Origin of the sequence: Bacillus timonensis, assembly GCF_000285535.1 — a bacterium.
GTDB classification, from domain to species: domain Bacteria; phylum Bacillota; class Bacilli; order Bacillales; family Bacillaceae_L; genus Ferdinandcohnia; species Ferdinandcohnia timonensis.
Window position 1 is genome coordinate 232,152 of sequence record NZ_HE610987.1, and the last position, 57,671, is coordinate 289,822.

The 57,671-nt window shown below is 36.9% G+C and carries 49 protein-coding genes and 1 riboswitch (1 of these 50 only partly in view); of the genes, 9 read left to right on the forward strand and 40 right to left on the reverse strand.

Annotation, left to right across the window (positions count from 1 at the left end):
• Window positions 1-97 precede the first annotated feature (97 nt).
• The 3 genes from BTHG_RS15510 to BTHG_RS15520 form a co-directional block, all read right to left on the reverse strand.
• Window positions 98-1,423, reverse strand: a complete 1,326-nt coding sequence (locus BTHG_RS15510) for a TrkH family potassium uptake protein (protein ID WP_010677651.1) — start codon at window positions 1,421-1,423, stop codon at window positions 98-100.
• A 33-nt stretch (window positions 1,424-1,456) separates the two neighbouring features.
• Window positions 1,457-2,110 carry a potassium channel family protein gene (locus BTHG_RS15515; RefSeq protein WP_010677652.1) on the reverse strand — a complete coding sequence of 218 codons (654 nt, stop codon included), beginning with the start codon at window positions 2,108-2,110 and terminating at the stop codon, window positions 1,457-1,459.
• Window positions 2,111-2,200: 90 nt separating this feature from the next.
• Window positions 2,201-2,348, reverse strand: a riboswitch (cyclic di-AMP (ydaO/yuaA leader).
• Between the two features lie 129 nt (window positions 2,349-2,477).
• The gene (locus tag BTHG_RS15520; protein ID WP_010677653.1) at window positions 2,478-2,678 is read right to left on the reverse strand and encodes a glycine zipper domain-containing protein; all 201 of its coding nucleotides are present in this window, start codon (window positions 2,676-2,678) and stop codon (window positions 2,478-2,480) included.
• A gap of 524 nt (window positions 2,679-3,202) precedes the next feature.
• Here BTHG_RS15520 and BTHG_RS15525 point away from each other — a divergent pair.
• Together BTHG_RS15525 and BTHG_RS25920 are read left to right on the forward strand one after the other, a co-directional pair.
• Window positions 3,203-5,143 (forward strand): endonuclease MutS2, encoded by a 1,941-nt coding sequence (locus BTHG_RS15525; protein WP_010677654.1) that lies wholly within the window; start codon window positions 3,203-3,205, stop codon window positions 5,141-5,143.
• Window positions 5,144-5,288: 145 nt separating this feature from the next.
• On the forward strand, window positions 5,289-6,056 hold the full coding sequence (locus BTHG_RS25920; protein ID WP_083849151.1) for an SGNH/GDSL hydrolase family protein: 768 nt from the start codon (window positions 5,289-5,291) through the stop codon (window positions 6,054-6,056).
• An 845-nt stretch (window positions 6,057-6,901) separates the two neighbouring features.
• On the opposite strand, the gene BTHG_RS15535 is transcribed toward BTHG_RS25920, so the two are convergent.
• The 7 genes from BTHG_RS15535 to BTHG_RS15565 form a co-directional block, all read right to left on the reverse strand.
• Window positions 6,902-9,136 (reverse strand): alpha-galactosidase, encoded by a 2,235-nt coding sequence (locus tag BTHG_RS15535; protein WP_010677656.1) that lies wholly within the window; start codon window positions 9,134-9,136, stop codon window positions 6,902-6,904.
• Window positions 9,137-9,219: 83 nt separating this feature from the next.
• Window positions 9,220-12,282 (reverse strand): glycoside hydrolase family 2 TIM barrel-domain containing protein, encoded by a 3,063-nt coding sequence (locus tag BTHG_RS15540; RefSeq protein WP_010677657.1) that lies wholly within the window; start codon window positions 12,280-12,282, stop codon window positions 9,220-9,222.
• 43 nt (window positions 12,283-12,325) lie between these two features.
• The gene (locus BTHG_RS15545) at window positions 12,326-13,150 is read right to left on the reverse strand and encodes a carbohydrate ABC transporter permease (RefSeq protein WP_010677658.1); all 825 of its coding nucleotides are present in this window, start codon (window positions 13,148-13,150) and stop codon (window positions 12,326-12,328) included.
• The gene (locus tag BTHG_RS15550) at window positions 13,143-14,045 is read right to left on the reverse strand and encodes a carbohydrate ABC transporter permease (RefSeq protein WP_026021843.1); all 903 of its coding nucleotides are present in this window, start codon (window positions 14,043-14,045) and stop codon (window positions 13,143-13,145) included. Before BTHG_RS15550 ends, BTHG_RS15545 begins: the two co-directional genes overlap by 8 nt.
• Window positions 14,046-14,197: 152 nt before the next feature.
• On the reverse strand, window positions 14,198-15,484 hold the full coding sequence (locus tag BTHG_RS15555) for an ABC transporter substrate-binding protein (RefSeq protein ID WP_010677660.1): 1,287 nt from the start codon (window positions 15,482-15,484) through the stop codon (window positions 14,198-14,200).
• 176 nt (window positions 15,485-15,660) lie between these two features.
• The gene (locus BTHG_RS15560; protein WP_010677661.1) at window positions 15,661-17,424 is read right to left on the reverse strand and encodes a cache domain-containing sensor histidine kinase; all 1,764 of its coding nucleotides are present in this window, start codon (window positions 17,422-17,424) and stop codon (window positions 15,661-15,663) included.
• Between the two features lie 14 nt (window positions 17,425-17,438).
• The gene (locus BTHG_RS15565; RefSeq protein ID WP_010677662.1) at window positions 17,439-18,986 is read right to left on the reverse strand and encodes a response regulator transcription factor; all 1,548 of its coding nucleotides are present in this window, start codon (window positions 18,984-18,986) and stop codon (window positions 17,439-17,441) included.
• Window positions 18,987-19,413: 427 nt separating this feature from the next.
• Here BTHG_RS15565 and BTHG_RS15570 point away from each other — a divergent pair, with 427 nt between their 5' ends.
• Entirely contained in the window at window positions 19,414-20,139 is a 726-nt protein-coding gene (locus tag BTHG_RS15570) for a CAP domain-containing protein (protein WP_010677663.1), read from the forward strand.
• 244 nt (window positions 20,140-20,383) lie between these two features.
• Here the strand turns inward: BTHG_RS15570 and BTHG_RS25140 are convergent, their stop codons facing one another.
• Window positions 20,384-21,877 carry a PAS domain-containing sensor histidine kinase gene (locus BTHG_RS25140; RefSeq protein WP_010677664.1) on the reverse strand — a complete coding sequence of 498 codons (1,494 nt, stop codon included), beginning with the start codon at window positions 21,875-21,877 and terminating at the stop codon, window positions 20,384-20,386.
• Window positions 21,878-22,213: 336 nt separating this feature from the next.
• Between BTHG_RS25140 and BTHG_RS15580 the strand changes: the two genes are divergently transcribed.
• Window positions 22,214-22,573, forward strand: coding sequence for a Lin0512 family protein (locus BTHG_RS15580; RefSeq protein ID WP_010677665.1), 360 nt, complete (start codon window positions 22,214-22,216; stop codon window positions 22,571-22,573).
• Window positions 22,574-22,689: 116 nt separating this feature from the next.
• Here the strand turns inward: BTHG_RS15580 and BTHG_RS15585 are convergent, their stop codons facing one another.
• Entirely contained in the window at window positions 22,690-23,082 is a 393-nt protein-coding gene (locus BTHG_RS15585) for a VOC family protein (protein WP_010677666.1), read from the reverse strand.
• A 239-nt stretch (window positions 23,083-23,321) separates the two neighbouring features.
• Here BTHG_RS15585 and BTHG_RS15590 point away from each other — a divergent pair, with 239 nt between their 5' ends.
• Window positions 23,322-23,762, forward strand: a complete 441-nt coding sequence (locus BTHG_RS15590) for a YaiI/YqxD family protein (protein WP_010677667.1) — start codon at window positions 23,322-23,324, stop codon at window positions 23,760-23,762.
• A 105-nt stretch (window positions 23,763-23,867) separates the two neighbouring features.
• Here the strand turns inward: BTHG_RS15590 and BTHG_RS15595 are convergent, their stop codons facing one another.
• On the reverse strand, window positions 23,868-24,929 hold the full coding sequence (locus BTHG_RS15595; protein WP_010677668.1) for an LLM class flavin-dependent oxidoreductase: 1,062 nt from the start codon (window positions 24,927-24,929) through the stop codon (window positions 23,868-23,870).
• 15 nt (window positions 24,930-24,944) lie between these two features.
• Window positions 24,945-25,796 (reverse strand): VOC family protein, encoded by an 852-nt coding sequence (locus BTHG_RS15600; protein ID WP_010677669.1) that lies wholly within the window; start codon window positions 25,794-25,796, stop codon window positions 24,945-24,947.
• Window positions 25,797-25,970: 174 nt separating this feature from the next.
• Here BTHG_RS15600 and BTHG_RS15605 point away from each other — a divergent pair, with 174 nt between their 5' ends.
• Window positions 25,971-26,285, forward strand: a complete 315-nt coding sequence (locus tag BTHG_RS15605; RefSeq protein WP_010677670.1) for a winged helix-turn-helix transcriptional regulator — start codon at window positions 25,971-25,973, stop codon at window positions 26,283-26,285.
• A 126-nt stretch (window positions 26,286-26,411) separates the two neighbouring features.
• On the opposite strand, the gene BTHG_RS15610 is transcribed toward BTHG_RS15605, so the two are convergent.
• The 17 genes from BTHG_RS15610 to BTHG_RS15705 form a co-directional block, all read right to left on the reverse strand.
• The gene (locus BTHG_RS15610) at window positions 26,412-28,535 is read right to left on the reverse strand and encodes a glycoside hydrolase family 3 protein (protein ID WP_010677671.1); all 2,124 of its coding nucleotides are present in this window, start codon (window positions 28,533-28,535) and stop codon (window positions 26,412-26,414) included.
• A gap of 166 nt (window positions 28,536-28,701) precedes the next feature.
• Window positions 28,702-29,121, reverse strand: a complete 420-nt coding sequence (locus BTHG_RS15615) for a helix-turn-helix domain-containing protein (protein ID WP_157256218.1) — start codon at window positions 29,119-29,121, stop codon at window positions 28,702-28,704.
• 101 nt (window positions 29,122-29,222) lie between these two features.
• On the reverse strand, window positions 29,223-29,924 hold the full coding sequence (locus tag BTHG_RS15620) for a hypothetical protein (RefSeq protein WP_026021845.1): 702 nt from the start codon (window positions 29,922-29,924) through the stop codon (window positions 29,223-29,225).
• A gap of 270 nt (window positions 29,925-30,194) precedes the next feature.
• Window positions 30,195-31,367 carry an amidohydrolase gene (locus BTHG_RS15625; protein WP_010677672.1) on the reverse strand — a complete coding sequence of 391 codons (1,173 nt, stop codon included), beginning with the start codon at window positions 31,365-31,367 and terminating at the stop codon, window positions 30,195-30,197.
• Between the two features lie 39 nt (window positions 31,368-31,406).
• Entirely contained in the window at window positions 31,407-32,603 is a 1,197-nt protein-coding gene (locus BTHG_RS15630) for a hypothetical protein (RefSeq protein ID WP_010677673.1), read from the reverse strand.
• 887 nt (window positions 32,604-33,490) lie between these two features.
• Entirely contained in the window at window positions 33,491-35,116 is a 1,626-nt protein-coding gene (locus BTHG_RS15645) for an amidohydrolase (protein WP_010677674.1), read from the reverse strand.
• Between the two features lie 108 nt (window positions 35,117-35,224).
• Window positions 35,225-36,691, reverse strand: a complete 1,467-nt coding sequence (locus BTHG_RS15650; protein ID WP_010677675.1) for a sodium:solute symporter family protein — start codon at window positions 36,689-36,691, stop codon at window positions 35,225-35,227.
• A 504-nt stretch (window positions 36,692-37,195) separates the two neighbouring features.
• Entirely contained in the window at window positions 37,196-38,686 is a 1,491-nt protein-coding gene (locus BTHG_RS15660) for an MFS transporter (RefSeq protein WP_010677676.1), read from the reverse strand.
• Window positions 38,687-38,880: 194 nt separating this feature from the next.
• Entirely contained in the window at window positions 38,881-39,513 is a 633-nt protein-coding gene (locus BTHG_RS15665) for an FMN-dependent NADH-azoreductase (protein ID WP_010677677.1), read from the reverse strand.
• A 76-nt stretch (window positions 39,514-39,589) separates the two neighbouring features.
• Window positions 39,590-39,841 carry a hypothetical protein gene (locus BTHG_RS15670; RefSeq protein ID WP_010677678.1) on the reverse strand — a complete coding sequence of 84 codons (252 nt, stop codon included), beginning with the start codon at window positions 39,839-39,841 and terminating at the stop codon, window positions 39,590-39,592.
• 386 nt (window positions 39,842-40,227) lie between these two features.
• Complete coding sequence (locus tag BTHG_RS15675) at window positions 40,228-42,459, reverse strand: FIMAH domain-containing protein (RefSeq protein ID WP_010677679.1); 2,232 nt, start codon at window positions 42,457-42,459, stop codon at window positions 40,228-40,230.
• Between the two features lie 244 nt (window positions 42,460-42,703).
• Entirely contained in the window at window positions 42,704-43,534 is an 831-nt protein-coding gene (locus tag BTHG_RS15680; protein ID WP_010677680.1) for a glycerophosphodiester phosphodiesterase, read from the reverse strand.
• Between the two features lie 284 nt (window positions 43,535-43,818).
• Window positions 43,819-46,254 carry a heavy metal translocating P-type ATPase gene (locus tag BTHG_RS15685; RefSeq protein WP_010677681.1) on the reverse strand — a complete coding sequence of 812 codons (2,436 nt, stop codon included), beginning with the start codon at window positions 46,252-46,254 and terminating at the stop codon, window positions 43,819-43,821.
• A gap of 73 nt (window positions 46,255-46,327) precedes the next feature.
• A complete protein-coding gene (gene copZ / locus BTHG_RS15690) occupies window positions 46,328-46,534 on the reverse strand; it encodes a copper chaperone CopZ (RefSeq protein WP_010677682.1) in 207 nt (68 codons plus the stop codon).
• A gap of 71 nt (window positions 46,535-46,605) precedes the next feature.
• The gene (locus BTHG_RS15695; RefSeq protein ID WP_010677683.1) at window positions 46,606-46,938 is read right to left on the reverse strand and encodes a metal-sensitive transcriptional regulator; all 333 of its coding nucleotides are present in this window, start codon (window positions 46,936-46,938) and stop codon (window positions 46,606-46,608) included.
• Between the two features lie 158 nt (window positions 46,939-47,096).
• Complete coding sequence (locus BTHG_RS15700) at window positions 47,097-47,708, reverse strand: YdhK family protein (RefSeq protein WP_010677684.1); 612 nt, start codon at window positions 47,706-47,708, stop codon at window positions 47,097-47,099.
• A 117-nt stretch (window positions 47,709-47,825) separates the two neighbouring features.
• A complete protein-coding gene (locus tag BTHG_RS15705; protein ID WP_010677685.1) occupies window positions 47,826-49,109 on the reverse strand; it encodes a VTT domain-containing protein in 1,284 nt (427 codons plus the stop codon).
• Between the two features lie 181 nt (window positions 49,110-49,290).
• Here BTHG_RS15705 and BTHG_RS15710 point away from each other — a divergent pair, with 181 nt between their 5' ends.
• Both BTHG_RS15710 and BTHG_RS15715 read left to right on the forward strand, forming a co-directional pair.
• A complete protein-coding gene (locus BTHG_RS15710) occupies window positions 49,291-49,971 on the forward strand; it encodes a response regulator transcription factor (protein WP_010677686.1) in 681 nt (226 codons plus the stop codon).
• Window positions 49,961-51,238, forward strand: coding sequence for a sensor histidine kinase (locus tag BTHG_RS15715; RefSeq protein WP_010677687.1), 1,278 nt, complete (start codon window positions 49,961-49,963; stop codon window positions 51,236-51,238). The genes BTHG_RS15710 and BTHG_RS15715 overlap by 11 nt, the downstream gene beginning before the upstream one ends.
• Window positions 51,239-51,251: 13 nt before the next feature.
• On the opposite strand, the gene BTHG_RS15720 is transcribed toward BTHG_RS15715, so the two are convergent.
• The 4 genes from BTHG_RS15720 to BTHG_RS15735 are packed head-to-tail and all read right to left on the reverse strand — an operon-like array spanning window position 51,252 to window position 53,602.
• Complete coding sequence (locus BTHG_RS15720; protein WP_010677688.1) at window positions 51,252-51,827, reverse strand: ferric reductase-like transmembrane domain-containing protein; 576 nt, start codon at window positions 51,825-51,827, stop codon at window positions 51,252-51,254.
• Window positions 51,817-52,752 carry an FAD:protein FMN transferase gene (locus BTHG_RS15725; protein WP_010677689.1) on the reverse strand — a complete coding sequence of 312 codons (936 nt, stop codon included), beginning with the start codon at window positions 52,750-52,752 and terminating at the stop codon, window positions 51,817-51,819. The genes BTHG_RS15720 and BTHG_RS15725 overlap by 11 nt, the downstream gene beginning before the upstream one ends.
• The gene (locus BTHG_RS15730) at window positions 52,727-52,975 is read right to left on the reverse strand and encodes a hypothetical protein (RefSeq protein ID WP_010677690.1); all 249 of its coding nucleotides are present in this window, start codon (window positions 52,973-52,975) and stop codon (window positions 52,727-52,729) included. The genes BTHG_RS15725 and BTHG_RS15730 overlap by 26 nt, the downstream gene beginning before the upstream one ends.
• Before the next feature lie 12 nt (window positions 52,976-52,987).
• Window positions 52,988-53,602: a copper amine oxidase N-terminal domain-containing protein gene (locus tag BTHG_RS15735; RefSeq protein ID WP_010677691.1), complete on the reverse strand. Its 615-nt coding sequence runs from the start codon at window positions 53,600-53,602 to the stop codon at window positions 52,988-52,990.
• Window positions 53,603-53,765: 163 nt separating this feature from the next.
• Here BTHG_RS15735 and BTHG_RS15740 point away from each other — a divergent pair, with 163 nt between their 5' ends.
• Window positions 53,766-54,305 carry a hypothetical protein gene (locus BTHG_RS15740; RefSeq protein WP_010677692.1) on the forward strand — a complete coding sequence of 180 codons (540 nt, stop codon included), beginning with the start codon at window positions 53,766-53,768 and terminating at the stop codon, window positions 54,303-54,305.
• Window positions 54,306-54,412: 107 nt separating this feature from the next.
• On the opposite strand, the gene BTHG_RS15745 is transcribed toward BTHG_RS15740, so the two are convergent.
• The 5 genes from BTHG_RS15745 to BTHG_RS15765 form a co-directional block, all read right to left on the reverse strand.
• Window positions 54,413-54,673: a metal-sensitive transcriptional regulator gene (locus BTHG_RS15745; RefSeq protein WP_010677693.1), complete on the reverse strand. Its 261-nt coding sequence runs from the start codon at window positions 54,671-54,673 to the stop codon at window positions 54,413-54,415.
• Window positions 54,674-54,874: 201 nt separating this feature from the next.
• Window positions 54,875-55,171, reverse strand: a complete 297-nt coding sequence (locus tag BTHG_RS15750) for a rhodanese-like domain-containing protein (RefSeq protein ID WP_010677694.1) — start codon at window positions 55,169-55,171, stop codon at window positions 54,875-54,877.
• Window positions 55,172-55,195: 24 nt separating this feature from the next.
• Window positions 55,196-55,555, reverse strand: coding sequence for a rhodanese-like domain-containing protein (locus tag BTHG_RS15755; protein ID WP_010677695.1), 360 nt, complete (start codon window positions 55,553-55,555; stop codon window positions 55,196-55,198).
• A 46-nt stretch (window positions 55,556-55,601) separates the two neighbouring features.
• Window positions 55,602-57,296: an FAD-dependent oxidoreductase gene (locus tag BTHG_RS15760; protein ID WP_010677696.1), complete on the reverse strand. Its 1,695-nt coding sequence runs from the start codon at window positions 57,294-57,296 to the stop codon at window positions 55,602-55,604.
• Window positions 57,297-57,474: 178 nt separating this feature from the next.
• Window positions 57,475-57,671: the 3' portion of a DsrE/DsrF/DrsH-like family protein gene (locus BTHG_RS15765; protein ID WP_010677697.1), read on the reverse strand. It continues 199 nt past the right edge of the window; the window shows 197 of its 396 coding nt (coding positions 200-396); the start codon falls outside the window, past its right edge; its stop codon occupies window positions 57,475-57,477.

Genomic DNA, 57,671 nt, shown 5'->3' on the forward strand with positions numbered 1-57,671 from the left:
TGTCCCAACGTCCCTTAACAGTCAATAGAAAAGAGGGATGTCTTCAAAAGCCATGTTTCCACGACTTTTCGGACATCCCCTCTTATGCAAAAGTTTATTAACCAGTTAAAATTTCCTCTTTTGGATATTTTATTTTATCCACTTTAGGTTTCGCTAAAGAAAAAGCAAGAGTAAGTGGACCAACTTTTCCAAAGAACATCATAAAAATGATAACTACTTTTCCTACAAAAGACAATGAATAAGTTAATCCCATCGACAATCCAACAGTACCAAAAGCAGATACTACTTCAAATAGGGAAACTACAAATGGTGCGTCCTCAGAAATACTTAATATAAACACAGCTACTATCACAAACAAAAGACTCATAGTCGAAATTGCTAAAGCTTTTAATACAATAGCTCCAGGTAATGTCCTGTTGTACAGGACGACATCTTGTTTTCCTTTTAGAAATGACAGAGTTCCATACAAGATAACGAGAAAAGTCGTTAATTTGATTCCACCACCTGTTGAAGCACTACCCGCTCCGATAAACATTAAAATGACCATTAAAAAGGAAGTAGATTCGTTTATACCTGCTATATCTAATGTGTTAAATCCTGCCGTTCTTGTAACCACCCCTTGAAAATAGGCTGACCACAATTTATCTGACAATGAAGGTAAACCTGCTAATGTTTTAGGGTTATGATACTCCAATACAAACACTAGAAATACTGCAACTAGGTTAATAATAAATGTACCAATTATCATCAGTTTGGAATGTAGACTTAGCTTTTTAAAGCTTTTATTATGCCAAACGTCCATCAATACAGTAAATCCAATGCCACCGGTTATAAATAGTATAGTAATCCCAATATTCACGATGGGATCCCCTACATATCCCATTAAATTATCTGACCATAAGGCGAAACCAGCATTATTAAATGCAGATATAGAGTGAAAAAAGCTAAAATATAACCCTTTCCCCCATCCATATTCAGGAACCCATTTAATGGCTAAAATTAGCAAGCCGATGAATTCAATGGATATTGAAAAGATGAACAGGTTTTTAACAAGTTTAATTACTCCACCAATTGAAGACTGGTTTAAGGATTGCTGAATAACGATTCGTTCTTTCAAACCAATCTTTTTACCGAGCATCATATAGATGAGAACCGCAAAAGACATGATTCCTAATCCACCAATTTGGATTAATGATACAATTACTATCTCCCCAAATGTAGTAAATACTATCGGTGTATCCACTACAACGAGTCCCGTTACAGTCATTGCAGAGGTTACGGTAAATAAAGCATCAATCCAACTAATTGAGGTTGTAGTTGCAATCGGCAGCTTTAACAATATTGTCCCAACAATGATAAAAAACAAAAAGATAAAGATTAGTAGTTGATAAGGCGATAGTTTTATTGGTTTTTTACATTTCATAGATTATCACACCAATTCTATAAATCATGTAATCTACAATCCTTTTTCTTCAAAACGTTGAATATCTAAATTACTTCCCATCACAACCAATGTATCACCTTGATAAAGGATATCATCGGGATGCGGAGAAATGTTAATCTCTTCTCCTCTTCTAATCGCCAATACTGTACAACCATATTTAGCACGAATGTCTAATTGGATGATTGATTTATAGCCTATTTTTTCAGTTGCTTTTACTTCGACAATACTGTAATCTTTGGACAACTCAATAAAATCAATAATATTTTCAGAATGAAGTTGGTGCGCCACCCTTATCCCCATATCTTGTTCCGGATGTATCACCCGGTCAGCTCCAATTTTTTCAAGAATCTTTTGGTGGTAGGCATTTTGTGCTTTTACCCAAACCTTAATCCCCATCTCCTTGAGTAATAAGGTACAGTGGATACTCGATTGCATATCCTCTCCGATAGCGACAATCGCAAGATCAAAGTTTCTTATCCCCAATGATTTCAGAGAATTTTCATCCGTTGCATTTGCAACGACTGCTGTTGTTGAATCATTTACCATACTGTTTACCCTGTCTTCGTTACTATCAATTGCTAATACTTCATTACCCAACATGGTTAATTCCCTACATATTGCACTTCCAAACCGACCTAATCCAATAACAACAAATGTCTTCTTCAACCAACTTCTCCTCTTTTCCTTCCATAACACCAACAAAAAAAGACCATCACAAATAGAATGGTCTTAGGTTAAACCTTTGACCTTTCTCTCGATATGGATGACTAACGCTTACGAGGTTAGCTGTCGGATTAGGAATTGAGAGTATCCCTTCTTACAAAAGTAAGATTCACCCCAAGGATAGATAACCTATCCAAAAAATGGTTTCCCCGTTCAAAAATTGATTCAGCGAATAAAAGGTGTTCGGATTATTTTTTTGAATTAATAATGAGAATTTACTCCTGTTTTATTTCATTGTCAATGAAAATTTTTAACCTAAAAAGACCCCCTTAAGGGAGTCTTTTTGCAACAAAATTAAGTATGGGTAGAACTACTGCTTTTTTTCTCGGTCCATCGTTTCATCGGCACCTTCGCCCACCTTATTGCCCAAGGCACCTCCGGCAACTGCTCCTGCAACTGTACCAAGTGGACCTAATACCGATCCAACTACTGCGCCAGCAGTGGCACCAGCACCTGTTCCTAGTGCCTCACCAGCATTGATATCATCGCGATTTCGTTTGTTGTCAGCCAATTATTCCACCTCCTCTTTAGGGAAATGCTTTTTTACCCTCACTTCCCTCAAAGGATAGTTTGCTCAAAGTCATTGCTTAATTATCACGTGTTTCTTTCCTCATTTCCCCAATTAGCACATTCACAGCAAATAACTTGAACTTGACAACTAAAACAAACATAGGATATAAAGGTAGTGTAGTAAAAAAATGCCTTATATAAAGGGGTATGAGTTTATGTTATCGGTGGTTCTTAACTAATCCATAATTGGATAGCTGGAAGAAGCAAAAACGTAGCAATTGCTATGTTTATTTCACTGTGGCTTCTTTTGGAAAGTTAAGAACACGCATCATAGCTATGAAAAATAGATCTGCTATGGCATGTTTGTCATGGTTTTTTTGTGCTCAAAAACCAACAAAACCATTTCATGCCAACGGTCTATCTTCTGCCGTCATGAGCGCTTAGTTCATGACGGCTTTTTTGTATTCGGCCCGTGAACAAGTCCTCATGAACTAAATTTCCACATATAAAAAGGAGGACTTACCATTGAATACTCAAACAATGGAAGCATTAGGATATTATCAAATTTTGAATGAGATTTCACAATTCGCAAAAACAAACAGAGGAAAAGAAACCCTTCTTTCTCTAAGGCCAACCCAAAACAAAAAGAAAATTGAACATTCGTTACATGAAATTACAGAAGCAATGAACATCCTTGCAATCAGTGGGAGTATCCCGATTCACTCTTTGGACCAAATCGGACAATACATCGACCAAGCCAAAAAAGGCATGGCTCTAAAAGTAGACCAATTTACTCGGATTGTCTCTTTCCTGGACCATTGTCAAAAACTCAAGCAATTTATGAAAGATAAGGAATATGCAGGTCCAACTGTAAGCCTGTATGCTGCATCAATTGGTGATGTATCAGAACTAGAAACAGAAATTAGCCGTTGTTTACGAAATGGCCATGTCGATGATTATGCATCAAGCGACCTTAACTATTTGCGACGACATCTCGCCACCGGGCAAGAAAAATTAAAGGAGAAAGCACAGTCGCTAGTAAGAAGTGGAAGAATTGCTCCTTACCTGCAAGATACAAACATTTCAGAACGATCTGGTCGTTATGTTCTTGCTGTAAAAAAAGAATATAGGAAGAAGATCCAAGGAACTGTTTTAGATACATCAGCTTCTGGCTCTACACTTTTTATAGAACCTGTTGAGCTTAGCACGCTCCAGGAGGAAATTGAACTCATTAAAATTGCGGAAGAAACTGAGGTAGAGCGGATTTTATATGAGCTAACCCAGCTGTTTCTTTCACATGAACAGGTTATTCAGATTGCTGTTGAGACCATGCACCATTATGATGTTCTTTTCGCCAAAGCGAACTACAGTCGAAAAATTCATGCTACTATCCCAACAATAAACGAAGAATTTCAGATTCATCTTAAGGAAGCGCGTCATCCGATGCTTGGAAACAATGCCATTCCGCTCACGATTCCTATTGGAGATAAAGAACGGGCACTTGTCATTACTGGCCCAAACACCGGCGGAAAAACAGTTACATTAAAAACGGTTGGACTTCTAACATTGATGGCGCAATCCGGTCTCCCTATTCCGGCAAAAAAAGGTAGTGAAATTGCTATCTTTCAACATATCTTTGTTGATATTGGGGATGGACAAAGTATCGAGCAGAACTTAAGTACGTTTAGCTCCCGAATGGTCAATATCATTGAAATTTTACAAATGACAAACGATTCATCACTCGTATTAATTGATGAACTAGGTTCTGGTACTGATCCTAGGGAAGGAATGGCCCTCGCCATAGTTATTTTGGAGCAACTTTATGAAAAAGGCGCCACTTTATTTGCGACTACCCATTATAGTGAAATGAAAAAGTTCGCTGATGAAACGGAAGGTTTTTTAAATGGCTCTATGGAGTTTGATATTCAAACATTACAACCGACATACAGATTATTACTCGGTAAAAGTGGTCAAAGTCAAGCGTTTGATATAGCAGCAAAACTAGGGATGCACCCTACTCTGCTCGAACGTGCTCATCAAAAAGCGTATCAAGAGGAAAAGGACTATCATCAAAACATTACACAGGAAACCTTACAATCACCTTCCTATCAAAAGCAAGTCATTGTAAATAAGTATGCACATAGTAACGTAGGAAAAAGTAAACAAGAACTACCTGCATCAAAGGTAACCATTTTCAACCAAGGAGACAACGTCCTTATCCTTGCAACCGGTGAAACTGGAATTGTTTATAAAGGACCCAACGATTATGGTGATTATATTGTACAATTAAAAGGAGAGAAAAGAACGTTCAACTATAAGAGAATAGAGTTGAAAATATCGGCTGCGGATCTCTACCCACCCGATTATGACTTTGACATTATATTTAAAAGTAAAGAATACCGAAAAATAAAAAAAGACATGAACCGCAAATTTGTGGATGGCAAATGGCTAGAAGATGACGAGTAAAAGTAGAAGTTTATTTTCCTCCACGAAAAGATTCGTTTACTGGTAGTGATGATGGGACGCGGTACCTGTCCCCGCGTCACTACTGTAGTAATTTCGCAGCATTCGTAAATAGTAATAGTATAGCCAACTAGAGAAGGAGACTTAAATGAGGATGTGGAAAAGTATTCGCCTATTTTATTTTGTACCCATATTCATCTGTGTGTTGATAGTTATTGTAGGTAATGGAAATGTTGAACTGTTTCCCTTTCAACAGACAAGTAAAGCAGCTGATTTGGAATCAAAAGAGACTTCAATCATTCAAAAACTTCATAGCCATCAACCTGTAACGATTGTTGCCTACGGTGATTCAATTACATGGGGATATGAACGTGATGCGACAAGTGGGAAAATAAAGCAAGTGAAAAATCCATATCCAAAAGTCCTTGAAAAAGAGCTCAGAAAAAAGTTCGGCTATCGTCAGATAAAGGTTATCAATAATGGTCATCCTGGGTGGACTTCAATTCAGGCCATAGAAAATGTTAAAAAAGAAGTTCTTAGATATAAGCCGGATTTAGTCATTTTGATGTTTGGCATAAATGATGCTAGAGGACATAACAAATATAGTCCAAACGCGCTCCCCGTCCCAGTTGACCATTACCGTGAAAATAATCATCAATTACTACAAATGATGAAGGAAAAAGGAATTGAAGTAGTCCTTATCTCGGCAACAACCGTTACAAGTAAAAAAAATAACGCAAATAAAACGCAGGTACACTATACAAATGCCATCCAATTCTTAGCCCAAGAAGAAAATGTCCATTATGTTAACGGCACAGAGATTCCGATTAAGGGGAATCTAAGTGACGGAATACATTTTAAAGCCGATCATTATAGACTTATTGCAGAAAAATTAATGGTGGATGTTTTTGATTGATATTGGTTTTTAGAAATTATAATAAGCGAAAACAAAGGACTTATCAAAGGAGACTGTAGTGTGATTTGACTGGTTTACTTATGAGGTGTAAAAAGGTAAAGCGGAGAACAAATCAAAGATCAAACTGTATAACTTCAGAGTATATTTCACTGTCAAAAGGCTAAGAGATTCAAATACCTCTATGTCTTTTCGGTGTTTTTCACGAAACCACACGCAAGCCTACAACTTCATTAGTTGCTAAAGCGGGTTGATAAATAAGCGGAGAAATTTCTACTATTTAGAAAAAAACACTAAAATTAACTTAAATAGACGGAGAGATTCCGACTATTGACTCCAAAGTAGGGTAAAAAGGCAATTTTTCTTTGGTTAATCGGAAAATCTCCGTTTATATCCCCCGACCCGAGCTCTATTTTGCAGTTTAACAGGAAAATGTTCAGTTATTTTGAATATCACTCGATAGTAATGCGTTGAGGGGACCTTCGCTGATGCTCATCAACGAGGTATATCTTCTCAACTTCACTAATCATAAAGGTGTCTATGTGCAGAATTTAGCCAATTGAAATTAAATCCAACAAATCTTCGTGATCCCAACATAATTCACGTATTAAATCGTAAAAAATCCTCACAGCCTCCAAAAATTCTTTCAAATCTTGTGATTTACGATGTGGATTAGGAAAAAGCCAGCTATTTAACCCCCTCCAAAATGTTGATAAACCAATAAAAAACGCACTTTGAATTAGATTGTGAATTCAAAGTGCGTTTTGCTATATGTTAAATATATGTTTGCACGTTTAAAGTAAACCCGTCAAGTGCAATTCCTACAGTCTTTTTGATCCATACAACAGCTACATATTCGCCCTGGCTTTCAAGTAGTAAACTGTTGATTGATAATCTCCTCCTCGTTGTGCCATGTGTTGATTTGAACCATTAAATTCAGTTGGTAGGGTAGCACCGTGATACATTAATTCATCGCCATAAAAAGCTCCCCCAATGTTTTCTAATTCATATAAGTTGTTTGGGTTTAACCCCTTTAGTTTAAGAACTTGTTGTTTCTTTGGATTTGGAGTTGCGAGTACTTTATACCAACCCACTAAGGCTTCTGACTTGTCCTTAGAAACAATCATCCACGCTGTTTCATTGTTTTCAAAGGGACTTAATAGGCGATAAAAATCCCCATCTCGTACAAGTTTTCGATGCCTTTTATAGAATTTAACCTGCTCTTTAATGATTTTTCTTTCATCGTCACTTAACTCAAGTGGATTCAGCTCGTATCCGAACGTCCCAAAATAGGCAGTATTGGCCCTTGTATCAATTGATGTAGAACGCCTTGTTTGATGGTTCGGTGCAGCAGAGACATGAGAACCCATACTATAGATTGGATACACAAGTGAAGTCCCGTACTGGATTTTTAATCGTTCAACTGGATCTGTGTCATCACTTGTCCATGCTTGTGGCGCGTAATAAAACATACCAGGGTCAAACCTGCCACCCCCACCGGCGCAGGATTCAATTAATACCTCAGGAAATTCATTTGTTAATCTTTCATATAAAGCGTACACACCAAGGATATAACGATGGAAGAATTCTCCTTGTTGTTCAAGTCCCAGTGCCGCCGAATAAGCATCAGTGATATTACGGTTCATATCCCATTTAATATAGCTTAGCCGTGTATTTCTAATGATGCCTGCCATTTTCTCATAAATGTACTCTATTACATCATTATTGGAGAAGTCCAATACAAGCTGATTACGGCCAAATGTTAGATGCTCTCCTTGTCTACCTACTACCCATTCAGGATGAGCATTAAATAGTTCACTACTCGGACTTATCATTTCAGGCTCAAACCATAATCCAAATTTCATCCCAATAGTATTCAACTTTTGTGCAAGTGAGGGTAAACCATTCGGTAATTTCACTTCGTTTTCAAACCAATCTCCAAGCGAAGAAGTATCATCGTTTCGTTTCCCAAACCAACCATCATCTAATACAAACAACTCTATACCAAGTTCCTTTGCACTTTCAGCAATATTAACTAGCATTTCTTCGTTAAAATCAAAATAAGTTGCTTCCCAATTGTTGATCAAAATTGGCCGATCATTTGTTTTCCATGGATCTCGGATTAACTGATTTCGGTATAAATCATGGAAGGTTTGACTCATTCCATTTAACCCCTCATGAGAATATACCATTACGACTTCGGGAGCTTGGAAACTTTCATCAGATGCTAACTTCCACTTAAACTGATGTGGGTGAATCCCCATCATTACTCTCATCATTTGATAATGATCGACCTCAACCTGAGCTAAAAAATTACTACTATAGATAAAATTAAACCCATATACTTCATTCATATGCTCTGTTGTATCGTTTCTTTTCAGCGCGATAAATGGATTATGATGATGCGAACTTGCTCCACGTATACTTGCAATAGAGTGAGTTCCTTCAACCAATTTACGTTCTTTTATATGTCTTTCTCTTGACCAAGTTCCAGATAAGTGCACCATTGAAAAATCGCTATCTGGAAAGTCGATAGAGGAGCTCATTATCTTTTTAATATACAGGTCATGTAAACCTGTATTTTTTAAAGCTACACTTCTTGTGATAACAGGAAAGTGATGAAAGATGGCATATGATAGAAATAATTCAGTATCTGTTGTTTCATCAAATAACCTAATCATTAAAGTTGTTGCCTCATTTTCATTCGCATAGGTAGCAGGTAAGCCTTCTAGTTTTGGTTTTCCTCGTAAAATTTTATAATCCTTGTATGTATATTGATTTCCCATTCTACCGTCACTTGTTTCAAGTTCGATCGCAGCATCACGGAAGTCACCTTTCCCATAAACAGGAAATTCTTGGCGAGTTGTTTCTAATGAAAAAGCAGGATCATCTTGGAAGTAGTGACAACTAGCTGGTGTAGGAACGTCATCCTTTTGAAGATGTGAGAAATCGTCACGATGGTTGATAGCCTTTCCAAAGTATAAATGGCCAAGGCTTCCATTCTTAAGCACATGAAATATATAACTAATCTTTCCGTTCGTTAAATGAAATTGATTAGATTGTTCGTTAACAAATATATGCATACATCTATCCCTCCAAAGCTTGCTCATCTTCAATAAATACAAGGAAAGAGCCTGAGGTTTTATTCAAGCTCTTTCCTATCACATTATTGTTTTATTGGTTGTATCATAAATTCAAATTCCATGTCTTCATTTGCCTTCAAAGTATGTTCTGGATAAACTGGTGCTCCCCAGCTGTCATCACCACCAACACCCATTTGTTTGCCCGCTACTGTTACAACAGTATAGTGCACATTCGGCAGTTCATAATGATGTGCCGCATTTTCTAATTCAAAGGCAGTATATGGTGAAAAATTACATTCTACTGGACGAGATGTAGAAGAAATTTTGATACCGTGCCCGTCACTATTTGAAAGAGTTACCCAGCGTACGCCAGTGCGATTTCCAGACTCTTGAGGTTTTACATATCCAGATAAATTGTCTGCCACCTTATTGGTAAATACTCCAAGTCTTGCCCCAGCTGTGCGATCTGAATAATTCTCGTCAGGTCCCATTGCGTACCACTCTAATTGGTCGTAATCCGCAGAAACTTTGAATGATACTGCAAAAATTGGCATTTGTGGAAGACCGTCAGCACCATGATAGATTGATTTAACGCGTACACTTCCATCCGCTAATACTGTAAAAGTATTCTTAACTTCGATTTCTGAGTGAATTGAAAACTTATAGATAAAAGTAACCTCAATTTTATCTTTGTATTCTTCTACATCTAATAAAACAGATTGACGTGCTAGGCTTGCTGCATACCAACACCCTGATGTATAACCTTGGGAAAACCCTCTATCATTATCGGTAGTCGCTCTCCAAAATAGTGGAAGTAGTGGAGCCTCAATCATCTCTCTGCCTCCATATTTCATTGAAATTAGACTTCCAGCCTTTCTACAAAACATGATTGTAAAATCGGTACCATGGACACCCACGTTTTGAGTACCGTATGCTACTCTTAGATTTCCACTAGGAATCTGAGAAACTTGTTTTTTCTCCTCAAACACATATTGGCCAAAGGCAATTTCATAACCAGCTTCCGCCCAAAGCTTCTCTTCTCTTACTTTCATTGATGCATGGATGACATATTCACCAGCTTCATTTAGTAACTCAGTCGGCCATTTATATTCAACACGACCTTGACTTTGCGGCAGGATAACCACTTGCTCCTGATTCCGATACAATTCTTTTCCTTCTAAGAATAGAATGTATTCCAAATCATAGTCAGATGTAGCCTCAAATAGACTTTCATTTTTAATGGTGACCCCATTCTTATCAACATTAAGTTTAATATTTTGATATAAAAATTTTACTTCCTGCATCTTTGGTGACAGCTCTCGATTGGAATAGACAATTCCATTCGTACAGAAACCATAATCTGTAGGACGATCTCCAAAATCTCCTCCGTATGCCAGGAACTCGTTACCATAACGATCTTTCTTTATAAGAGATTGATCAATATAATCCCAAATAAATCCACCTTGATACATCAGATATTTATTTTCAAGAGCCGTATATTTTTCCATCCCCCCGAGAGAATTCCCCATCGCATGCATATACTCACAGCTTATATAAGGCTTTTCCGGGTTATCATTCAAATATTTCTCAATGTCTGCTGGCTTTGCATACATACGACTTTCCATATCACTACTATCGTTATAATCACGATTATGGAATACACCTTCATAGTGCACAAGTCGGCTTGGATCAACAGACTTGAAATAACGGGTAACATTTTGGATTACCTCACCTGCATAAGACTCATTACCACAAGACCAAATTAATATGGATGGATGATTTTTATCTCTTTGAACCATTGAAACTGCTCGATCTAGGACAATATCATTCCATTCAGGTTTGTTTCCTGGTATATTCCATGAAGGTTCAACGGCCCCCATCTTTTGCCACGATCCATGTGTTTCCAAGTTCATTTCATCAATCACATAGATACCATATTCGTCACATAACTCGTACCAATAACTTTGATTTGGATAATGAGAAGTACGAACCGCATTTATGTTATGTTGTTTTAGTGTTTTAATATCCCACAGCATATCTTCTTTTGTAATTGCACGGCCTCTACGATGGTTGAATTCATGACGATTTACGCCTTTGAATACAATTCTTTCACCATTTAGGCGCATGATTTTATCAACAAGCTCGAACTTTCGGAATCCTACCTTTTGTGGAATTGCCTCAACGAGTGCCCCCGATGCGTTATAGATTTGGAGATAGAGTGTATATAGATATGGGTTTTCCGCACTCCATAGTTTTGGAGCATCCACTTCCATCGATACTGAATTATTTTCACCAGAAAGGTCTCTACTCTTTTTTGTAACTAGGTTTCCGTTATTATCACACAGCTCAGCTATTAATTTGGAACCAACAGGAATGTTTGGTAGAAGCTTTACATCTACTTTAAGCTCTCCATTCCTATAGGTTGAGTCAAGATCCGTATGAATGTGGATATCCTGTGCATGAATCTCAGGTACAGTATATAGATATACATCCCTAAAAATCCCTGAAAATCTCCAAAAGTCTTGGTCTTCAAGCCAACTACCAGTACTTCTTTGGAATACCTCAACCGCAAGTTTATTATCTCCTTCTGTTAAAAATGGAGTTAATTCAAATTCAGCTGGTGTGAAGCTATCTTCACTGTAGCCAACAAATTCACCATTTAACCAAACAAAGAAAGCTGACTCAACACCTTGAAATGATAAATAAACAGGCTTATTTTCCATGTTCTTAGGTACCTCAAAATACTTCACATAACTGCCAACTGGATTCACATCTTTCGGTATTTCTGGTGGACGTACATCGCTATGCCCATCCCATGGATAGATTGTATTCACATATTGTGGAGTTCCATATCCTTGCAACTGAATATGTCCTGGAACTACGATATCATCCCAAGCAGAGCATTCAAAATCAAGTTCATAAAAACGCTCTGGTCTTGAGTCTGGATTAATTGAATAAGTAAATTTCCAATTTCCGTTCAAATCATGACGCATGTTCATTGCTAAAGCTTTTTTTGCTTCTGCCATTGTTTCATAATACACATGATCAGAATGTGCAGGAATCCTATTAACTGCAAACACATTTAAATCAGTAAGCCAATCTATAGATGGAACTTGCACTTGTTTTGTTTCTTTAGTTTTGGTCATACTCGTATTCTCCCTTTCTAATTATCTACTAAACGTAGGTTATTTATTTTACTGACCCCATCATTCCTGCTACGAAATGCTTTTGAAGCAAGAAGAAGATGAGTGCTGTAGGTAAAGTTGCAATCACAATTGTTGTCATAATAATTCCGAAGTCAGGCGAATGACTAGAACCAAGGTTTGATATGAGTAATGGAATTGTATGATTTTCAGGAGACTGTAGAACAACAAGTGGCCACAAATAATTATTCCAGCTTGCCATGAATGTAATAATGGCAGCTGCGGCATATGTTGTTTTCATCGTAGGTACATAAATACGGAAGAAAACACCAATCTCTGTTAAACCATCCATTCTTCCCGCTTCAAGTAGCTCTCTCGGAAACATCTTTGTATTTTGTCTAAAGAAAAAAATGAGAAAAGCGGTTGTAATACTTGGTAACATTGCGGATGTTAATGTATCAATACCAATCCCCGGTGCAATTTGAGAGATTGTCCCAAACATTCGAAATAGCGGTATCATTAGTGCAGCAAAAGGAATCATCATCGAAAGAAGCAATATATTAAATACAACATCCTTTGCCTTACTTCTGTATATTTCGAAACCGTAACCAGCAAGAGATGCGATAATTAAAGAAAGTAGGGTAGTAGCAATGGATATAATTGCTGAGTTTGTTAACGCTGGAACAAGGTCTACCGAATTTAAAAGGTTCTGGAAGTTTTCAAACAAATGAGTTCCAGGCAATAATCTTCCTTTTGTCACATCCACAGATTTATTCGTTGCACTTACAATCATCCATAAAAATGGAAAGATAGAAACAATTGTAAAGATTGATAGAATGATATAAACGAAGACTCGTTTAATTTTATGCATTTTTATCACCTGCTACCTTAAACTGAATGATAGAAAAGAAGACGATCATAATCACAATTGCATATGAGACAGTCGCAGCATAACCGAAGTCAGGAGTATATTTGAATGATAGATTATAAATATACTGAGAAATGGTTAACGTCGAATTTCCTGGCCCACCCTTTGTTATATTCATTACTTCATCAAACAACTGAAGCGTTCCGATAGTTGATGTGATAGATGTAAATAAAATAATGGGCTTTAGCATTGGAATGGTAATTTTAAAGAATTGTTGAAATGCATTTGCACCATCCATTTTAGCTGCTTCGTAAATGGAGTTATCCACGTTTTGAAGAGCAGATAAATAGAAAATCATATTGTATCCTGTCCAACGCCATGTTATTGCAATAATAATGGTTACTTTTGCCCAAAAAGGATCCGTTAGCCATTGAATGGGCTCTGATATGAATGAAAAATTGATAAGCATTTTGTTAATGATGCCGTCTGTACCAAATAAATATTTGAATACAACAGAATACGCTACAAGAGATGTAATACAAGGTAAAAAGATTGCTGTTCGGAAAAATCCTTTTAGCTTCAATTTCTTATCATTTAACATAACAGATATAAGCAAGGCCAAAATAATCATGATAGGTACCTGGATGATAAGATATATGACCGTATTTTTCACTGCCGTTATAAATGTCGGGTCAGTAAATAACCTTAGGTAATTATCGAATCCGATGAATTGTAAATTTGTTCCAGCACCTGATTGAAAAGAAAGGATGAGCGCTTGAACCATTGGGTAGAAATAAAATACACATATCATGACCGTTGCTATGGAAATAAAGGACCAGCCGATTAGTCCACTTTTTAAGCGAAATTTATTATATTGTTTTCTTGGTTTCGGCTGAATAGTCTGCTTCGTAGCTGCTGGTATCAACTTTTTCAACCCCCTACATTTCAGTATAAGAATAGCCTCGGAAGAGCCCACCACACGCATTCTATTACTTAGTTATCCCGTGAAGAGAGCTGGCCAGTTCCGAGGCTTATTTACTTTTAAAATGATTATTTGATTTGAGTTTCCGCTTGTTGTTGTGCTTCTTCTAATACTTTATCTAAATCTTGACCATCAAGGTAATTCTGCATGGCAACAACTAAAATATCCTCAATCGCATATGTGTGCATACCATAGTTAACTTGTGGTATTTCTTCAGCCCATTTAGAAAAATCAGAGATAATTGACTGACCACCAAAGTATTCATCTTCTGTTTTATATGCTTCTCCCTCTGCTGCTGGGATATAAGTACCGATTGCACCAATCTCAGTAACTAACTTCTGATATAAATCTACATTAGAACCAAAAGTCTTTGTTAGGAAATCTACTGCTTTTTCTTTACCAGGAACATCTAATACGTACCAAGATGCGCCCCCTAAGTTTGAAGCATTTACTGATTCCATACCTGGAAGACTAGGATGAGGCACAACCGCCCATTTTCCTGATTGTGAAGCTTCAGCCTTTATTGAAGGGGTTATCCAGTTACCAGTAGTAACTGTTGCAACTTCTCCACCATTAAATGTTGCTAAGAACTGATTCCAGTCTGAGTGGAAATTCATTAAATCATTATCTACAAGTTCCTTATAAATTTCAAATGATAGTTTAAGAGCTTCATTATCAGCTAAATCAGGTGTAGTACCATCTTCCTTCACATACCACTTCCCAGCAGACTGAATCATCGTGCGAAGAATTCCTAAATCATTTGGGTCGTTAGTCAGTAATCTTTTACCTGTTGCTTCTTTTACTTTCTTTCCAATTTCAATATATTCTTTCCAGTCGATGTTTTGTAAATCTTCAACTGTATAGCCTGCTTCTGCCAAATAATCCGTTCTTACGTATAATCCAGTTACTCCCGTATCAAATGGAAGACCGTAGTTTTCATTATCTACACTAGTAGCTTCCACTTTGTACTGAACAAAATCCTCTGTATTATAAGAACCAGTAAGTGGATGGAACATGTCAGGATAGGCTTGTAGGAAACTTTTTGCTCGGTAATCTTCAATTAACACAATATTTGGTAATCCCTTTGTAGTACCAGAACTTAAGCTAGTATTTAGTTTTTGAACAATGTCATCTTGAGCATTTTCAATAACGTTAACTTTCAGGTCTGGATTCTCAGATGCATAAGCTTCTTTTGCTAATTCTAATGCTTTAATGTTAAAATTTGGATCCCATGCCCAAACAGTAATCTCATTCGTATCTGAGTTCTCCTTTGACTCAGTGCCATTTGATGACCCCGAAGAACAAGCAGCCAACAAAAGCATACTTACCATTAATAGAGCCAATACTTTTTTCATCTTAATACCCCCTAAGATTATCTTTTTTTGTAAGCGTTATCTTTCTTACAATTACTATGGTATCATCACTTAGAGAGTAGCAGTTAGGACAATATTTTTGTAAATTTGTGATATTTTTGTCTATTGAATACGCTTCCATTTATTAACTTGTATTATTTTTAGATTCTGGCATTTTTTTAGTTTTTTTGGATTGGAAGTGTTATGCGGATTTTTGTCCCTTCACCTATCGTGCTTGAGATTGTAACGCCATAGTTGTCACCATATATCAGTTGGATACGTTCATTGACATTTCGAACACCTATACCACTAAACATTTCTCTTTTTCGTTTTGTACCTGGAAGTTTGTTATCTGCTGTTGCTTCCATTCCATCACCATTATCAAGTACCTCACAAATAAGAGTAGCTCCGTCTTTCCAAATGAGTACATTCACCGTACCACCACTCTTTTTATTAAAACCATGAAAAAAGGAGTTTTCAATAAAAGGCTGTAAAATTAGTTTAGGTATTAGAATTTCACTACACTCAGGCTCAATGAAATAATTTACTCTAATTCTTTCACCATACCGTTTTTGATTAATTAAAACATAGCTTTTTAAATTGTCTATTTCTTGTCTCACCGTTATGGTTTCACTAATATTGCCTATCGTATTTTGCAATAAGGATATCAACGCATTAACCATTTCAGTTGCCTCGTCTTTCCCACCTTGCTGGACCATAAATTTAATTGAAGTTAGCGTATTATATAAGAAATGTGGATTAATCTGTTGTTGCAGTGCTGCTAATTCAGCATTACGTTTCTGCTTTTGACTCAATACGAGTTTATTCACATATTCATGTAACTCATCAAGCATAGAGTTAAAAGCTTGACCAATTTGTCTTGTTTCGTACGTTCCCGTAACTGGTATATAATGATCAAAGTCATTTTTCGGCGTATTTTCAATTTGTTTAACGAGATTTGACAACGAATTTGTTAACTTCCTCGAAGCAAAGAATACAATAATAATGGCTAAAAAAATAAATAGTATGCATATTAGAACAATTGATTTTTTATCTATCATATTTTCAAATGTTGCTTTTTTATCAATTAAATTAACCATATACAAATTAAAGGTAGGTAGATATTCAGCCATGATAATATGATCCTTACCCTTAAAATCCGTTTCCAAATAATCTAGCTTTTGCTCCTCTAATTGGCTTACATATCCCAGGAGCTCCTCTTCTTTATTCCCGATAAAGTCATTACGATTACTCGAAATAATCGTACCAGACCGATCCATAACTAACACATCATTACCTAAGCTCGTATAGCTACTATAGAACTTTTTGAAATTCTTCTCTTGAATCGTAAAATACATCACTCCATAAATATAGTGAGAAGTTCGTTCCATAAAGGTCTTTGAAGCGATAATAACCCAATCTTCCTGTCCACCATCCTTTTGTTTTTCAAGATGAAATAACATTTTTTTAGGTTCTTGAAGTGTATTGGTTGTAATGAAGTGTTTTTTTAATTCTTTGTCTGTTTTGACCCATGAAGGTCTATCTGTTGCATAACTGACACCGTTCAACCCATAAATCATAATACCAACATCATATGCTTCTACACTTGTTTTAATCGTGTTCAATTGTTTTTTTAAATCAAAATAATATCTACCCAACATGGCATTTGAGTGCTCTCCAGTGAGAAAACTTTTAATCGTTCCGTTTTGCATTAGGCTATTTGAAGCGATAACAATGGAGTATTGAAATGTACCTAAGCTCTCATTTATCTGATCCATTACCTTACTATTGTTAAAACTAAACTTATCAATAAAAAACTTCTCTGACATACGGATTGTGGTCCAGGTAATAAGTACGGAAATTGTAACGATGATGACTATCGTAATAAGAAACATTTTATAAAATAGGCTATTATGTTTAAATCGTTTAGGTATTAATCTCATGTAGATCCCATCTCTTATCTTCTAGTGTGTTTTCTTCTAAATTTACTAGGTGACATTCCATGTATTTTTTTAAATACTTTACAAAAATAGCTATGATCCGAATACCCTACCATCCCACTAATTTCTGAAATTGGCGTTGAATCCTTAAGTAGGAAATGTGACGCTTTCTCAATTCGAACCTTATTCAAGTACTCTATGAATCCTTCTTTATTATGTGTTGAAAAAAAGGTAGACAAATAGGAAGGATTGAAATGGAAATGCTCTGCTACATCTGCAAGGCTTAGTTGATCTGAATAATGGTCATCAATATATTGAAGGAGTTTCTTCATATTTAAATTATTAGGTTGATTTTTCTCAGAGTATAAGCACTTTTGCACTTGCTCAATGAATTTATTAAGATAGTCAATTGTCTCGTAGGATGAATTTGCCTCGTTAATTGATTTAAAATACTCATACTTTGAACTTTCAATTTCAGCAACGTCGTATTCCATGTTATTTAGAAGGACGGTAATGTGAAAAATCATATTTTCAAAGAATGATTTAAATTCGAATACATCGGTTGTATAACATTTAGAAAATAGATATACATGATCCTGTAAATATCTGAAAGCTTCTTGAAAGCGACTGTGCTTCAGTTCAGTTGTAAACCATTCTATATTAAAGTCTTCTATATTGGGTATTTCTACTTGTAAATCTTGTTCCCTTAAAAGTGGGATGTTAGGAAAATAAAATCTATACTGGATTAATTTTTTTACCTTTTCATGATATATACGTCCTATTTGATTTAAATTAGAGAATTGTTCACTTAGGACAAAGCCTGAATCAATATGGGTTTCTGCTACCTTTTTTGCGAAGTCAATTACCTCTTGTGACTTGTCTTTATTTACATTTAAAATGAACACGGTTTCATTTTTATCAAAAGAAATAGTCTCATATGTTGCTTGAGCTATACTGGATTTATACTTTTGTATAATATTATCTTGAACTTGGATATGATCTCCTCTAGGAATATTCCAATTAAAAACCACACCTAATAAACAGAAACTGTCATAGGGGAACACTTTGGATAGTTGTTTTTCATCAATATCCGCTTCAAAACCTGAGAGTAACTTTTCAATTATATAATTTACAGACAATTGACCCTGTTGCTTTTTCTCAATTGAATCTGTAGTTGTAATTCTACTAACCGCTTTATTTAGAACTTCTAAGATCGCATTTGCATCAAGCTTTGGCTTTAATATGTAATCAACAACTCCATTTTGAAAAGTAGACCGAACGTAGTCAAATTCTCCAAAACTACTTAGTACAATGATTTCGATTTCGGGATATTTTGATTTAACGATTCTTGTTAATTCTTCTCCATCCATAATAGGCATGACAATATCAGTTATCACAATATCTGGTTGGTTTCGTTCAATTATTTCAAGTGCTTCCTTTCCATTAGAAGCTTCTCCCACAATTTGATAACCCTCTTGCTCCCAATTAAGATAATGTTTAATCCCTTGTCTTATTAGAATTTCATCATCTACAATAACAATTTTAATTAATTCTTTTGTTGCCATTTGATCACCTCAAAAGTAAATCATTTTTACAAATATTCATACATTTATTATACACATGAAAACTAGTATTTCGCATATATTCTATGAAGGAAAAAGCAACTACCAAATGAGTTTCTAAAATTGGTCTTGTCACGCTAGTTAATCCTAAGTTACATTTGTCATTTAATAGTAAATTTCGTCATATACCACCATCCATCTCAAACCTGTCAATAGGCATATCCATGTATTTTTTACCTAAACTGACAAAAAAGGACAATGATAGAGAACAAAATTTCTACGTCAAATCTATTCATTTTCGACCATTGCTATAAGTTAAATGGTAGAATAGTTCCGAGTTTACGGTAGCAGGAAAAGTCTTCCTCTAATATTACAAAACTCTCATGCTATGATGTTGTTGTATCTAACGCATACACAAGGAGGACTAGATATGAAGAAAACAGTACTATCTTTAGTAGTCGCAGGGGCACTATTAGTTACAGGACCATTAGCTAGCTCCGCGGAGCAATTAAGTGGCTCTAATAATGTTTATGAAGGTCGTTACGTTGTGTCTGTCAACAACTCTACGAACTGGAATGATCTCATTCAAAACGTACTTAAAAAATACTATTCCGGATACTATCAAACTCAGCCAAAAGTGGAAGTACCTTCACAACCTGTTGAGGAACCAACACAACCAAAGGCTGAAGAAACTGTTAAGGAAAACCCTGTTGCTCAGCAACCTGCGCAGCAGCAACCCGCAGAGAAAACGAATGAAACTTCAAATCAGGCTTCTTATTCGTTAAGTCAGTTTGAGCAAGAAGTTGTGAAATTAACGAATAATGAACGTGCGAAATATGGCTTACAGCCACTAAAGATTGATTTAAAATTAAGTGAAGTTGCGAGAACAAAATCATCTGATATGAAGAATAATGGGTATTTTTCTCACACAAGTCCAACCTATGGATCACCATTTGATATGATGAAGCAATTTGGTATTCAATACCGTGCAGCTGGTGAAAATATTGCAAAGGGCCAACGTTCACCACAAGAGGTTGTAAATGCTTGGATGAACAGCGAAGGTCATCGTAAAAATATTTTAAGCTCCAACTTTACTCATATTGGTGTAGGTCATGTAGATGGTAATTATTGGACACAAATGTTTATTGGAAAATAAGCAATAGTAAAGAGCTTTGTCATTTCACTTCGTTCGGCGCATAAAGGTACTTGATAATCGAGTGCTTCAACGTTACCAAACGAATAGAAGCAGGGAATCCTTGTGGTTCCCTGCTTCTTTCTTAGTTAGTGGACAGTTTTTCACTTTGATACGATTTACTGAATGATAGTTTTTTATTAGTTGATGAAGAATGTTTTTACATCATTATATAAAATGATGGGGCACGAAATTTGCCCCAGTTTCCCTAAATTGGTAGTCTGATTTTTACGGTTGTTCCTTGGTTTTCTATACTTTCGAAGGTGATCGTTCCTTTGTGTTCTTTTATAATTCGAAAACATAGCATGAGACCTAGGCCAGTTCCCTTTTCTTTGTTGCTATAGAAAGGTTCTCCTAGTCTTTTGATGCGTTCTTCGCTTATTCCTACCCCGTTATCCATTACCTGAATGAGTAATTGTCTATTATCCTCTGTATAAGCAGAAATTTTTAGTATACCTTTTTTGTATGCATCGGTGGCTTCAATACTGTTTTTACAAAGGTTCAATAAGACTTGTTTGATTTGATTCGCGTCACACATCACTAGAGGAATATCCCAATCAATTTCGGTGGTGATTTCAACATTTTTTAGATACGCTTCTGATTTCATCAAGGCTTCAATCTCATTTAGCAAAGAAGAGATACTTACTGGCTTAAGTTGAGCTTCCTGTGGCTTTGCAAGAGAAAGAAATTCCTTTATGATTTCTTCAACTCGGTTTAACTCTGAAAGAACAACATCAAAGAATTCGTCATTCCTTGCACCTTGCTGAAATAGTTGTATGAATCCTTTAATTGAGGTGAGGGGATTTCGTATTTCATGCGCAACGCCTGCAGCTAACTCCCCAACTAATGATAACTTCTCAGATTTCCATAAAAGCTCTTCTGCTTTTCTTTTCTCCGTAATATCTTTTCCTACAACCATAATGTGCTCAACTTCACCGTAGTCACCCAGTACAGGTGTAGCCGTACAGTCGAATAATTTATAACCATCTTCGGAGTGTAAAAGGCGAAACTCAACCCGAATAGGTGACTTCGTTTTATTCACCTCTTCAAACCCATTGATTACCAGGGAAAGATCATTTGGATGTATCAGATGTAATGTGTTTTGGCTCAGAAAATATTCAGGAGGATAGCCTAAAACAGATACATGAGATGGTGATGCATAAATACAATTTCCATGACTATCAAATAAAATGATTAAATCGGTCATGTTTTCAGCTATCAAGCGGTATTTATTTTCACTTTCAAGTAAAGCTTTTTCAGCATTTTTTCTATCGGTAATATCCATACATGAACCAATTACCTCAATTGTTTCCCCATTTTGAATAATAGGTCGTAACGCTGCAAAATAATGGATTCCATTTAGCTCATCTTCATAGGTAACATGATCTTCCCCATTCCATGCCCGTTGGTAAAATAAAAGCTTTCGTTTTGCGTTCTGTTCGGGAAGAAAATCAATTAGCTGTTTTCCTACTACATGACCTGGAGTCAAATCCAAGCGATATAGTAACTCGCCATCACATAAATTGTGAATAAACTGTCCATTTATGCTTTTAAATTTGAAAACCATTCCTTGCTGCAAGCGAATCGTTTCATTTAATTCCTTTCGGTCAATACGCACTAATTCTTCAGAACACAAACATTCATTTAGAGCATTTGAAGGATGGATATGTTTGACTTTTTCTGTAAAAGTATCTTGTTTCATGTGAAAACTTTCCTTTCATTTGAAGTAGAAAAGTAGAGATTTAATCTTTCAAGAAAAGCCAAAAAATGGTCAATCTATTACCAACCTGGACTATATCCTGATTATTTTAATAATAAACATTCACTTGTTAAATTATCTAAAATTACTGACCATTCAACCAATTTTGTAACTATTATACTATTTTATAGAATCAATTTTAATCACTTTTTTCATCTGAATAGGTATATACACGTAATTTTTTATGATTCCCTTCTTTCATTTTAGAAGCTTAAACATTTTAAAAACTTTATTCTAAGGTAAAATAGAACTATCAATTAAAAATGAGGTGGGTCTTTAATGGAGAAATTAATGTTTATTGAAACTGGAATGGGTATTGATGTTCACGGGCAAAATATTACAAAAGCAGCTGTTCGAGCTGTGAAGAATGCCATTCATTTTAATTCAATGCCTGGCATTCGTTCTGTGTTACCTGGGAATAGCTTAGATAACATGGTAGTGAATGTAAAACTAGCAGTCCCTTGTGAAAAAGAAAAGCTAGATATCGCGGAAGTTAAAGCAGCGATACCATTTGGAAAGGTCTCTGTGGAAGTGATGGATGGAGGCATGCTAACAACAAGCGGAATCGTGATTGAGGAAAAAGGCGATCAAAATGATCTAATGTATATTGTTGTCGCATCCGTTGAAGTTGGGTATTAAGGGACAACAGTTCATAGCCTTATTTCCAAAGGAGGTGGGACACGGAACCTGTCCTGTGTCCCTGTCCCATAGGCGTCCTTCCTCTTATGAGGGAGAACGCCTAAATAATAAATTTATTAACTTTTCATTTGTGGAGATTCTGGATTCATCTCCATGAATTCAATCCAATTTCCATCAGGATCTTTTATCCAGAATTGATAGTTTAAACTCTTACCTTGAGTGATTTCTACTTCTAAATGGACCCCATTTTTCTTCAACTGATCCGCTGTTTCTTGGATGTCCTCTACTTCGAAACAGATATGACGCACCCTTTCTTTTTCGCCTTCAATACCTTCATAAAATAATTCAATGAAATTTCCATCGGCTACTTTGACATAAACAATCCACGGCTCACCATTTGATTGTTGTAATTCAAACGCTTTCTTAAAGCCAAGCTTGTTGCAATAAAAATCCAATGAGCGCTCCATATCTACTACACTAAATCCTGCATGATGAATACCTTTAATCATCGTCCATCCACCCTTTATCTACTTTTTTATTATTCTAAACATTACCTCTAAATCAAATTGTCTTACCATTTTGTCTACACTATTACTATAAATCTTCTATATTCAATGTGTCCATTAATTAGACACCCTTCCACATCATTAACGCATTATATCAATGGTGCTCATAACTTTTTATCTGTTTGACAAAACCTATATCAACCATTATCATCAATTCAAACTCATTCACAGGAGAGGTAAAAATGAAAATTTATGTAGATGCAGATGCTTGTCCGGTAAAGGATATTATTATCTCTGAGGCTACAAATGCAGACATTCCTGTTACCCTCGTAACAAGCTTCTCTCATTTTTCCAATGCAGAGCAACCGTCAGGAGTGAAAACTATTTATGTTGATTCTGGAGCAGATGCTGCCGATTATCGGATCATGAGGTTAGTAGAAACAGGTGATGTTATCGTTACGCAAGATTATGGTCTCGCATCACTAGGTTTAGCAAAAGGATGTATCGTCCTTCACCATAAAGGATTTAGCTATACAAATGAAAACATTGATGATTTACTACAGACACGTTATTTAAGTGCAATGGCACGAAAAAGTGGAAAGCGTACAAAAGGGCCTAAACCCATGACATCAGAAGACAGGGATAAATTTCGAGAGCTTTTTAAAAAGATTATTTCACATTAAATTATTTTCTTATTCAATCTAATCTCATCAACATTGATTTATTGAAATAAAAAAATGCAACAACCTCTCTTAATACAAGAGAGGTTGTTAGCACGTTATAAAAGATTATTTACTTGTTTCTCTACGAACAATTGGCGCAACTTCGGTGGCTAGCATTTCAATCCCTTTTGCCACACTCTTAAAAGGTTGTCCACCTATATCTAGTTGTGCAAGAAAACGTGTATGTCCAAAAAGCTCATACTGTTGAAGAATCTTTTCGACGACTTGCTGTGGACTTCCAACGAATAAGGCAGTATCCGGACCAGCCATACGTTCAAAGTCATCCCTCGACATCCTTGTCCCCATTCCACGCTGACGGTTCACATAATACCAGTAATTAGAGTAATATGGAAAAAACTCGTCTTTTGCTTGCTGAGTCGTCTCGGCTAAATAAGCATGACCAGTTACACCAACCTTCAACATTTCTGGTGCATGTCCTGCGTCTTTTCCAGCTTGACGATAAAGATCGACAAGTGGCTTAAAACGTTTAGGGGGACCACCCAAGATAGCTAAAGCCATACCCACCCCAAATCTACCAGCACGAACTGCACTCTCGGGTGTACCTCCAACTCCAATCCAAACAGGTAATTTTTCTTGGACCGGTCTTGGTGCAATTTCTGCATTCCTTAAAGAAGGCCGGAACTTACCGGACCAAGTAACTTTCTCATTTCGGGTCAGCTGTAAGAGAAGGTCCATATGCTCCTCAAACAATTCATCATAATCATTAGTACTATAACCGAATAGAGGAAATGACTCAATAAATGCACCTCTACCAGCTAGTATTTCAGCACGACCATCTGAAAGTAAATCCAATGTAGCAAAATCCTCAAATAGACGAACAGGGTCGAGTGTACTTAAAACACTCGTGGTGCTCGTTAATCGAATTTGTTTTGTTGCTTGGGCAATAGCAGCCAAAAGAACCGCAGGAGAAGAAGATGCATAATCCAGACGATGATGTTCGCCTACTCCAAATACATCTAGTCCTGCCTCATCCGCAAGTTTTGCGGCTTGGATGATTTCTTTCGTTCTATCCTTAGCCGTAATAGTCTCTCCTGTAACAGGGTCCGGGCCAATATCTGCAAGTGTATATATCCCAATTTCAATACCACTTTTCTTGTCTTGACTCATAAAGAATCTCTCCTTTTAAACAACTAATACAATTTGGTTACCGGAAGGGTCATAAGTGATTACGTTATTATTTTCTTCCTCAACTATCGCACCAATTTGCTTCAAATTATTCACGATTTCAGCAAGAGCTTCTTCATTTGGTAAAACGAGTGTATAAAATGAAAGGCCGACACCATTTTTTGGCGGCTTTGGTGCCCCTACTCCATTCCATGTGTTAACCCCAATATGGTGATGATACTTACCAGTCGAAAGGAATAGTGCCTGCGTACCATAGCGATTTACCACATCAAAGCCAAGACCTTTCACATAAAATTCCTCAGTCTTTTCTAACTCAGCAACATGTAAGTGAATATGCCCCATAACGGTTTTCTCTGGCATCCCTTGCCATGACTTGCCAGGAACAATGTTTGTTAATAATCTTTCAAAATCTAGTGGATCAACAGCCATATCCACTTCCTGCCCCATCCAATTCCATTCTGAAGGATCACGGTCTATATAAATTTCAATTTGGTTTCCATCAGGATCATTTAAATACAAAGCTTCACTAACTAAATGGTCAGAAGACCCAAAGCGAATTCCTTTTTCAACTAAATGAACCACAATATTAGCCAAATCTGTTTTTGTTGGTAAAAGAAGAGCAAAATGATATAGTCCTGTCGTTTTTCCCTGTTTTGGTACAACATTTTCAGGTTGTTGTAGTGAAAGAATGCTGGTTTTTCCATCTGTTGTTAGTTTTGCTGTTGAAGCTGCTTGTTCCAAAATATCGAAACCAAGTATCTCCTTATAAAATTGTAATGAACGTTCTATGTTTTCAACTTTTATTTTGACATGTCCCACGAATGTAGTAGGTTTTGTGTGAAATTTCATAATGAACCTCCTAGATACTTTTATGATTATTAGCGTGTATTTGCATTTTTTTATTAACTTACTTTATGTAAGTAAGTATACTTATATAAGCTTTTAGTGTCAAGTAACTATATTTCCATTTGTAACAACCCTCTATTTTTGGTACAATAGAAAACAAGAGAGGTGCATTGTAAAATGAAACAATCTATCATTTGCCCCAAATTTGAAAAGGCAATTTCTCTATTGAGTCAAAGATGGACAGCATTAGTCATTTATCAATTATTAATAGGGCCACAAAGGTTTAATGAAATACAATCGGCAATTGGAATAAGCGGCAAGGTACTATCAGGGCGTTTAAAGGAATTGGAACAACAAGGATTAGTTAAGCGAGAAGTGATCCCAGCAACGCCTGTTATTATTGAGTATTCCTTAACGGATAAAGGTCATACAATGGAGCCCATTTTAAGAGAAATTGAAAAATGGTCACAAGAGTGGGTAAAGCCAGAGTAAATAAAGATAGTCAAAACAAAAGGGTTGTTCTAAAAAGTCACAACAGTGACTTTTAGGAACAACCCTTTTTTTAGTCGGTTAACATCAGATAAACAGGCTTCATATGTTACGTAACACTAAGTTATATTAATACGTTAACCCGTGACCAAGTTTATAAACATTACCATCACTATCTTTATAAGCATAGCTTAATCCTGCTGGCATATACTTATCTTTGTCATAACCTGGTACATCATTTCTAGAAACACAGTCTCCATTTTGATAAACAGCAATTACTTGATCACTTGCAGGTAATGTCAATGGTAATACACCAGTAGGCTTGTGATTTCCTGCCATTACTTCAAACTGCGCATTAAAGAATGTATCATATCCAGCAACTAAAGCATCAGCTAATGGCTCAACATTTCCTAGAATCCACGGTAAAACAAAGTTTACACTCATAATCACTTTTCCACCACGGCTATGAATGTTTTCCGCTATTTCTTTCAATCGATTCATGCCTGTCAAAGTAGTCTCCTGGTATAATGAACCATCGATTGCTGACACTACTTTGTCCTCACACAATTCCAGTTCTAAAAATCCTGGTGTTGCATCAAAGTAAGCACCAGATTTTGGATGTAAGAAGATAATGGCCGTATCTGCTTCTTCATAGTTATCAGTCAATGTAAACAATCCAAGTTCTTTTGCTTGGCTTCTAGCTTTTTCAGTGAAAGAAGCTGCTTTTTCTACTTCTTTATGGAATGCTTCCACATAAACTTTTTTGCCATTTAGCTTATCAGCTGTTAAAGGCAAAGTTTGATTAGAATTTTTAAGGATTGTTACAGATTTTTTATGTGCTTCGTATGCAGCATCCCAATGTTCTTTTGTACGAATTACCTCTGTTGCCTTTTCTGGTGAATTATACGTACGGTCATCGAATAGACCTAAAGTAAACATTTCTGTAAGTAATCTTACATTCGCTTCATTTATACGTTTTTCACTAATCCAGCCTTTGCTGATAGCCAATTTAAGATTTTCAATATCATTTGTATCAGCAACTAAATCAGTACCTGCATTAATTGCTTTCGCAAAGCGCTCTGCTTCAGATCTATCTTCCATTCCCCAGCTCATCTTGTTAACAATACCACTATCACTGTTTACATAACCTTTGAATCCAAGTTCTCCACGAAGGATGTGATTTAAGAAATAATGGTTAAAAGTAAATCCAACTTCTTCGAATGGAATTTCTTGACCTTCGAATTCTTGAACCACACTCTTCTTGATGCTTGGAATAGAGTAATATGGCATGATAGATGATGTTCCATGTTCAACCGCTGCTCTAAATGGCGGTAAATGATACTTTTCTAAGCTACCTGGAGTAGGATATAAATTCCACTTACCTTCTTCATAGTGAGGGTCGAATCCATTTTCTCTTGCGCCGCCACCAGGGAAATGCTTTGTTGTCATTGCAATGCTATCTTTTCCTAGTGTTTCACCCTGGAACTCGTCAATTATACGTCCAATTGCATCTGCAATAAATTCAGGATCTTCCCCAAATGTTCCATATGTACGTTGCCATCTTGGATCGGTAACAACATCGGCCATATACATATACCCTTTTCGAATGCCAGTCGCATCCCACTCTTTACGGGCAATCTTAGCAAATTGGCTAATGAGTGATGCATCTCCACCGTTTTTGATATCTCCTTTAGCTGCTGCTGCTAGTCCTAAAGTTCCTGGCCAAGTGGAGAAAATCCCTGCTGCGTCATTCATGCCGAAAACAGGCTCAGCGTTTTCATTTCTTGAATTCGATGCAATGATAACAGGAATACCTAAGCGTGTTCCTTCTGCGATTTCATTCATCTTATTTATCCACTCCGCCATTTCAGCTGGGCTATAGTTATCCCTTAAAATGAAATGACGTAGATTCATTTTTGCAACAGTATGTGTTGTACCATACATTTTTGAAATAGCAAAAATATTTTCGCCCTTTTCAACAATTGCTTCATCTATTACACCATCATGACTTGTCTTACTCTTATCTTTTTGAGAAAGTCCCATTCTGCGGGTATTGATAAGCATCATACCGATTTTTTCATCGATGTTCATCAATGATACTAGGTTCTCGGCACGTTCTTTCGGACTTAAGCGCCAATCCTCATATGGATCAAGCTTCCCATTATTATTCAAATCTTTAAATTGGAATCCATCTTCTTCAATGATGTTCTTTACTCTTACTTCCAAATTTGGTTGTTTAGCGTTTTGTGCCACTATAAATCCTCCTAAACATTGTTTGATTCCATCTTTTTAGGATGTGCTCCCTCATGGTATAAATTCATATTATCAATTCTAAAATTTACTCACACCAAATATTGCTAACTTTTATATAAAATTGTGTTCTTTTTATAAAAATCTTCATTTACTCACCATTCACTTACTACTCATGATCCATATCTTTTTTATGTATGCTTTCCTTATATTCCGTAGCGGTCATCCCTTTTATATCTTTGAAAACTTTACAAAAATAATTATAGCTGCTAAACCCTACTTCTATTCCAATATCAGTAATCGATAACCTTCCTTGCTCAAGTAAGAAGGTTGCTTCTTCAATACGTTTTTTGTGAATATATTCGATTACACTGAGCTGCATTTCATTTTTAAATTTCTTTGCGAGATAGGATCTGTTAACTCCAATTTCATCTGCAACAGATTGAAGATTTATCGTCTCTGTAAAGTAAAGATTTATATACATCAATGCTTTCCTCACAACGGAGCTATGACCTTTAATAGCAAAATTCCCAACGGCATCACAGTAATCCTCTATCATGTTGAATGGAATCGAGCTTAAATCAGACATAGCCACAGCTTCCTCAATCTTGAGTGCAAATTTTTCTGAAATCGCATGTAAGTATTGAGGTTCAACCCCTCCCCTTGCAGCAGCCATTCGAATCATTGTATTCAATGAGATGGTGATGTTTTTTTTGCGCGCAATGGATTTCCAGGAAACCTATATAAGAAATCACCTGTAAATTCGACAAATGCTTTCTTCGCATTTTCCTTATCGCCTATTTCAATATAATGTAAAAGCATTCGTTCTTTATCATATCTTAGTTTAATATCATAGCCAGTCTGATCATAATCCTGTGGCTGTATTTCCGAGTGATGCTGGATTGTACGATTTTTTAAAGTAACGACATGGGATTTAAGATGAGGATGATGGAAGACATTCACTAGCATTTCACCAACCGCTAAATATGACTGTCCAAAGTATGCTAATGATTGATAAAAATTCTGTAGTGGTTTCATCCATTTGTTTTCCAAATTGTTTTTCTTTATTACATTCGAAATAATCGTATCCGTCATTTGTTCAGTTAAGAAAGGGCCAAACAACACCATTCCTTGAAACTGTTCCTTTTTAAGTAACGGGATCACCAGATACGAGAGTTGATAGGTATCAGTATGATAACAAAAACTATTATTCGGAGCTTTTGTTAAGGTTGCCTGAATGTCTCCATACATTTTTTCTCGTGCCTCCACGAAAATCAGAGGTTCATTATCATTTGATAGGTGAAATACCGTTTTAAATTGTTCATCAATTATTTGTACATCTATGTTAAAAGTATTTTTAACAAGCCAACATTTACTTAACAGTTCATCCACTGTCTCCTACCCCTTATGCTAAGAATATGTTCATCATATCAAATCACGAATTAAAGGAACAACAAGCATACTTCGTAAGACACAAACTGTTCATACAATCTTAATTTTTCATTGTAAATACATGCATTTGAGAATTAGAGATATCGACCTAAGTTTCCGATTTATCGGTCCAAATTCAGATTATGTAGACCTGAACCCAAGCCATTTTAAAAGCCTTCCGGTTCATCCGGAAGGCCTGATTTTACTACCATTAGTAGAAGTCCTCATTTTCTACTTATTTAAAAATGCCCACGCGTACTGGGCATACAATTCTGCTCCAGTAACCAATGCATCTTCATCGATATTGAATTTACCATGGTGGTGTGCCCACTGAGTATCTTTCTCAGGATTTCCTGCTCCAACTAAAGCAAAACTGCCTGGTACTTCATCCAGGTAAAAGCTGAAATCCTCACCACCCATTGTTGGTTTTTCATGATAAAGAATCTCTTCACCAAAAGCCTCTACTGCCACTTTTTGTACGAGCTTTGCACTTTCCTCACCATTTATAACCGCTTGTGTTCCACGGATATATTCTACTTCAGCACTTGCTCCATAAGTAGCAGCAACTTGTTCCGCGTACACTTGAAGCTGTTTTTCAATATGATTACGTACTTCAGGATCAAAACAACGAACAGTTCCCTCAATTACCGCATTTTCAGCAATTACATTAAAACGAGTGCCCACTGTCATTTTTCCAACCGTTAACACTGCCGGTTTTTGCGGGTCAATCGTCCTTGAAACGACAGACTGAACATTCATTACAAAGGACGAGGCGACAATCGCTGCATCAATACAATCCTGTGGCATTGCCCCATGTCCCCCTCTTCCTTTGAACTTCACGTTGAAAATATCTGCAGATGCGAAGGAGGGGCCAGGGGTACAGGAAACTTTGTTTGTTGGCATTTGTGACCAAATATGCATTCCAAAAACATCATCAACTCCATCAACCGCTCCTTGTTTTACCATTTCCTTTGCACCAGTTGCAACTTCTTCAGCCGGTTGGAAAATGAGTCGGACATTTCCAGATAATTCTTCACTTATGTCGTTCAATGCTTTTGCTGCAATAAGGAGCATCGCTGTATGTGCATCGTGACCACATGCATGCATTTTCCCTATTGATTTAGAGGCATATGGTAGATTTGTATTTAATTCCTCAACAGATAAGGCATCCATATCAGCCCTCAATGCTACAGTTTTTCCTGGCTTTGAGCCCTTTATTTCTCCAATCACGCCTGTTGGATTTGTTTTACGATTCTCAATTCCTAAATCATCAAGGTATTGTGATACAAACGCTGATGTATTGTACTCTTCCCATGATAATTCAGGTTCACTGTGCAACTTTCTGCGGATGGCTGTTAACTCTTCACTATATTGCAAGATTGCTTGTTTTATTTTTTCATTCATAATGCTTTACCTCCCATTATTCCTTCGTTTTATTCATCCTTATAAGAACGATACGAAGGTTCCAGCTAAAATAACAGAAACAATTGTAACTGTGATAAACCCGCCCACCAGCATTGGTGGCAACATATGACTTGTTAATACTTCTCTTTCTTTTTCATCCTGTGTCATTGATTTAATAACTTCATTTGTAATAATATAGTCAGCTGGGAATCCATATAGAGCCGTTAACGATACAGCAAAAGCCATGTGTTTGCTGACCTTGAGTAATTTTCCTACAATAAATGAAAAGATATACATACCGACTACACCTAATCCAATACAAACGACAAGTGGTGTTAAAATCTCGAGCATCATATTAGGAGTTGCATTTTTTAATCCATCAAAGACGAAAAGCATAAGCCCCATAATCGCTAGACCAAATCCATTTGCCTTTTGTAATGTATGGGTTTCAAGAAATCCAACACTCTTCCCAATAACTCCGAAAAGCAAGCATAGAACAAGTGCATTAATTTCCACGATTGGTGCTAATGAAGTTGAAACCAAATAAGCAAGAAAACCAACAATTGCTAATCTCAAAAATTTAAAATACTCAGTATTATATTTTTCTGGAATTTTATCCACCCATTTAACCTTTGGAGCAGATTCCACGGTTGCTGCAACTTCTGATTTTACATCTTCTTTATTTGAAATCTCGCCATTACGATATTGATTTAATAGTCTCTGCCCTTCTTTCTTTAACACGATTGATGTTAAAGGGTAACCCGCAAAGCCTTGCATTACATAGATAACAATTGCAAAAACGGATAAACTTGTAAGCCCAGCATTAGCAGCACCCTCTGACATAATTAATGCCGAAACGAGACCTCCAACTAATGGTGGAATGGCTACAATTACTGTTTGTAAATCAAAAATAAGGCTGCCTATTCCAAAAAGAATTGCAATGATTCCTAGAATACCCGACAAAGCTATTAAAATCGTTTTCCACTGTGCCGCTAATTCTTTAAGTGATAATAATGTACCCATATTCACAATTAATAGATACATCAGCATCGTTGCTACAACGGACGGAATACCTGCTAAGGCAACAATGTCCTGTGGGAAAAAGGTCCAATACCCTATTAAAAAGAGAACCGCACAAACAAAAACGGATGGTACCCATGCTTTTGTTTTCACTGAAACAAAATCACCAATAAAAAGTATGAAAAGTAAAATTACGAAAGCTAGCATTTGTGACATGTAGGTTCCATCTCCTTCTTGTGTAAATTGTTAATATTTTTTAAATATAATAACACTTTGATAATTGAATTAAAAGATTTTTTTGAAAAAATCAATAAAAACAAAGGAAAAATGGAAATGTAAGTGTTTTATATAAGGTATTCATGTATTTTATTAGTATTTCAGTATAAATTTTGCATGAACAATGTTCTTCATGTTCAAAACATAATATTAGCTTCGGATTTGGTTCCTCACCAATGAATGCCGGCATTAAACTTTCCCCTTCCATTGGATGAACTTTATGACCATGGTATTTTCTAGGATAGCTGGCTTTAGAAATATCCCAATGGTTGCCATAAAGTCAATTAAGTGTCCAGGGCGGTCATCAACTTGCCCTTTTTCTAAGGGGCACGAACTCAACATTTTGTGGGAAGTCTGTTTCCCCGCAGGATAATTTCTAGAATTATTTCATATTAGTGTTCTATGTTGTACTCGCTTCTATGACTTGTCTACTCATAGCCTCCGCCATACCTGTACGGGGTATGTTTTTTATAAAAATAAGAGAGTGCTATAAAAGCACTCTCAGAGTGTAGACAAAGTCAGTGTTGACTTTGTCTACACGAATTTTTAAGGATATCTAAATTTTAAATCAAGTCCCAGACTGTATTGAAAGTGCTTTTCAGACAAGGCGCGCAGCTGAGCGAAGACGCGAATAGAAGTTGCCTTCATGAGCGGACGAGCGAGGCAAGCAACGCAGTATGCTAGCGTTTGTCAACAGTCTGAGAGTGCTATAAAAGCACTCTTATTCTACATCAAATCATTGATTTTCTATCATCTATTTGGTTAACATCTTCTAACTTGCCAACTGCCCTCTATGGCCTCGCCGTACATCCTATTAAATGAATCATCTATTTAGTAATTAATTGCTTCGATTGGAATACAATGTCTCCATCAACCATGGTTAACTCAACCTTAATATCTTTTAATTTTTCGGATTCCGCATGTAAGATACTTGAATCTAAAACAACAAGATCAGCTAGTTTGCCAACCTCAATGCTTCCTTTTTTAGCTTCCTCGAAACTGGCATAGGCGCCATTGTAAGTATATGCCCGGATTGCTTCGATAACATCAATACGCTGGTTTTCCCCAACCAATTGATCCTTCCAAGACTTTCTGTTTACTGCAGCGTGAATCCCAAGTAGAGGATTAACAAATGTTACAGGTGCATCCGAACCGATTGCTGCAATGATTCCTTTGTCTATAAAATCACGAAGTGGATACATAACATTCACCCGGTCAGCATAGTATTCAAGATACTTATCCCCATTTACATACATAAAAACAGGATTAGGGATTGGGATTACACCCAATTTCTGCATCCTATTCTGCAAATCAGCGGATGAAATGCCAGCATGTTCGACCCGGTGACGGTGATCTATTCTCGGATGCTCCTCCAATGCTTTTTCAATACAATCCAGTACCATTTCAACAGCACGATCTCCCTGGGCATGTGCAGTGATCTGAAAACCTTTTTTATGGGCTTCTCCTAAAATTCGGTTCAATTCATCTTGACTGTAATATGTAATACCATAATCATTTGAATTATGAGAGTATGGTTCACGCGTTGCAATTGTAGGGCCAACACTGCTTCCATCGGTAAACAGTTTAGCAGGACCAATCTTAAAATAATCATCGCCAAGTCCTGAGATTGGACCTGCTTTCACCACTCTCTCGACAAATTCATGAGAGTTCGTTAACGAACCAATAATTGCGTACACGCGCACTTGAATTTCCTTCTTCTTAATTGCCTGCTGCATAATTCGGAGGGATTCTGCCCCATCCCCATATGCTCCGGCATCATGTATGCTTGTAACACCCGCTTGAATAAATTCATCCGATGCAAGCTTCATGCCTTTACGTATTTCTTCATCCGTATAACTTGCGTATTCAAAAAGTTGCATATGTGCATTTTCAATTAATGCCCCTGTTAGAGCACCATTCTTATCGCGTCCAATAATCCCACCATCAGGATTTACCGTGTCTTCTGTAATCCCCGCAATTTCTAGCGCTCTACTGTTTGCAATCGAAGTATGATTACATGTACGAATAATTACAATTGGGTGATCAGTAGAAACCTTATCTAATTCCTGCCTTGTTGGAAAACGATTTTCTTTTAATTTTGATTCATTAAATCCCCATGCCCGTACCCACTGACCCTTTGGTGTTTCTTCCGCTTTTTTTTGTAAATCGGTAAATAAATCTTCCAATGATTGAATATGAGGTTCTATGCAACTTACGCCTAATAGGTTCGTTCCATAAATCGTCAGATGTAGATGGGCATCAATAAAACCAGGCAGCACCGATTTCCCATGGAGATCAATCACATTTGTTTCATGAGAAATATATTCTTGAATCTCTTGATTTGAACCAACTGCTATTATATGATTCCCTTTCACAGCAACGCTTTCTACAACACTATTATCATCGTCAACCGTAACAACTTCACCGTTCATAAAAACAATATCCGCCTTCATACATAGCCCCTTCCTTTCATAATAGCTACCATATACTAGGAATTACTCTTCATTTTAAACAAAGAATCGTCGGTCTCATTGGTTTGAGAAACCGACGATATCATTTTTTTATGCAGCATCTACATATTTCTTAACATCTTCTTCGTCTTGTGGTTTTGTTAAGTAGCTGACAGTAACCATAACTACGATATTTGCGATTAATCCTAAAATACCTGCGTGGATTTCAAATGGTGTCGAGGTGGCAACAAGCTGATAATAATAGTTTACTAATGTTCCAACGACAAGACCTGAAATGACTCCCTTTGCATTGGCGCGTCTCCAATATAATGCGCTATATACACCCGGTGCGAACTGGGCGATTGAACCATATGCACCGAGCAACAAGGCAATGAGTCCCTGACCTCCAAAAACAGTAATATAATATGCCAACGCACCAATTACAAAAACACCAATTCGCATGATTAACAATGTCTTTTTATCAGATAGATTCTTCCAAATGTTTTTAATAATTCCGTCAGTAACTTCTAAAGATGCACTATGGGTAATTGCATCTGCTGTTGACATTGCTGCAGCAAGAGCTCCGGCACCAACCAGTCCATACAGCCAACCTGGTAAATTCATAACAACTGTAATTAAGTATGGTAAAATTTGATCGGAGTTTGCAAGTTCACTAGAATCTACAACTCCTTTGGCTGCAAATCCCACCAATAAGAGCGGAACGAGGAAAAGAGCAAAAACTGGATAGGCTAGTACGGTCTTTTTAATTGTTCGTGAATTCGAAGCGTACGACTTGGAAAATAAATGTGGCCACATTAAAAATCCGATTACAGATATTAATATCGTGGTTGTATAAGCGATTGGGCCCATCGATGATCCTTCTTTACCAATTTGCAAAAACTCAGGTGTTTCCGCCACCATTTTTGTAAACATATCTGCTGGACCGCCATGTAATTGATAGACAATCGTCATACCAACGACCCAGGAAACGATAATCATTAATAATCCCTGGAAAACATCGGACCAGGCTGCGGCACGCAATCCGCCTGTAGCCACATAAATAACCACAATTCCATAAGAAATTAGTGCACCTAACCAGATAGGAATTCGTCCTTCTGTCATGATATCAAAAATAATCGCCATACCTGACATTTGAGTCGCTAAATATTGAACAGAGGCAAATAATGCAATCAATCCTACAATAACGGCGATTGCAGGACTTTTAAATCTCCCTTTAAGAAATGCAGCAACCGTATAAAGATTATGTTTCCTCCCAATTTTCCCAACCTTAGGACCAATAATATACCACGGTAAAATAGCGAATGCTGTATACGTAATAATGTATAAGGCAGGAGCACCTTTTGAATATGCCCATCCTGGGGCTCCTAAAAAGGAAAATGCACTAAAAACGGCACCACCCATAAGAAACCACATAACAAACAGACTTATTCCTCTGCCTGCTACCGCAAATTCATCAAGCGACCCGCTATCTCGCCCTCTTCCGGCCATTATTCCAACGATTAACGCAATAACTAAGTAACCAATCATCATTATTAGAGCCATTTGATAACCGGGCATCACGCATCATCCTCCTTATCAGGATCCATTCTGTATAAAACGATAAGTGCTACGAACGTAATAACAATCCACAGAATGACCCAAAAAAAGAAAATGGTAATCCCATTATGATAGGTGTTGCCCGATTTCCAATTTCAAATAGAGGAAAGACTAACATCAAAAAAGGAACTATACTAAATATCACATAAAGTGTGGTAAATTTTTGTTTACTCATCCTTCATCCCCTTTTCTCAAATATTAGTAAAGGTGCGTAGAAATGCATTTATAAAGAATAATTCCAATTGACAAACCCCTGTTACTCCCACCGACTAGAATTTATTGATAGCGCTCGCAAATTTATTAAATCCCCTCCTATTTATTCGAATTTATGGAATCTTCCGTCTCTTAATTATATTAGGAAATCTATGATTTATACATGTTACATAACGGAACGAAAAAGACTCGGCTATCGAAAAAGTTTTTTCCGACATCCGAGTCTGAACTGAAAAAGATTATTTTATTAAGTTACTTCTGTTCATCTGAACTGTTTTCAATCCGCTCTTCAATTTCCTTCTTTTCTTCATGCCACCATAATGCTTCTTCTGGTTCTTCTAAAATTTCTTTTATCTCAGCTTTCTCTTCAACTGCTGGTGGTGAACCACGAAGCGCTTTTCCTGAAGGATCTTTTAGAAAGATGGTTACAACAATGATACCGACAATAGATGCAAATATGAGATAGTATGCAGGTACCATTTCATTCATCGTTTTGCTAATTAACCAAGATACAACTAAAGGTGTTGTACCACCGAACAAGGATGCAGAAATATTAAATGTGATGGCTAATGCGCCATTCCGCACATTCGTAAAAAAGAGGGAAGGCAAAAGTGCTGGCATTGTTCCCTGAAAAGAAGAGGAAAATATAGCAAGAATCATTAAACCTAAAAATACTAAAAGGGTGTTTCCGCTTCCAATCAGATGAAAAGAGGGTATACTTAAAAGGATCAACCCTATTAAACCGAATTGAATAATCTTTTTGGCCCCAATACGGTCACTTAAGTATCCCATTAATAGAACAATTGGAATCATAACAACCATTACAATCACAATTAATAATAGCCCTTCTGCTTCTCCATATCCAAGAACAGCGGTTAAATGAGACGGCATATAAGATAAAACAGCATAGTTTACAACAATATAAAAGAAGACCACAAACATCCCGATAAGGATGGCTCTCCAATGGTATTTTAGAATTTCCTTTACAGAATAATAATCATCATCGCCTGATTTGTTTTCCTCCATTGCCTCAAATGCTGGCGTTTCTTCTAAATTATTTCGCAAATAAAAGCCAATTAAACCTATAGGGGCTGATACGAAAAAGGGAATACGCCAACCCCAATCTAACATTGTGTCCTCTCCTAAAATAAAGGTGAGCAACGTAACAAGACCTGCTCCAGCAATATAGCCAACTAAGGTTCCAACCTCTAGACCACTTGACATGAAACCTCTTTTTTTATCAGGTGTGGATTCAGCAATAAATGTCATAGCACCTGAATACTCTCCACCTGTTGAAAACCCTTGAACTAAACGAGCAACAAGTAAAAGCACCGTTGCAGTGGATCCAATAGATGCATAGCCAGGGATTAAGCCAATACTTAACGTGGATAGAGCCATCATGATTAAGGTAATAGCTAAAACCTTTTTACGACCTAAACGGTCCCCGAGAGTCCCAAAGAAAATACCACCAACTGGTCGAGCAATGAAGGCTACTGCAAATGTGGCAAAAGCATATACTAGTTGCATCGGACCACTTACTTCAGGGAAAAATACTTGTCCAATTGTAGCAGCTAGATAAGAATAAATGCCAAAATCAAACCATTCCATTCCATTTCCGACTGCAGTTGCCACAACAGCTTTACGTGCGGAGTCTGTGTCAACAACAGTTATGTCATCTTTTTTCAACTTTGGCTTCGATTTTCTTTTAAATGCCTGGCTATTATTATTTTTGTCGGTAGCCAATCGAAAATCCTCCTTTGTTGATTAATTGTAAGTAAGCTTAATCTGTCCAAAATGTTAATAATTTATCTAATTTCCATCGTAAGATTTCCCCTCAACTCTTTCGTATTATAAAAAAAGTGCCACTCAACTGAGTAGCACTTTTATCATTATAATATTTATCGTCTATAACGGCTAAATACTAGATTTAATTATAGTTAAACCAAAACTGCTGATAAGTTTTTAGCTACAGCTTCCACTTTTTTAAGACCTTCAGCGATAATTGTTTCAGCTTGATCTTGTGCTGCAGCATGACCTTCAATAATGACTTCTTCTACAATTTCCATACCGAATACGCCACCAACAACGTTTTTGATATAAGTAGCAGCCATTTCCATTGGTGCTGTTTCAGGTGTTGAGTAAATACCACCGCGTGCACTTAGAATAACAGCTTTTTTGTCAGTCAATAATGGAACAAGTTGGCCATTTTCATCATACTTAAATGAGTATCCTGCTTGGTATACATAATCGATGAATGTTTGTAATTTAGCAGGGATTGTTAAGTTCCATAATGGGAACGCAAATACAACTACGTCTGCTGCTGTTAATGCATCCATTGCTTTTTGTTTAGCAGCTAGAATTCGTTGTTCTACGTCTGTCATTTCTTCACCTGAATTTACTTTACCAAGAGCATTGAATACATCTTGTCCAAAGTATGGCATGTCTTCTGCAAAAACATCAAAAGTTGTTACATTTACACCTTCTATGTTCTTGATAAAAGTTTCATACATTTTACTTGAAACAGCTTCAGAAGCTGGACGATTATTTGCTTTTACTACTAAAATATTCATGTTGTTACATTCTCCTCCAGTTATCTTAGATTCAATTATCTTGAATTAATAATATTATATTAAAATAATAAAAAAATCAATGAGTAAAACTTCCCATAACAAAAAGAACCCTGACCGCTTTGAAACAGTCAGGATTTCTTTTTTTACTATTTGTCGTAAACATTGTTGCTTTTAACCCCGTTAATTTTCGCTGCAGGTGGCCGCTTTCCTGTGAGTTGTCTTGCCATTCTTGAGAAACTGCTGAAAATAAATAAGCGGTGGTTTTCCGTTTAATATACGAATTGCGTTCGTTTAGACCTAAATAGGCGGAGGCATTCCTTTTATCCAAAGTAAAAGCCCTTCTGAATCCTATTTTTAGAGTCAATAAGCGGAATCTCTCCGTCTGTTTAGGCTATTTTCAGTACTTTTTACTGAATAGGCGGAATTTTTCCGTCTATTCAACAGCCTGGTCGCATAGCCTAGTCCCACAACCAATAAGGTAGGTTCTCGAAATGGCATTGTAATTGAGAGAAGTTTTGAACAACCTTTTTTCATTGTTCAACCCTTATTTTCTATCATACTAATGAGTGTCAATTGTATGTCAAAAACGAAGATATAGGGTAAGGACTTTAGCAAATAAAGAAAATGACGTGCGCTAATTCACACATCATTTTGAATGTTAGTTATTAATAAAGCACCCGAAATCGGAACCCTTTACCTTTAGAAAAGAGTTTTTTATATTTCGATTGAGTTGAGGATTCTCTGTAGTTTTATCGATATATCGTCAGTTATATCTGTTTCTTTTGCATTTTCAAGATGTTTGATGGCATCTTGTAAATGTTTTGCAGCTTGTTCTTGTCTTCCCATGTCGCGATGATGAATAGCAGAAGTTATCGATGTAGAAAGTTGCTTACTTACTGAATTCGTGATCTTTCCTGCAGCTGTTTGCTGTTGGACAAATTTCAGTGAGGATTCTAACGTTTCTGCTACTTCAATTTTCATCAAGTTGGCTTTGTCAGCATAATAAATATTTCCATCGTTACCGATGGTCATCAACTCGGTTTCAGCAAGTGTTTCATGCTCCAATGAATCAGGGTCAATAACAGTTAGTTTACCCGCAAGAGTCGTGTACATAAGTCCGTCTTCACTCCATCGGATATGAATCGGTCTCCATCTGCCAAAGTCTGTTACTTCAGGATAGATATTTTTGCTCTTCACAATTTCTAAGCTTTCCGGATCCATTGCAAAGATTGTTCCACCCGCTGCTGACCATAACAAACCGTCTGGTCCCAAACTCATTCCACTAATCAACTTCGGCTGAACAGTAACACCTGGTATTTCTGGAACAAATTCAGTGATCTTCTCACCTTTTTCAATATCCCATACGAATATTTTAGCAGCAGGCTCTGTAGGGTCTATTCCTAATCCGCCAGCAACAGTTGTTGAACCATATAGCTTTCCATTGACTTCTTCTAGTCCTGCAATCGCTTGGTTATGAACAACATTTTCGTACACCACCGCATCTTTTGCACCGGTTGGATCCAGTACGGTTAATGAACCTCCCAAATGGCCATAGTCAGGTATTGTACCAATATATAATTGTTCGTTGACTACAGACATAATAAATGGACGATCCTGATTTGGGATATCATAAATTTGTTTAGTAGAGAGTGCTGGGTTCGTAACATCCATTTCAAAAATAGTAGCACCCGGGTAAACCCCAAAATACATTTTGTTGCCAAGAGCTACCATACCTTCTGCTTGTCCCAACGTGAAATTCTTGTAATCATTTGTTTCTGGGTTAAAGACCGCGCCTTTCCCACCTGGATAACCACTTAAATAAAGATTACCTTCGGGACCTTTTTCCAATGTTTGAATTGGAATAGGATTTCCGACAATTGGGTATTGAATGGTTTTTACTTTTTTTGTTTGCAGGTTCATATACGTGACTTGACCGCCAAATTGAACGGTAACTAATGATTGACCAGGGAAGTCCGGATCATTTTCAATTTCAACCCAGCTTGTGTTTCGTAAAAAGGTACCAAACACTACTCCTGTATCAACTGCTTCAAGCGTATTTAGGTCGACTTCCTTCAGTCTACTTCCTTGTAAGAAGTATACTTTGTTGCTTCCAGGGAGGCCATGAATCAGGCGTAACCCTTTATTATTTGTATAGTACGTATCGCTCCATTGGCCTGTTTCTGTATTATAAAACAGGAGTGTATTACTTCCTCCACCTACACCTGCTATGATATATTTTCCTGCCGCGTCTAATTGCCATACACTACTTCCAGGAACAACATGATCAGGTACCGGTATCGCCTCATATTCGCCTGTTTCTAGATTTAGTTTTACGATGCGATTATCAACACCGATGCCTACATACAAATAGCCGTTATGATAAGCAGTGGATCGGGAGTAGCTTTGTCCCGGAGCAACACTACCATAATCCTTCATCTCTCCGGTCTTCGGATCATATCGGCCAGCCTTAGCATTTGGATATGAACCGAAATAAACACGTCCTTGTTCATCGTAGGATAAACCGTATACCACAGTTTCTCCTATCCCCCCTACATTTTTTACTTCTTTTGTTTCTGGGGAATATTCATAAAGATATCCATTGCCACCAATATAGACATTTCCATTAGGAACCGTAATATGTGTCCAAACTGCCCCACTTCCTTCTAAGGGATATGTCCTAACTACTTCCTGACTTTTTAAGTCGATAACCTGAAAAATAGCTGGATCTCCACTCGCAGTTGTATACATCATATCTCGTCCATCTTCAGTACCATATGTAGAGTCATAGATTGCGATACTTTGAATAGTAGAACCCAAATTGATAGGCTCTTTAAAACCTTTTTCTACTTCTGCATGAACTGGGATACTATAGAGCAAAGAAGAAACGATTAATAGACATACAGCAAAAAGAATAACAAACGGTTTGGTAAACGCTTTCAATTTCAATTAATTATCTCCTTCCAACGAAATTTTTTTAAGTGTCGACTACTATGTCCCTCCCTCTTTTGGTATATTTTAAAAATAACAAATTAATAATTGAATGAACATGACGATAAATAGCCCGAAATTAATTTAGGAATATAGTCCTGTATAAATATCAAAAAACAGCATCCAACTTTTCACGTTTGGATGCCGTTTTTAGGCTTTCATTAAAACTACTTTTATTTTCTCTTCATCTACAGTTTGAATTTTACTTTCTAGGATCTACATAATCTGGATAATCAGAAATGATTGCGTCGACTCCCATATCGAAAAGGAAATCTGCTGCTTCTTGACTACGTACCGTCCATGATCCAATTTGCATGTCAAGAGAGTGCACTTGCTCCACTAATTCTTCTGTCACAATTCCATAGCTTGGGTTAAACCAATCCGCATAAGTTGCAAATTCTTGAAGAGCCTCCGGTGTTGTATGTGCACGGTTAGACGTTAATACACCGATTGGAACTTTAGGAAGTAGAGTATTCATTTTTTTCATCGAATCAAAGTTAAAGGATTGAATAATGATTTTTTCATTTTGCGGTTTATCAAGATTTCGTTCTATTAATGCTTCTGCAACTTGTTCTTCAATACCAGGATAAAGCTCCGGAGCTTTTAATTCTATTAATATACCAACTTTTCCACGGTAACGATCAAGAATCTCTTCAAAAGTTGGAATTTGTTCTCCTGCAAATTGTTCTCCTTTCCAACTTCCTGCATCCAGACCTCTAAGTTGCTCAAAAGTTAGCTCCCCTATTTTCCCTGTTCCATCTGTTGTACGATTCACTGTTGTATCATGAATCACTACTAAATTGCCATCTTTACTTCTTTGAACATCGATTTCAATATAATCAGCTTTCATATCAACTGCTAAATCAAAACCAGCAATTGTATTTTCAGGTGCATAACCTGTTGCTCCTCGGTGTGCTACATTATCCACTTGTTTTCTCTCTCCGACAGTTGGTTCTGCTGCAAATGCCTGACTGAATGGGCTTACCAGTAACGAAAGAGCAACACCTGCACCTATTAGCAATTTTTTGTTCATCTTTCCCCATCTCCTATCTAAAATAGTATTCAACTATATTTTAGAAAAGGGATGTTAACACAGTTTGTAGATAAAATTATAGCTTGATAAAGATTGTATGAACAAAACTCGACCTTTTTCCTTACGTTTTTTTACAATTCTATTAAAATAGGAATGGAACAGGAATACTCGCCCGCTACATTGTACCTATGACATGTTCATATCACCACACCCATGGACTGTATTGGTGTATGGGACAGAGAGACAGGTATATTGGATTCAAGATACCTGTCCGATGTGTCTCTTTATTTATTTAATTTAACTCGTTGTAGTCGTAATGCGTTTAAGACAACCGACACGGAACTAAATGCCATTGCTGCACCTGCTACCCATGGTGCAAGTAATCCCGCTGCAGCAATTGGAATTCCAATTGTGTTATACGCAAATGCCCAGAATAAGTTTTGCTTAATATTTCGCATTGTTTTGCGACTCATCAAGATTGCATCCGCAATGCTATTAAGGTCACCACGAATGAGTGTAATGTCTGCAGCTTCCATGGCTACATCTGTACCTGTACCAATGGCCATTCCAATATCAGCGGTAGCAAGTGCTGGCGCGTCATTTATACCGTCACCGACCATCGCCACTTTTTTACCCTGCTGCTGTAATTTCTTCACTTCTTCTGCTTTACCTTCTGGAAGCACTTCTGCAATAACCGAATCAACACCTACTTCTTTTCCAATAGCTTGTGCTGTTCGTTCGTTATCTCCCGTCATCATAATGACTTGAATACCCATATCATGTAAGCGACTTACGGCTTCTTTAGATGTATCTTTTATTGTATCCGCTACGGCAACCAACCCTGCATACTTTCCATTAATACCAGCCAGCATCGCTGTCTTACCGTGAGTCTCTAATTTTTCCATCTCTGGTAAAACCGTTTCTATTTCGATTCCGTATTGCTGCATCAGTTTACGTGTACCAATGACAACACCTTGACCAGAAACAGTTGCAATGACACCATAGCCTGGAATTGCTTCAAAAAATTGAACATTTCCAAGTACGATACCTTTTTCTTCGATACCTTCAACAATCGCTTGTGCGAGTGGATGCTCAGATTGTTTTTCTGCTGCCCCAATCAGTGATAAAAACTTCTCTTCATCTTGACCCTCGGCTACTAAAACATCTGTTAAAACGGGTTTACCGTGGGTTACCGTACCAGTTTTGTCGACGACTACTGTATCAATACCTTGGGTTTGTTCTAAATGCTCGCCGCCTTTAAATAAAATCCCGTATTCAGCTGCACGACCACTGCCTGCCATAATAGATGTCGGCGTTGCTAACCCAAGGGCACATGGACAAGCAATCACAAGGATGGCAATTAATACTTCAAGTGCTGGAGTGAACTCTCCCGGGCTGACCCATATAATCCACACTAAGAATGTAAGAATAGCAATCCCCACTACAATTGGAACAAATATTCCCGAAATTTGGTCCGCCAAACGTTGGATCGGTGCTTTTGAGCCTTGTGCATCCTCTACAACTTTAATAATTTGGGCTAATGCTGTGTCACGACCAACTTTTGTGGCTTTCATTTTAATAAAACCATTTTTGTTAATCGTTGAGCCATATAAGACGTCACCTGACGTTTTATCGACTGGTAAACTCTCTCCTGTTAACATGGATTCGTCTACAGCAGTTGTTCCTTCGATTACTTCACCATCTACCGGAATTTTTTCACCAGGCTTTACTAAAATGGTGTCACCAATGACAACTTCTTCTAAAGGAACTTCTTTTTCAACTCCATCACGGACAACTACGGCTGTTTTTGCCTGAAGCCCCATTAATTTTTTAATCGCTTCTGATGAACGCCCTTTTGCTCTTGCTTCAAATAGCTTTCCTAAAAGAATAAGTGTAATCAGCACCGCACTTGTTTCAAAGTACAGGTGTGGCATGTGGTGGGTTCCCGCTGTAACAATTGCTTGATAAACACTATAAAAATAAGCGGCTGAGGTTCCCATTGCAACAAGAACATCCATGTTCGCACTTCCATTACGAAGTGCTTTATAGGCACCTACATAAAACTGTTTCCCGATAATAAATTGTACTGGTGTCGCCAAAATTAATTGAATCCACGGATTCATTAAGAAATCTGGGACATATAAAAACGATGTGAAAGAAAAATGCCCTACCATCGTCCATAAAAGCGGCAACGATAAAATGGCTGAAATGATAAATTTTCGCTGTTGATCTTTAATATGCTTCTCGCGGTAGTCTACCTGTTCTTTATCTTCTTGCTTTTGGTGTGCACCATAACCTAATTTTTCAACCTTTGCAATGATGTCTCCGACCGTAACCTCAGAAGGATTAAATTCAATTGTTGCTTTTTCAAGTGCTAAATTGACATTTGCTGTTGCAACACCTTCCATTCGATTTAACCCTTTTTCAATGCGAGTTGCACATGCGGCACAGGTCATTCCTGTAATATCGAACTCTGCTTTTTGCTTCACGACACCGTAGCCTAATGCTTCAATTTTCTTTTCAAAATCTGCTTCGCTCAGTTTTAAAGAGTCATATTTAATCGATGATTTCTCAAGAGCTAAGTTAACGGATGCCTGCTCAACACCTTCCATTTTGTTTAACCCTTTTTCAATACGTGTTGCACACGCTGCACAAGTCATTCCTGTAATTTGAATACTTGCTTCTTTCAACTTACTTGCTTCTGTTGCTTCGGTACTCATAATCTGCTCTACCTCCCTTATACCTCATAGGGGTATATTTTCGTGAAAATGAGAGAGTGCTATGGAAGCACTCTTATTCTACGTCATATCCTTGATCTTCAATGGTTTCTTTAATTTTATCAAGAGAAACCTGTGATTCATTAAACGATACTTCAACTAAAGCTTCGTCTAATTTTACGTTTACTTGGCTGACACCTTCTAGTACGCCAACGCTACCTTCTACAGCCTTTACACAATGTCCACATGACATTCCTTGTACGTTTAATGTTACTGTTTGCATAGTTTTTCTCTCCTTTAAAAAATATATTGTATTGTCCCATACTCCGCTGGGGTATATGCGACTTTTAAAGTTTATTTCTTCATTAGTTTTTGGATGGTTACAACTAATTCATCTAAAACCTCGTTGTCACCCTCCGAAAGACGGTCTACGACACACCCTTTCAGGTGACCTTCTAATAGAATTTTGGCCACACTATTTAAAGCGGATTGTGTTGCAGAAATCTGAGTAATCACATCATCGCAGTATACGTCCTTATCGATCATTCCCTTAATGCCCCGAATTTGACCTTCAATACGATTTAATCGATTGGTTAAGTCCTTTTTCACACGTTCGGGATGATGGCTTTTTCGGCCTGACGTTTCACACTCAGTATGACATGCTACTTCTTCAGCTTTACTTTCCATAGCACAACCTCCTAACTTGATTTCATCGTAGCATACCCCCGTTAGGTATGTAAAGCAGAAAGTTGCATTTTTTTTGTAAAATTTTATTCATTTAAAAAAGTTGACACATATTCGGCCGAGATTGCGCTCCACTCGTTCGGGACTTCATCCTTTAAAAACTATTCAACCGTTGAAAGTTCATCTTCGGTTACCCATTTATGATTTGTGACCTTTTCTCCTGTTTTTGTGTCTGTGAAATCCACCATATATACAGTTGTTTGTTTAGCTGAATCAATCGTTGCTTTTGCACCCTCCATACCTTCCATATGATCAGCATTTAATACAACTTCATCTCCTGGTTTATACGCCTCATCACCTGCATTTTCAATTTCTTCATGAATCACCCATTTGTGGTTTTCCACTGGCTCACCACCGGTTGTTGGAGTATAAGTAACCGAATAAACTGTTGTAGTAAAAGCCCCCGAAATAGTTGCTTCAGCTCCATTCATTCCTGGCATATGATCAGCATGCATAGTTACTTTACTGCCAATTGGATAGGTTGGATTTTCTGCCTCAGCTAGACCTTCTGGAACCTCGCCAGAACCTGAGTGTTGCATGCCAGAATGATCCATATCCTCTTTATTATCAGATTCTTCCTCGTTCATATCCATATTCTCATGAGCGTCTGAATCAGTATCTGCTTTAGGTGTTTTATCATTCCCACCACATGCTGCTAAAATGAATGCCAACAATAAGGAAAACAAGCCTAACATTATTTTTTTGTTTTTCACTATTACCAACCTCTCAAACTTATTTAAGTCGTTATTAAATTATCAATAAAATATGCAGATTTTATGCAAAAACTCTAGGACTTTCTCCGCAATTATTTTACTATCAACACACACTTTTTACCCTCTTGCCATTAATCGCATTAACCGAAGACTTTCCAATAATAGAATATTTATACTGAGCCATACTCCCCCAAAAACGTAGCCCGCAACAATATCACTTGGCAGTTGAATTTTAAAATAGACTCTACTAATTGCCATTAAGATAAAAAGGATAAGAACACCAATAGTTGCTACTGTGTGTACCCGAGCGCTTTTTATGTGGCGTACAAGCATAAATATAAAGAATCCATAAATGACAAACGCCATCAAAGACTGTTCACTGGGAAAGGAATAAGAAATGGGTTCCGTTTGTTTACCATGTAGAGGGGCGATTTGATGAAAAAAACGTCGTAAGATTTCTTCATATAATTCACCCCCTACAAAAATAATCAATAGAAACATACTTTCAAGTAATTTATCTCTCCCTTTCAACAGGATAAAAAGGAATGTAACGATTGCAATCGCGATGAGCACTTTCTGCAATCCGAAATTCAAAAGGAATAGCATAAATGGCTCCCAACTATTATTGAAAATGAGTGATACTAATAAAACTACGATTTCATTGAAATCATTAAACTCATTTGCAAGAAAGTCTTGTATCAAACCAATCATCAATAAAACAAATCCTAAAATAACCACCAGAATTCCTACAATAAATACCCCTGCACGTCTTTGTGTGTGGAACAAATTGATCCACACCATCGTACCTTCTTTGATTTGAACCTTGTATTTTTTTATTACATAAATTACACCTATCAATACTGCAACGATTACACTTGCAATCACTAGATATTTTTTAACAGCCCCGTGAAATTGCTCCCACTGTGGTCCTAATACTTTACCTAAAGTAATAAACACACTTACCCAAATAAACGCTCCTCCATATGCAAAAAGTACATAGCTTCGGAATGGTATTTGTGTAATTCCTGAAAAGTAACCCGTAATGTGACGAACCCCAGGTATGTAATAGGCAATCATTATTACTTTATTTCCATAGGCTGAAAACCACTGTGATACTTTTTTTAGTCTTTCCGGACCTAGATGGAAACGGTGCCCATGTTTTTCAAAAAACGGTGAACCTAATTTAAAACCAATCCAATAAGAAATCGTCATCCCAATCGAACTTCCACTACCCGCAACTAAAATACTCAAAAACCAATTAAGTTGTCCTTGATATACGAGATATCCTGTATAGCCCATTACAACCTCACCAGGTATAGGCAATGCCAAAAGCTCTAATAATAATGCAAAAAATAATACGAAGTAACCATGTTGATCAAGATAAGACGTTATAAAGTCCATTTGTTTTTTTGTCTCCTTTGAAAATAGCTATGAAAGGATTATAGGCACATATCATAGGTTTACCCTTTTTAAATGAAAGTATAGGGATACGTTCACTAAGTGTCTTAGATTTTTCACTTTTTTTTCAGATTCAATTGATATGATTAGAATAAAAGACGTTATCAAAGAAGGTGTAAACTAAATGAATATCTTATTTGCAGAGGATGATGAAAGTTTAGGAAAAATGATTTTTCATTTACTACAGAAGGAATTTCACAGGGTCGATTGGGTAAAAGATGGCCAGAGTGCATATGAATATGCCATGTTGACTGATTATGATGTGATTATTCTGGATTGGATGATGCCAAAATCAAATGGAATTGAAACCTGTGAAAAACTTCGAAAAAAGGGATATAAAGGTGGAATTTTATTTCTGACCGCCAAGGATTCATTGGTTGATGTCGTTACAGGATTAGACTCTGGGGCCGATGATTACCTGATTAAACCGTTTAAATTTGAGGAACTTGCAGCAAGGCTTCGGGCACTTTCTCGCAGGACTGAGAAGCCTTTCGAAGAAATACTATCCGTGGAAGATGTGCAATTGAATCTTAATACGCATGTTGTGCAACGTAATGGACAGGTAATTGAGCTTTCCAAGAAAGAATTTTTACTGCTAGAAATATTACTTCGAAACAAACATCAAATTTTAACAAGAGACATCTTGATTGAAAGAATCTGGGGATTTGACGTGGATATTACAGAAAACGCACTGGATGCATTGGTAAAGCTAGTTCGAAAAAAAGTAGACATACCCGGCAAACCCTCTATCATTAAAAATGTAAGAGGTGTTGGCTATAAATTGAGGGGGAATCATGGAATTTAATCCTGTAAAATCAAAACTCAACCTCATTTATACAGGTTCACTCCTGATTGTTTTACTTATTTTTATCGTAGTGTTATATCTTTTTATTTCTGGAGCGATAAAAAACCAAGAAATTGAACAATTAAATCGTTATTTCGAAAAAGAAAAGCATGATTTTATAGAAGAGATGCATGAACACAGCCATGAGAATGAAAAAGGATATGAACGTGATCACAAACATGAGCGTTTAGAATATCAACCCGAAAAGAATATCTTTTACTATATATTTGATAACAGCACTAATTTAGTAGAAGGAGAAGAGACTGTAGAGGGGTTAGCTCAATATCTCATCAATAAAGATGTTCAATCATTATCTATGAAGGCTACTAAAGAAGTGGAAATAAAGGAGACACACGTGCTTTTCATCCGATATCCCCTTCAGGATAATGATAAAGACCTCGGAAGTGTGATCATCGGTATAGATATTACAGATGAAAAACATTTAATTCAACATATTATTTGGATCCTTTTGTTGCTTACCGTATTGTTCAGTTTACTTTTTGCCTGGGTGGGTAATTTTTTTGCTGGGCAAGCAATGAAACCTATACAGATGGCTTTTCAAACGCAACGAAAGTTTGTCTCAGATGCTTCACATGAACTAAGGACCCCTCTAAGTATTTTTTATAGCTCAATAGATGTTCTTGCCAGAGAGGAACAGGAAAATTTAAGTCCATTTGGCAGAGAGATTTTAGAGGATGTCAAACACGAGTCAGAAATGATGAAAAAACTGCTCAATGATTTATTGTTTTTGGCTAGAAATGACCAGAAGAGTTTTGAATTAGATATAGAAGAGTTGGATCTTTCCCAACTTCTTCACTTGTTAGTCAATCGATTTAGAAGGATTGTCCCATCCAATCTCTCGCTTGAAGATAACATTCAAAATGGTGTTTCAATGAAGGCAGACAAGACTAGAATAGAACAATTGGTTTATATACTATTAGATAATGCGGTTCGATATACAAAGCAAGGCAAGATTAGTTGTTCATTAGCAATACAAGGTTCAGAAATAGTGATGCGGATTAAAGACACTGGACCTGGTATACCTCCGACAGATTTACGTCATATTTTTGACCGTTTTTATCGAGGGGACTCGTCAAGAAATAGAGAAGGATCGGGCCTTGGACTATCCATTGCAAAAGCAATCGTAGATGCCCACAGAGGAAAGATTGAAGTAAAAAGTGAGATGGCGAATGGAACTGAATTTTTCATACGTTTTAATGTCAAATAAACGCCGTTCCGTTTTACGGCGTTTTTTTCAATACCTTTCCTTTTTTGTTACCAGTGGATTCAAGAAGATTTTCCACATAGCGAAAGACTAGTAGGATTATGACCAGAATGGTCCCACCACCATATATAAAAGCAGCCCAAGGTTTGGTAGAATCTGTCCCCATCAGGATTCCATGAAGGACCATGAGACACCATGCTGGTATGACAAGAAAGTGTATTTTTTTCCATAACGAACGTCCCAGTTGTTTCATGAAAAAATCTGAAGTGCCTATGGTCAGTAAAAACAGGTAAAAGGATATCGTACCAAGTCCTGAAATGACTGGGTCATTTTCAGCTGTAAACGGAATTAATATTTCAAAGACAGGATATGGCATATATGAATCTACCAAAAGTAAGGTTGCGTGAAATACAACCGTCAGCATTCCTATCCATCCACTTAGTTTATGCAATTCTAATAATAGCGGCCTTTGCTTTTTAAAAAGATATAGACGATTCATCAAACCGGCTGCAATCGAAAGTGAAAAAAGAAAGTATGCTAGGAAGCCGGATATACGGATTAAACTCCAAGTGGAAAGCCAATCAAAGCTCATTTTTTCTACTTCCCCCAATCTCTATTTTCTGATTCGTTTTAACAAGAATATAACTAAATTTCCGATTGATTTTCGATAAAATTGATTTTACAGATTTCTCATCGTCCATAAATAATAGTTTTGCACTGACTTCGGCATCTAGACAATGTTCTGTCACAACCGTTGCCTGGACGATATCTGATACTGCAGGCATTCCGTTTCTTCCATCCAATATATGATGTTTCTTGGTCCCCCCCTGCATCCAGCTTCTGTAGATGGTATTGGATGTAGCAACGCCTCCATTTCGAATCGAAAAGGAACCGATTTCCTTATCTTCATCAAAAGGGTCCATTATCCCAATTGCCCAAGTTTTATCACCTTTTGACCACATCGACATATCACCACCACCGTCAACAATTCCATAACTGCTGCTTGTGTGAGTTTGCAACCATTTTGATATAGCTTCCACCGCATAGCCTTTTGCAATTCCACCAAAGTCTATTTTTTGATTGGTTTTTTTAATGACCTGACAGCCTTCTTTTAAAAGTAGGGGCTGATATTCGTTTTCATATCTTGGAATTGTCTCTATGTCCTGTGCAATCTCAAACGGAAACGATTGCTTATATCCGTGCACTTCCAGCTGTGTCAATAGATAGGGTGAAAAACGTCCCTCTGTTATTACCCGATATTCCTCCGCCTTTTTTAGAAGATCAAAAAGAATTGGCGAAACAGTAAGGATTGAGTTCCTTTTGGCTTCATTCAAGCGGCTTAATTCATTGTTCCTACGAAATCTTGAAAATTCCCGTTCTATGTAATGGAGAAAGGAAATGATGGTTTCTTTCCAATCCATATTGAAATCATTTGATATTGCAATAGAAAAAGATGTATTCATACTATTTACCTGTAGAGAGTCTATCTCATCATGATCTTCTGGTGGTACGATCACGTTCAACAACCCCTTGATTGTCATTTACTTGAATGGAAAAGTCACTCCAGTCAAGCTGGATTAATTCTTTTTCCCGTTCACTCATAGAATCATTTATCTCCACTGCCATTGCAGTTGAATTCTTTGTATCAGGATAGGAATCATTTATTTGGCCTATGACGAATGCAGAAAATGCAGCCCCTGTGATACCAACAATCCATTTTGCTTTAATGTTCGCTTTCATTAATCATCACCTCTACAAAATTTTTTCTATTTTTATGTTTCCGTTCGCCTCATCCCAGTTCACTCTATAACCGAAGGCATTTGTCATCACCGAAATGGGGAGAAACACAGATTTTTCGAAATACTGAGCCTTTGTTGGCATCGGTGTTTTCACCATATTCTCGTAAACGGCATTGGAACCAGCACGAATAATGAGTTCTACCTGGTCAGTTGAAGCTTCAAGTATTCTACTTTCTTGATAAAATATGTACTTCGCACCTATAAAATCAGCTAATTTTTCACCAGAAATTAGCAATTGTCCATCAAAAGGCACGATATAAAAACTTTCATTTTTTCCATTCATTTCAACCGTGACTTCTTTCGCCTCTTGAAAAGGAAGATTTTCAATTATAGAAGTGCTTGTGTCTCTAGTCCAAATATTCCAATAAGAAGGCAGAAACTGATTTTCCTGAATATAGTTTCGATTTTCGTATTCCCCCTCATCATCATCCTCTTCGTATTTTTCATACCTTTCATGTTTATCATGATCATACTCGTCATCATCATCTGCTTTTGCAATATTGACAGATGGAAAAAGAATCAAGAGGATGAGCACCGATATAATCCACTTACATTTACTTACTTTCACAATTTTCGCCTCCTTTAAATGACATATTAATCCTCATTTCTGAAAAAATAATGAAAGGTAAAAAACATTTTGTACAAAAAACCTCTTTCCGTTTTTCAGATATTTTTCATTTTCCGAAGCTATGCTAGTATCCATAAATCATTCAAGTAAGAAGGCGAATTTTATGAATTACATCAAAATGTTACTAATCCCCTTTTTTATTGTTTTTACACTTAGTTTCTTACTAGTAGGAAACAACATCGTATCGGCAGAACACGATTTTGACGAAACATATGAACACCATGATGACGAGGATGGTATATATGAAGATTTGGGAAAGACCATTGGCTGGGGTACGGTCATTACACTAGGTGCTTCTGGGTTTCTTTTTCCGATTAGACGCTCAATGAAATGGCTAATCACCAATTATCCAAAATCAAAAAAAACGTTTATTTCTACTTCTAAGCTTTTTGGAAAATACCATATCTTAATGGGGATTCTTGCCCTGGCTTTAAGTGTTATTCATGGAATTACCATGTATATAAGTGAAGGGGAATTGGAGGGGGATGGAGTTATAGGGTTGATAGGTGTTATATTAATGATAGTTGCTAGCATTTTTGGTTTGATTTTATCCAAACACAAAAAAGGAAAAGGTTTACGAAATACACATATGGGTTTGATAGCTTTCACACTTCTTGTTGTGTTTGTTCATATCATTTTATAATTGATAACATAAAAATGGCCTCACCCCCAAGCGAAGTAACGCTTGGAGGTAAGGCATAGCCACTAAAAACTGAAATAGTCAAAATAAAAAGACCCTCACAGGTCTTTTTATCTACTTCTTACAAGTAGTTCCACAGCTTCCTTCACTAATGCCTCTGTATTTTCTCCTTTTTCATCTGCATTTCGTACACATGAAACGAGGTTTGAACTTACAATAACACCAATGGTACGATCAATTGCTGTCCTTGCTGCAGACAACTGGGTAATAACATCCTTACAATCTTTATGTTCTTCCATCATTCGTAAAATACCACGTAATTGTCCTTCTATTCGCTTAACCCGATTTTTTGTTTTTTCATCATATTCCATGTAAGTGACCCCTCCCGGTAGGGTTTATCTAACCTTTTTGAATGTACCTGCTTATACTTTTTGTAAACTTCCCATATTATTATAGTAGCAAAAGACCAGATAAAATCAATGTCATCCAAACCCCTACTTAATAGTAAGAAGTCAACACAGACTATTCAACGAAACCTTAACTGCCCTACGTGTAAAATATGTGCCAATAAATTATTCTACTTTACCTTCCCATGCGAGCATTCCGCCCTCCATGTTAATCACCTTGAAACCTTGATCTTCAAGGAACTGAGAAGCTCTTCCGCTTCTACCACCAGAACGACAAACCATTACATATTCCTTTGATTTATCTAGTTCATGCATTCGGAATTCGATTAACCCTAATGGGATATTCACTGCTCCAGGAATCTTACCTGCTGCCACTTCATCTACTTCACGGACATCGATGATATTTAATGTTTTACCTTCATTTAATAAAGTTTCAACTTCTTTTGCAGTTAGTTTTTCCATGCTCTTTCCTCCTACGTGTTTTGCTTATCTCCAGGCACTTACTCCGCCTTTTACATTGGTAATATTCTTAAAGCCCATTTTCTTTAGAAGTTTACTTGCTTTTTGACTTCTCATGCCACTTTGGCAAATGACAACTACCTCTTTTTCCTTCGATAGTTCATTTGCTTTTTGAGAAAGCTGATGAAGTGGCATATTTTTGAATCCATTAATATGGAATCCCTTGTACTCTCCAGGAGTACGAACATCAATAAATTGTTTTTCCTTGTTGTTTAATTCATTCTTTAGTTCGGAAGTGGTAATATTTCGAACTCCCTTTGTTGGAACAAAGCGTTGTACAATGAAAATAACAATAAGTGCAATGAGGATATAATTGATATAATCCACTTTTTTTAGCCTCCTACTTTTTAGCAAATCAAGGTATACTTTTACGTTATTTAAAATTATATTCGGTCACTATTTTTTCTCTACCTGTAACGAAGTCAGTAAAGTATTCATAAAGGTTTACACCTAAATATGAGCCTGAAATATTGTACACATTTTCATATCCTAAATGTGTCAATGCCATCACCATATTATAACTTCTTTGACCTGAGCGACAGTGGATGTATACAGGTTTATCTTGTGGAATTTCATCAAGCCTATTTCTAAATTCACTTAATGGGATGTTGATTGCATTTTTAAAATGCCCTGACTCATATTCCCCTTTTTCACGAGCATCGATAATGAATGCATCGTTTTCTACTAATTCTCGAACGTGAGAAACTTTTACTTCTTTATATCTGCCTTGAAGTAGGTTTAATCCTACTAAAGCTGCATGATTAACGACATCTTTAGCTGTTCCTAGCATTGGGGAGTAAGTCAGTTCAAGGTCTTTTAAATCTTCCAATGTGCCATTCATCGTAATCATCGTTGCAATGACATCAATACGCTTATCTACGTTTCCTTTTCCAATTGCTTGCGCACCTAAAATTCGACCTGTTGGGTATTCATAAATCAATTTAAAGTGCATCGGATTACTATTTGGCATAAGTCCTACTTTATCTCCAGGCATTAAATATACATAATCGTGTTTGATTCCTGCCTGTTCCGCAACTCTCGCATTTAGGCCAGTCGAAGCTGCATTGAGATCAAATAGATGGATAGACGATGAGCCAATTACACCCATATTTCTACTTGGAATTCCATACATATGGTCAGCTGCCGCTCTTGCTTGCTTTTGGGCAGGGCCTGCTAATGCAAGTCTTGTAGGCTTGTGTAACAATCGATGGTATACTTCAATGGCATCCCCTACCGCATAAATATCTTTGTCACTTGTTACATAATTGTGATCCACTTTAATAGCACCCGTTTCACCTATTTCAAGACCAGCTTCTTTTGCCAAACTAGTTTCAGGCCTTACTCCAATAGCCAACACAACGGCCTGTGCCTCCACTTTTTTACCAGAATTCGTTGTGATGAAACCATCACCGATTTGAGCTAATCCATCATCAAGAACAAGATTAACACCGTGATCCATCATTTCTTTATGAAGGATTTGTGCCATATCATAATCAAAAGGTGCCATGACTTGATTTGCAAACTCAACTAAGTTTACATGATAGTTAGCTAACTTCAGGTTTTCCGCAACCTCTACTCCAATAAAGCCGCCACCAATAACAGCTATATCTTGAATCCCGTTATGCGTAAGGTATGAATTAATTCTTTCAATATCCACTACATTTCGTACGGTAAAAACATTGGAATTGTTAATCCCCTCTATGTTTGGACGAATAGGTTTCGCGCCAGGGGAAAGTACTAATTTATCATATTGTTCTTCGTATGTTTTATCAGTAGACAAATCTCTTACAGTTATCGTTTTTTTGTCACGGTTAATTCTAATGACCTCTTGATGGACCCTAGCCTCGATATTGTAACGGTTTTTAAACATTTCAGGAGACATTAACACGAGTTTCTCACTATTTTCGACAATACCACTTAAGTGATAGGGTAATGAACAGTTTGAAAAAGAAACATGAGGACCCTTTTCAAACATGATCACCTCTGCACTTTCATCTAATCTTCTAACCCTCGCAGCAACAGAAGCCCCACCAGCTACACCACCAACAATTAATACTCTTTTTGACATAGATATTATCCCTCCGTGTTTAATTTACTATCTATATCTTACCTGAAATCCCTGTGATTATTTAGTTGAAGAATGAAGAATGGAACCTCCACCCTCACTTACCCCCACAGGTATAAGCAACACTTTATTTTTTGCAGTGAGGAATGCCTCACTGCAATTAGCAAACAAACTATAATAATTAGAAAGTTAGTGTTGGAGTTGCATCTTTTGCATATTCTAGGAACGTTACTGCTCCTCCAACATCAATACCATCAACGAAATCTTCTTTAGTAAGTCCCATCACATCCATTGTCATTTGGCAAGCAATAAACTTCACACCTAATTCTTGTGCCATTTCAACTAATTCAGGAATACTTGGTACATTCGCTTTGGCAA

Bases quoted from the DNA above. Each gene is read 5' to 3' on its own strand.
- BTHG_RS15510 (WP_010677651.1), bottom strand. From the start codon at position 1,423: ATGAAATGTAAAAAACCAATAAAACTATCGCCTTATCAACTACTAATC.
- BTHG_RS25920 (WP_083849151.1), top strand. From the start codon at position 5,289: ATGAGGATGTGGAAAAGTATTCGCCTATTTTATTTTGTACCCATATTC.
- BTHG_RS15535 (WP_010677656.1), bottom strand. From the start codon at position 9,136: ATGCATATATTTGTTAACGAACAATCTAATCAATTTCATTTAACGAAC.
- BTHG_RS15540 (WP_010677657.1), bottom strand. From the start codon at position 12,282: ATGACCAAAACTAAAGAAACAAAACAAGTGCAAGTTCCATCTATAGAT.
- BTHG_RS15545 (WP_010677658.1), bottom strand. From the start codon at position 13,150: ATGCATAAAATTAAACGAGTCTTCGTTTATATCATTCTATCAATCTTT.
- BTHG_RS15555 (WP_010677660.1), bottom strand. From the start codon at position 15,484: ATGAAAAAAGTATTGGCTCTATTAATGGTAAGTATGCTTTTGTTGGCT.
- BTHG_RS15560 (WP_010677661.1), bottom strand. From the start codon at position 17,424: ATGAGATTAATACCTAAACGATTTAAACATAATAGCCTATTTTATAAA.
- BTHG_RS15565 (WP_010677662.1), bottom strand. From the start codon at position 18,986: ATGGCAACAAAAGAATTAATTAAAATTGTTATTGTAGATGATGAAATT.
- BTHG_RS15570 (WP_010677663.1), top strand. From the start codon at position 19,414: ATGAAGAAAACAGTACTATCTTTAGTAGTCGCAGGGGCACTATTAGTT.
- BTHG_RS25140 (WP_010677664.1), bottom strand. From the start codon at position 21,877: ATGAAACAAGATACTTTTACAGAAAAAGTCAAACATATCCATCCTTCA.
- BTHG_RS15580 (WP_010677665.1), top strand. From the start codon at position 22,214: ATGGAGAAATTAATGTTTATTGAAACTGGAATGGGTATTGATGTTCAC.
- BTHG_RS15585 (WP_010677666.1), bottom strand. From the start codon at position 23,082: ATGATTAAAGGTATTCATCATGCAGGATTTAGTGTAGTAGATATGGAG.
- BTHG_RS15590 (WP_010677667.1), top strand. From the start codon at position 23,322: ATGAAAATTTATGTAGATGCAGATGCTTGTCCGGTAAAGGATATTATT.
- BTHG_RS15595 (WP_010677668.1), bottom strand. From the start codon at position 24,929: ATGAGTCAAGACAAGAAAAGTGGTATTGAAATTGGGATATATACACTT.
- BTHG_RS15600 (WP_010677669.1), bottom strand. From the start codon at position 25,796: ATGAAATTTCACACAAAACCTACTACATTCGTGGGACATGTCAAAATA.
- BTHG_RS15605 (WP_010677670.1), top strand. From the start codon at position 25,971: ATGAAACAATCTATCATTTGCCCCAAATTTGAAAAGGCAATTTCTCTA.
- BTHG_RS15615 (WP_157256218.1), bottom strand. From the start codon at position 29,121: ATGTCTGATTTAAGCTCGATTCCATTCAACATGATAGAGGATTACTGT.
- BTHG_RS15625 (WP_010677672.1), bottom strand. From the start codon at position 31,367: ATGAATGAAAAAATAAAACAAGCAATCTTGCAATATAGTGAAGAGTTA.
- BTHG_RS15630 (WP_010677673.1), bottom strand. From the start codon at position 32,603: ATGTCACAAATGCTAGCTTTCGTAATTTTACTTTTCATACTTTTTATT.
- BTHG_RS15645 (WP_010677674.1), bottom strand. From the start codon at position 35,116: ATGAAGGCGGATATTGTTTTTATGAACGGTGAAGTTGTTACGGTTGAC.
- BTHG_RS15650 (WP_010677675.1), bottom strand. From the start codon at position 36,691: ATGCCCGGTTATCAAATGGCTCTAATAATGATGATTGGTTACTTAGTT.
- BTHG_RS15665 (WP_010677677.1), bottom strand. From the start codon at position 39,513: ATGAATATTTTAGTAGTAAAAGCAAATAATCGTCCAGCTTCTGAAGCT.
- BTHG_RS15680 (WP_010677680.1), bottom strand. From the start codon at position 43,534: ATGAACAAAAAATTGCTAATAGGTGCAGGTGTTGCTCTTTCGTTACTG.
- BTHG_RS15685 (WP_010677681.1), bottom strand. From the start codon at position 46,254: ATGAGTACCGAAGCAACAGAAGCAAGTAAGTTGAAAGAAGCAAGTATT.
- copZ (WP_010677682.1), bottom strand. From the start codon at position 46,534: ATGCAAACAGTAACATTAAACGTACAAGGAATGTCATGTGGACATTGT.
- BTHG_RS15695 (WP_010677683.1), bottom strand. From the start codon at position 46,938: ATGGAAAGTAAAGCTGAAGAAGTAGCATGTCATACTGAGTGTGAAACG.
- BTHG_RS15705 (WP_010677685.1), bottom strand. From the start codon at position 49,109: ATGGACTTTATAACGTCTTATCTTGATCAACATGGTTACTTCGTATTA.
- BTHG_RS15710 (WP_010677686.1), top strand. From the start codon at position 49,291: ATGAATATCTTATTTGCAGAGGATGATGAAAGTTTAGGAAAAATGATT.
- BTHG_RS15715 (WP_010677687.1), top strand. From the start codon at position 49,961: ATGGAATTTAATCCTGTAAAATCAAAACTCAACCTCATTTATACAGGT.
- BTHG_RS15720 (WP_010677688.1), bottom strand. From the start codon at position 51,827: ATGAGCTTTGATTGGCTTTCCACTTGGAGTTTAATCCGTATATCCGGC.
- BTHG_RS15730 (WP_010677690.1), bottom strand. From the start codon at position 52,975: ATGAAAGCGAACATTAAAGCAAAATGGATTGTTGGTATCACAGGGGCT.
- BTHG_RS15740 (WP_010677692.1), top strand. From the start codon at position 53,766: ATGAATTACATCAAAATGTTACTAATCCCCTTTTTTATTGTTTTTACA.
- BTHG_RS15745 (WP_010677693.1), bottom strand. From the start codon at position 54,673: ATGGAATATGATGAAAAAACAAAAAATCGGGTTAAGCGAATAGAAGGA.
- BTHG_RS15750 (WP_010677694.1), bottom strand. From the start codon at position 55,171: ATGGAAAAACTAACTGCAAAAGAAGTTGAAACTTTATTAAATGAAGGT.
- BTHG_RS15760 (WP_010677696.1), bottom strand. From the start codon at position 57,296: ATGTCAAAAAGAGTATTAATTGTTGGTGGTGTAGCTGGTGGGGCTTCT.